Source organism: Lysinibacillus sp. A1, from assembly GCF_000801965.1.
In the GTDB taxonomy this organism is placed as follows: domain Bacteria; phylum Bacillota; class Bacilli; order Bacillales_A; family Planococcaceae; genus Lysinibacillus; species Lysinibacillus fusiformis.
On the sequence record NZ_JSZM01000018.1, the window covers coordinates 1 to 55,384 of the forward strand.

Annotated in this window: 73 protein-coding genes and 1 pseudogene (1 of these 74 cut by a window edge); 53 read left to right on the plus strand and 21 right to left on the minus strand. The window is 38.6% G+C overall.

Features of this window, described 5'->3' with window-relative positions:
* The first annotated feature begins 160 nt into the window (after positions 1-160).
* Positions 161-652 carry an ECF transporter S component gene (locus tag PI85_RS15490; RefSeq protein ID WP_036125340.1) on the plus strand — a complete coding sequence of 164 codons (492 nt, stop codon included), beginning with the start codon at positions 161-163 and terminating at the stop codon, positions 650-652.
* Positions 652-1,338 (plus strand): hypothetical protein, encoded by a 687-nt coding sequence (locus tag PI85_RS15495; RefSeq protein WP_036125341.1) that lies wholly within the window; start codon positions 652-654, stop codon positions 1,336-1,338. Before PI85_RS15490 ends, PI85_RS15495 begins: the two co-directional genes overlap by 1 nt.
* Positions 1,339-1,526: 188 nt before the next feature.
* Here the strand turns inward: PI85_RS15495 and PI85_RS15500 are convergent.
* Positions 1,527-1,826, minus strand: a pseudogene (locus PI85_RS15500) (transposase); the annotation flags it as partial.
* Positions 1,827-2,170: 344 nt separating this feature from the next.
* Here PI85_RS15500 and PI85_RS15505 point away from each other — a divergent pair.
* The 6 genes from PI85_RS15505 (at position 2,171) to PI85_RS15530 (ending at position 8,973) form a co-directional block, all read left to right on the plus strand.
* Positions 2,171-3,904, plus strand: a complete 1,734-nt coding sequence (locus tag PI85_RS15505; RefSeq protein ID WP_036125342.1) for an ABC transporter ATP-binding protein — start codon at positions 2,171-2,173, stop codon at positions 3,902-3,904.
* Complete coding sequence (locus tag PI85_RS15510; RefSeq protein ID WP_036125344.1) at positions 3,901-5,712, plus strand: ABC transporter ATP-binding protein; 1,812 nt, start codon at positions 3,901-3,903, stop codon at positions 5,710-5,712. The genes PI85_RS15505 and PI85_RS15510 overlap by 4 nt, the downstream gene beginning before the upstream one ends.
* A gap of 48 nt (positions 5,713-5,760) precedes the next feature.
* Positions 5,761-6,183: a DUF1801 domain-containing protein gene (locus PI85_RS15515; protein ID WP_036125345.1), complete on the plus strand. Its 423-nt coding sequence runs from the start codon at positions 5,761-5,763 to the stop codon at positions 6,181-6,183.
* A 147-nt stretch (positions 6,184-6,330) separates the two neighbouring features.
* Positions 6,331-7,314 carry an alpha/beta hydrolase gene (locus PI85_RS15520; RefSeq protein WP_036125346.1) on the plus strand — a complete coding sequence of 328 codons (984 nt, stop codon included), beginning with the start codon at positions 6,331-6,333 and terminating at the stop codon, positions 7,312-7,314.
* Position 7,315: 1 nt separating this feature from the next.
* Positions 7,316-7,987: a response regulator transcription factor gene (locus PI85_RS15525; RefSeq protein WP_036125347.1), complete on the plus strand. Its 672-nt coding sequence runs from the start codon at positions 7,316-7,318 to the stop codon at positions 7,985-7,987.
* On the plus strand, positions 7,984-8,973 hold the full coding sequence (locus PI85_RS15530) for a HAMP domain-containing sensor histidine kinase (protein WP_036125349.1): 990 nt from the start codon (positions 7,984-7,986) through the stop codon (positions 8,971-8,973). The genes PI85_RS15525 and PI85_RS15530 overlap by 4 nt, the downstream gene beginning before the upstream one ends.
* Positions 8,974-9,008: 35 nt before the next feature.
* Here PI85_RS15530 and PI85_RS15535 read toward each other — a convergent pair whose 3' ends face one another.
* Positions 9,009-9,878 (minus strand): DMT family transporter, encoded by an 870-nt coding sequence (locus tag PI85_RS15535; RefSeq protein ID WP_036125351.1) that lies wholly within the window; start codon positions 9,876-9,878, stop codon positions 9,009-9,011.
* A gap of 99 nt (positions 9,879-9,977) precedes the next feature.
* Positions 9,978-10,850 (minus strand): LysR family transcriptional regulator, encoded by an 873-nt coding sequence (locus PI85_RS15540; RefSeq protein ID WP_036127854.1) that lies wholly within the window; start codon positions 10,848-10,850, stop codon positions 9,978-9,980.
* A gap of 140 nt (positions 10,851-10,990) precedes the next feature.
* On the opposite strand from PI85_RS15540, the gene PI85_RS15545 reads away from it, so the two are divergent.
* The 13 genes from PI85_RS15545 to PI85_RS15605 all read left to right on the plus strand — a co-directional run bounded on the left by PI85_RS15545 (position 10,991) and on the right by PI85_RS15605 (position 22,802).
* Positions 10,991-12,199: an MFS transporter gene (locus tag PI85_RS15545; RefSeq protein WP_036125353.1), complete on the plus strand. Its 1,209-nt coding sequence runs from the start codon at positions 10,991-10,993 to the stop codon at positions 12,197-12,199.
* Positions 12,200-12,228: 29 nt separating this feature from the next.
* Positions 12,229-12,612, plus strand: a complete 384-nt coding sequence (locus PI85_RS15550; protein ID WP_036125354.1) for an SRPBCC domain-containing protein — start codon at positions 12,229-12,231, stop codon at positions 12,610-12,612.
* A gap of 109 nt (positions 12,613-12,721) precedes the next feature.
* Positions 12,722-13,438 (plus strand): toast rack family protein, encoded by a 717-nt coding sequence (locus PI85_RS15555; RefSeq protein WP_036125356.1) that lies wholly within the window; start codon positions 12,722-12,724, stop codon positions 13,436-13,438.
* 202 nt (positions 13,439-13,640) lie between these two features.
* Entirely contained in the window at positions 13,641-14,165 is a 525-nt protein-coding gene (locus PI85_RS15560; protein WP_036125358.1) for a hypothetical protein, read from the plus strand.
* A gap of 91 nt (positions 14,166-14,256) precedes the next feature.
* Positions 14,257-15,033: a carboxylesterase gene (locus tag PI85_RS15565; protein WP_235318496.1), complete on the plus strand. Its 777-nt coding sequence runs from the start codon at positions 14,257-14,259 to the stop codon at positions 15,031-15,033.
* Positions 15,034-15,213: 180 nt separating this feature from the next.
* Entirely contained in the window at positions 15,214-16,155 is a 942-nt protein-coding gene (locus PI85_RS15570; protein WP_036125359.1) for a VOC family protein, read from the plus strand.
* Between the two features lie 28 nt (positions 16,156-16,183).
* The gene (locus PI85_RS15575; RefSeq protein ID WP_267919447.1) at positions 16,184-16,390 is read left to right on the plus strand and encodes a (4Fe-4S)-binding protein; all 207 of its coding nucleotides are present in this window, start codon (positions 16,184-16,186) and stop codon (positions 16,388-16,390) included.
* Between the two features lie 15 nt (positions 16,391-16,405).
* Positions 16,406-16,675: a GNAT family N-acetyltransferase gene (locus tag PI85_RS15580; protein WP_025117018.1), complete on the plus strand. Its 270-nt coding sequence runs from the start codon at positions 16,406-16,408 to the stop codon at positions 16,673-16,675.
* A 389-nt stretch (positions 16,676-17,064) separates the two neighbouring features.
* Complete coding sequence (locus PI85_RS15585; RefSeq protein WP_036125363.1) at positions 17,065-17,502, plus strand: hypothetical protein; 438 nt, start codon at positions 17,065-17,067, stop codon at positions 17,500-17,502.
* 160 nt (positions 17,503-17,662) lie between these two features.
* The gene (locus PI85_RS15590; RefSeq protein WP_036125364.1) at positions 17,663-19,345 is read left to right on the plus strand and encodes a methyl-accepting chemotaxis protein; all 1,683 of its coding nucleotides are present in this window, start codon (positions 17,663-17,665) and stop codon (positions 19,343-19,345) included.
* Positions 19,346-19,418: 73 nt separating this feature from the next.
* Entirely contained in the window at positions 19,419-20,363 is a 945-nt protein-coding gene (locus tag PI85_RS15595) for a hypothetical protein (RefSeq protein ID WP_036125366.1), read from the plus strand.
* 234 nt (positions 20,364-20,597) lie between these two features.
* Positions 20,598-22,157, plus strand: a complete 1,560-nt coding sequence (locus PI85_RS15600) for a right-handed parallel beta-helix repeat-containing protein (RefSeq protein WP_036125368.1) — start codon at positions 20,598-20,600, stop codon at positions 22,155-22,157.
* Positions 22,158-22,610: 453 nt separating this feature from the next.
* On the plus strand, positions 22,611-22,802 hold the full coding sequence (locus PI85_RS15605; RefSeq protein ID WP_036125370.1) for a hypothetical protein: 192 nt from the start codon (positions 22,611-22,613) through the stop codon (positions 22,800-22,802).
* A gap of 72 nt (positions 22,803-22,874) precedes the next feature.
* Here PI85_RS15605 and aac(6') read toward each other — a convergent pair whose 3' ends face one another.
* Positions 22,875-23,309 carry an aminoglycoside 6'-N-acetyltransferase gene (gene aac(6') / locus PI85_RS15610; protein WP_036125373.1) on the minus strand — a complete coding sequence of 145 codons (435 nt, stop codon included), beginning with the start codon at positions 23,307-23,309 and terminating at the stop codon, positions 22,875-22,877.
* Between the two features lie 170 nt (positions 23,310-23,479).
* On the opposite strand from aac(6'), the gene PI85_RS15615 reads away from it, so the two are divergent.
* From PI85_RS15615 to PI85_RS15625, 3 genes are read left to right on the plus strand one after another with little or no spacing between them, the layout of a single operon-like run.
* Positions 23,480-24,076 (plus strand): class I SAM-dependent methyltransferase, encoded by a 597-nt coding sequence (locus tag PI85_RS15615; protein WP_036125375.1) that lies wholly within the window; start codon positions 23,480-23,482, stop codon positions 24,074-24,076.
* Positions 24,077-24,100: 24 nt separating this feature from the next.
* Positions 24,101-24,676 carry a DNA-3-methyladenine glycosylase I gene (locus PI85_RS15620; protein WP_036125377.1) on the plus strand — a complete coding sequence of 192 codons (576 nt, stop codon included), beginning with the start codon at positions 24,101-24,103 and terminating at the stop codon, positions 24,674-24,676.
* On the plus strand, positions 24,666-25,349 hold the full coding sequence (locus PI85_RS15625) for a DUF1963 domain-containing protein (RefSeq protein ID WP_036125379.1): 684 nt from the start codon (positions 24,666-24,668) through the stop codon (positions 25,347-25,349). Before PI85_RS15620 ends, PI85_RS15625 begins: the two co-directional genes overlap by 11 nt.
* Before the next feature lie 5 nt (positions 25,350-25,354).
* Here PI85_RS15625 and PI85_RS15630 read toward each other — a convergent pair whose 3' ends face one another.
* On the minus strand, positions 25,355-25,651 hold the full coding sequence (locus PI85_RS15630) for a hypothetical protein (RefSeq protein ID WP_036125381.1): 297 nt from the start codon (positions 25,649-25,651) through the stop codon (positions 25,355-25,357).
* A 75-nt stretch (positions 25,652-25,726) separates the two neighbouring features.
* On the opposite strand from PI85_RS15630, the gene PI85_RS15635 reads away from it, so the two are divergent.
* Positions 25,727-25,927 carry a hypothetical protein gene (locus PI85_RS15635; protein WP_025117029.1) on the plus strand — a complete coding sequence of 67 codons (201 nt, stop codon included), beginning with the start codon at positions 25,727-25,729 and terminating at the stop codon, positions 25,925-25,927.
* A 163-nt stretch (positions 25,928-26,090) separates the two neighbouring features.
* Positions 26,091-26,390: a hypothetical protein gene (locus PI85_RS15640; RefSeq protein ID WP_008179784.1), complete on the plus strand. Its 300-nt coding sequence runs from the start codon at positions 26,091-26,093 to the stop codon at positions 26,388-26,390.
* Positions 26,391-26,470: 80 nt separating this feature from the next.
* Here the strand turns inward: PI85_RS15640 and PI85_RS15645 are convergent, their stop codons facing one another.
* The gene (locus PI85_RS15645; RefSeq protein WP_036125383.1) at positions 26,471-26,860 is read right to left on the minus strand and encodes a hypothetical protein; all 390 of its coding nucleotides are present in this window, start codon (positions 26,858-26,860) and stop codon (positions 26,471-26,473) included.
* 201 nt (positions 26,861-27,061) lie between these two features.
* Between PI85_RS15645 and PI85_RS15650 the strand changes: the two genes are divergently transcribed.
* The 7 genes from PI85_RS15650 (at position 27,062) to PI85_RS15670 (ending at position 30,799) form a co-directional block, all read left to right on the plus strand.
* Positions 27,062-27,448 carry a hypothetical protein gene (locus PI85_RS15650; protein WP_036125385.1) on the plus strand — a complete coding sequence of 129 codons (387 nt, stop codon included), beginning with the start codon at positions 27,062-27,064 and terminating at the stop codon, positions 27,446-27,448.
* A gap of 80 nt (positions 27,449-27,528) precedes the next feature.
* Complete coding sequence (locus PI85_RS15655) at positions 27,529-28,149, plus strand: NAD(P)-dependent oxidoreductase (protein WP_036125387.1); 621 nt, start codon at positions 27,529-27,531, stop codon at positions 28,147-28,149.
* Positions 28,150-28,164: 15 nt separating this feature from the next.
* Complete coding sequence (locus tag PI85_RS24690) at positions 28,165-28,302, plus strand: hypothetical protein (protein WP_191967734.1); 138 nt, start codon at positions 28,165-28,167, stop codon at positions 28,300-28,302.
* Positions 28,303-28,485: 183 nt separating this feature from the next.
* Positions 28,486-28,641, plus strand: coding sequence for a hypothetical protein (locus tag PI85_RS24695; RefSeq protein ID WP_175423014.1), 156 nt, complete (start codon positions 28,486-28,488; stop codon positions 28,639-28,641).
* 157 nt (positions 28,642-28,798) lie between these two features.
* Positions 28,799-29,032: a tyrosine-type recombinase/integrase gene (locus PI85_RS15660; RefSeq protein WP_255350106.1), complete on the plus strand. Its 234-nt coding sequence runs from the start codon at positions 28,799-28,801 to the stop codon at positions 29,030-29,032.
* Between the two features lie 85 nt (positions 29,033-29,117).
* Positions 29,118-29,951 carry a GNAT family N-acetyltransferase gene (locus PI85_RS15665; protein ID WP_036125391.1) on the plus strand — a complete coding sequence of 278 codons (834 nt, stop codon included), beginning with the start codon at positions 29,118-29,120 and terminating at the stop codon, positions 29,949-29,951.
* Positions 29,952-30,262: 311 nt separating this feature from the next.
* Positions 30,263-30,799 (plus strand): CueP family metal-binding protein, encoded by a 537-nt coding sequence (locus PI85_RS15670; protein WP_036125392.1) that lies wholly within the window; start codon positions 30,263-30,265, stop codon positions 30,797-30,799.
* An 835-nt stretch (positions 30,800-31,634) separates the two neighbouring features.
* On the opposite strand, the gene PI85_RS15675 is transcribed toward PI85_RS15670, so the two are convergent.
* Positions 31,635-31,835: a hypothetical protein gene (locus PI85_RS15675; RefSeq protein ID WP_036125393.1), complete on the minus strand. Its 201-nt coding sequence runs from the start codon at positions 31,833-31,835 to the stop codon at positions 31,635-31,637.
* Between the two features lie 147 nt (positions 31,836-31,982).
* Here PI85_RS15675 and PI85_RS15680 point away from each other — a divergent pair, with 147 nt between their 5' ends.
* The 4 genes from PI85_RS15680 to PI85_RS15695 all read left to right on the plus strand — a co-directional run bounded on the left by PI85_RS15680 (position 31,983) and on the right by PI85_RS15695 (position 34,863).
* The gene (locus PI85_RS15680; protein ID WP_036125394.1) at positions 31,983-32,330 is read left to right on the plus strand and encodes a hypothetical protein; all 348 of its coding nucleotides are present in this window, start codon (positions 31,983-31,985) and stop codon (positions 32,328-32,330) included.
* Positions 32,314-32,952, plus strand: a complete 639-nt coding sequence (locus PI85_RS15685) for an O-methyltransferase (RefSeq protein ID WP_036125396.1) — start codon at positions 32,314-32,316, stop codon at positions 32,950-32,952. Before PI85_RS15680 ends, PI85_RS15685 begins: the two co-directional genes overlap by 17 nt.
* Before the next feature lie 60 nt (positions 32,953-33,012).
* Complete coding sequence (locus PI85_RS15690; RefSeq protein WP_036125399.1) at positions 33,013-33,570, plus strand: isochorismatase family protein; 558 nt, start codon at positions 33,013-33,015, stop codon at positions 33,568-33,570.
* 408 nt (positions 33,571-33,978) lie between these two features.
* On the plus strand, positions 33,979-34,863 hold the full coding sequence (locus tag PI85_RS15695) for an AraC family transcriptional regulator (protein ID WP_036125403.1): 885 nt from the start codon (positions 33,979-33,981) through the stop codon (positions 34,861-34,863).
* 11 nt (positions 34,864-34,874) lie between these two features.
* On the opposite strand, the gene csaA is transcribed toward PI85_RS15695, so the two are convergent.
* The 3 genes from csaA to PI85_RS15710 all read right to left on the minus strand — a co-directional run bounded on the left by csaA (position 34,875) and on the right by PI85_RS15710 (position 36,302).
* Positions 34,875-35,207: a chaperone CsaA gene (csaA, locus tag PI85_RS15700; protein ID WP_036125406.1), complete on the minus strand. Its 333-nt coding sequence runs from the start codon at positions 35,205-35,207 to the stop codon at positions 34,875-34,877.
* 99 nt (positions 35,208-35,306) lie between these two features.
* A complete protein-coding gene (locus PI85_RS15705) occupies positions 35,307-35,483 on the minus strand; it encodes a hypothetical protein (RefSeq protein WP_008179752.1) in 177 nt (58 codons plus the stop codon).
* Between the two features lie 114 nt (positions 35,484-35,597).
* A complete protein-coding gene (locus PI85_RS15710) occupies positions 35,598-36,302 on the minus strand; it encodes a hypothetical protein (RefSeq protein WP_036125408.1) in 705 nt (234 codons plus the stop codon).
* 297 nt (positions 36,303-36,599) lie between these two features.
* Between PI85_RS15710 and PI85_RS15715 the strand changes: the two genes are divergently transcribed.
* The 5 genes from PI85_RS15715 to PI85_RS15735 all read left to right on the plus strand — a co-directional run bounded on the left by PI85_RS15715 (position 36,600) and on the right by PI85_RS15735 (position 39,082).
* On the plus strand, positions 36,600-36,884 hold the full coding sequence (locus PI85_RS15715; RefSeq protein WP_036125409.1) for a DUF5316 domain-containing protein: 285 nt from the start codon (positions 36,600-36,602) through the stop codon (positions 36,882-36,884).
* 34 nt (positions 36,885-36,918) lie between these two features.
* Positions 36,919-37,125, plus strand: a complete 207-nt coding sequence (locus tag PI85_RS15720) for a hypothetical protein (protein WP_225316212.1) — start codon at positions 36,919-36,921, stop codon at positions 37,123-37,125.
* 106 nt (positions 37,126-37,231) lie between these two features.
* Positions 37,232-37,540 carry a hypothetical protein gene (locus PI85_RS15725; protein WP_008179743.1) on the plus strand — a complete coding sequence of 103 codons (309 nt, stop codon included), beginning with the start codon at positions 37,232-37,234 and terminating at the stop codon, positions 37,538-37,540.
* Between the two features lie 108 nt (positions 37,541-37,648).
* Positions 37,649-38,068, plus strand: a complete 420-nt coding sequence (locus tag PI85_RS15730) for a hypothetical protein (RefSeq protein ID WP_025117043.1) — start codon at positions 37,649-37,651, stop codon at positions 38,066-38,068.
* Between the two features lie 201 nt (positions 38,069-38,269).
* Entirely contained in the window at positions 38,270-39,082 is an 813-nt protein-coding gene (locus tag PI85_RS15735) for a DnaD domain protein (RefSeq protein WP_036125415.1), read from the plus strand.
* Between the two features lie 5 nt (positions 39,083-39,087).
* On the opposite strand, the gene PI85_RS15740 is transcribed toward PI85_RS15735, so the two are convergent.
* Complete coding sequence (locus tag PI85_RS15740) at positions 39,088-39,996, minus strand: phosphotransferase family protein (RefSeq protein WP_235318497.1); 909 nt, start codon at positions 39,994-39,996, stop codon at positions 39,088-39,090.
* Positions 39,997-40,373: 377 nt separating this feature from the next.
* Between PI85_RS15740 and PI85_RS15745 the strand changes: the two genes are divergently transcribed.
* Together PI85_RS15745 and PI85_RS15750 are read left to right on the plus strand one after the other, a co-directional pair.
* Positions 40,374-41,153 (plus strand): N-acetylmuramoyl-L-alanine amidase, encoded by a 780-nt coding sequence (locus tag PI85_RS15745; RefSeq protein WP_036125416.1) that lies wholly within the window; start codon positions 40,374-40,376, stop codon positions 41,151-41,153.
* 112 nt (positions 41,154-41,265) lie between these two features.
* Positions 41,266-41,550, plus strand: a complete 285-nt coding sequence (locus PI85_RS15750; protein WP_036125418.1) for a hypothetical protein — start codon at positions 41,266-41,268, stop codon at positions 41,548-41,550.
* Between the two features lie 42 nt (positions 41,551-41,592).
* Here PI85_RS15750 and PI85_RS15755 read toward each other — a convergent pair whose 3' ends face one another.
* The 3 genes from PI85_RS15755 to PI85_RS15765 form a co-directional block, all read right to left on the minus strand.
* Entirely contained in the window at positions 41,593-42,195 is a 603-nt protein-coding gene (locus PI85_RS15755) for a copper amine oxidase N-terminal domain-containing protein (RefSeq protein ID WP_036125419.1), read from the minus strand.
* A gap of 315 nt (positions 42,196-42,510) precedes the next feature.
* Positions 42,511-43,218: a DNA alkylation repair protein gene (locus PI85_RS15760; RefSeq protein WP_036125420.1), complete on the minus strand. Its 708-nt coding sequence runs from the start codon at positions 43,216-43,218 to the stop codon at positions 42,511-42,513.
* A gap of 171 nt (positions 43,219-43,389) precedes the next feature.
* Positions 43,390-44,010, minus strand: coding sequence for a hypothetical protein (locus tag PI85_RS15765; protein ID WP_052323535.1), 621 nt, complete (start codon positions 44,008-44,010; stop codon positions 43,390-43,392).
* A gap of 272 nt (positions 44,011-44,282) precedes the next feature.
* Here PI85_RS15765 and PI85_RS15770 point away from each other — a divergent pair, with 272 nt between their 5' ends.
* The 4 genes from PI85_RS15770 (at position 44,283) to PI85_RS24455 (ending at position 46,043) form a co-directional block, all read left to right on the plus strand.
* A complete protein-coding gene (locus PI85_RS15770) occupies positions 44,283-44,555 on the plus strand; it encodes a KGG domain-containing protein (RefSeq protein WP_369794264.1) in 273 nt (90 codons plus the stop codon).
* A 208-nt stretch (positions 44,556-44,763) separates the two neighbouring features.
* Positions 44,764-45,321 carry a hypothetical protein gene (locus tag PI85_RS15775; RefSeq protein ID WP_036125424.1) on the plus strand — a complete coding sequence of 186 codons (558 nt, stop codon included), beginning with the start codon at positions 44,764-44,766 and terminating at the stop codon, positions 45,319-45,321.
* A 72-nt stretch (positions 45,322-45,393) separates the two neighbouring features.
* Complete coding sequence (locus PI85_RS24700; RefSeq protein ID WP_235318499.1) at positions 45,394-45,576, plus strand: hypothetical protein; 183 nt, start codon at positions 45,394-45,396, stop codon at positions 45,574-45,576.
* Positions 45,577-45,824: 248 nt separating this feature from the next.
* Positions 45,825-46,043, plus strand: coding sequence for a hypothetical protein (locus PI85_RS24455; RefSeq protein WP_036127863.1), 219 nt, complete (start codon positions 45,825-45,827; stop codon positions 46,041-46,043).
* Between the two features lie 69 nt (positions 46,044-46,112).
* Here PI85_RS24455 and PI85_RS15785 read toward each other — a convergent pair whose 3' ends face one another.
* The gene (locus PI85_RS15785; RefSeq protein ID WP_036125427.1) at positions 46,113-46,610 is read right to left on the minus strand and encodes a hypothetical protein; all 498 of its coding nucleotides are present in this window, start codon (positions 46,608-46,610) and stop codon (positions 46,113-46,115) included.
* 408 nt (positions 46,611-47,018) lie between these two features.
* Here PI85_RS15785 and PI85_RS15790 point away from each other — a divergent pair, with 408 nt between their 5' ends.
* From PI85_RS15790 to PI85_RS25070, 3 genes are all read left to right on the plus strand, one after another.
* Complete coding sequence (locus PI85_RS15790; RefSeq protein ID WP_036125429.1) at positions 47,019-48,056, plus strand: low specificity L-threonine aldolase; 1,038 nt, start codon at positions 47,019-47,021, stop codon at positions 48,054-48,056.
* Positions 48,057-48,152: 96 nt separating this feature from the next.
* Entirely contained in the window at positions 48,153-48,701 is a 549-nt protein-coding gene (locus PI85_RS15795; RefSeq protein ID WP_036125430.1) for a DUF1697 domain-containing protein, read from the plus strand.
* 64 nt (positions 48,702-48,765) lie between these two features.
* The gene (locus PI85_RS25070; RefSeq protein WP_255350105.1) at positions 48,766-48,897 is read left to right on the plus strand and encodes a hypothetical protein; all 132 of its coding nucleotides are present in this window, start codon (positions 48,766-48,768) and stop codon (positions 48,895-48,897) included.
* Positions 48,898-49,180: 283 nt separating this feature from the next.
* Here PI85_RS25070 and PI85_RS15800 read toward each other — a convergent pair whose 3' ends face one another.
* On the minus strand, positions 49,181-49,381 hold the full coding sequence (locus PI85_RS15800) for a hypothetical protein (protein ID WP_036125431.1): 201 nt from the start codon (positions 49,379-49,381) through the stop codon (positions 49,181-49,183).
* A gap of 164 nt (positions 49,382-49,545) precedes the next feature.
* On the opposite strand from PI85_RS15800, the gene PI85_RS15805 reads away from it, so the two are divergent.
* The gene (locus PI85_RS15805; RefSeq protein WP_036125432.1) at positions 49,546-50,349 is read left to right on the plus strand and encodes an SDR family NAD(P)-dependent oxidoreductase; all 804 of its coding nucleotides are present in this window, start codon (positions 49,546-49,548) and stop codon (positions 50,347-50,349) included.
* A gap of 69 nt (positions 50,350-50,418) precedes the next feature.
* On the opposite strand, the gene PI85_RS15810 is transcribed toward PI85_RS15805, so the two are convergent.
* From PI85_RS15810 to PI85_RS15830, 3 genes are all read right to left on the minus strand, one after another.
* Positions 50,419-50,922 carry a DinB family protein gene (locus PI85_RS15810; protein ID WP_036125434.1) on the minus strand — a complete coding sequence of 168 codons (504 nt, stop codon included), beginning with the start codon at positions 50,920-50,922 and terminating at the stop codon, positions 50,419-50,421.
* A gap of 385 nt (positions 50,923-51,307) precedes the next feature.
* Positions 51,308-52,180, minus strand: coding sequence for a DMT family transporter (locus PI85_RS15820; RefSeq protein ID WP_036125438.1), 873 nt, complete (start codon positions 52,178-52,180; stop codon positions 51,308-51,310).
* A gap of 523 nt (positions 52,181-52,703) precedes the next feature.
* Positions 52,704-53,663, minus strand: a complete 960-nt coding sequence (locus PI85_RS15830) for a bile acid:sodium symporter family protein (RefSeq protein ID WP_036125441.1) — start codon at positions 53,661-53,663, stop codon at positions 52,704-52,706.
* Between the two features lie 270 nt (positions 53,664-53,933).
* On the opposite strand from PI85_RS15830, the gene PI85_RS15835 reads away from it, so the two are divergent.
* Positions 53,934-54,362 (plus strand): HEAT repeat domain-containing protein, encoded by a 429-nt coding sequence (locus PI85_RS15835; RefSeq protein ID WP_036125442.1) that lies wholly within the window; start codon positions 53,934-53,936, stop codon positions 54,360-54,362.
* A 74-nt stretch (positions 54,363-54,436) separates the two neighbouring features.
* On the opposite strand, the gene PI85_RS24900 is transcribed toward PI85_RS15835, so the two are convergent.
* A complete protein-coding gene (locus PI85_RS24900; protein WP_036125446.1) occupies positions 54,437-54,667 on the minus strand; it encodes a hypothetical protein in 231 nt (76 codons plus the stop codon).
* 233 nt (positions 54,668-54,900) lie between these two features.
* A protein-coding gene (locus PI85_RS15845) for a LysE family translocator (protein WP_036125448.1) crosses the window boundary here: on the minus strand, positions 54,901-55,384 show its 3' portion. 146 nt of this gene lie beyond the right edge of the window; only the last 484 of its 630 coding nucleotides appear in the window; the start codon falls outside the window, past its right edge — the gene reads right to left on this strand; its stop codon occupies positions 54,901-54,903.

Here is a 55,384-nt window from a genome sequence, read left to right on the forward strand (position 1 = left end):
GTGTTGTACCGATGGAAAAACAAGCACGTTTATTACGTGATACGTGTGGCCGCCTATACCAAGCATTATTTGCTGAAGCGAAGCAAGTTGTGCGTATTTGGTACGGGATTGGCGAGCAACTCAAGTGAGGTCAACATACTAACGGAAAAGAGGAAATGCAATGGATCGACAAAAATTAATGAAATGGATACTAACGGCTATGGTAGCGGCCATTTGTGCTGTAGGAGCCGCCATTAAAGTACCCGCTTTTATTTCAACGGCAGCTCTTGATTCAGCACCTGCCTTTTTAGGTGTGGTCTTTTTATCGCCATTATTAGCTGGGGTAGCTGGTCTCATTGGTCATTTTATTAGCGCATTAACTGCCGGCTTCCCACTTGGCCCACTCCATGTAATTATTGCTATAGAAATGTTTACCGTTGTCTGGATTTTTGGGGTCATGCATAAAAAAGGCATGCATGTATGGAAATGGCCAGTTGCCCTCGTATTAAACGGCATCGTAGCGCCACTGCCATTTTATTTTATTATTAGTCCTGCCTTTTTCTGGGGTGCTTTAGCGAGTATTTTCATAGCAACCGCTATTAATTTAATGATTGTCGCGGTAGTCATGCCCATTCTGTCAAAAGTTTTTGTGCGTAAGGCAGGTCGAGTTTAGTGAGAAATGCTATAAAAGTGGGCGGATTTATTGCGACAATGGATAATGCGGCAGCCATCGGGGAGAAGCCCCAAGATGTTGTGCCAGCATCTGATCAATTGACAGCCTATATGACAGCCCGTGTGACATTTCTAGAGCAGCTGGCTGCACAGGCACTCCCTATTCAAATTCTACTCGCTAATTTTTCAGGGGATGGGGCATGGTCACGCTATGAAAGCGGAATTCAGCAAGTGTTCGAGGAAACAGGACTTTCCTGTCCAGCTATTGCTGGTAGTTCGGAATCCAATATGCCAACTTTGCAGTCTGGTCTAGCAATTACTATGCTTGGGGAAATACAACAGCGAAAAGCATGGGACACTGAACAGCTTAGTTGGTACACATACGGCTTACCACTTGTTGGCGAGGAACTATTAGCACAACCTGATGATGTGGCGCAGCTGCAACCTATTTATCAGGCATGGCTGGCGGAAATCGTTCAGCAGGTGTGGCCTGTCGGATCAAAGGGACTTCAAGGTGAATGTGTGCGCCTTTTTGGCGAGCAATTAGTGGAGTGTTCTCATCATATGACCAAATCAGCCGGACCAAGTACAGTTATTTTACTTGGTGTTGATCCCGAGAAAGAGCAGTTGGCCCACCAATTTTTCCAAAGAAATTTTGAAAAACTACGGATAAGTCCCATGCAATAGGGTATGTTTTGAGCAAAAAAGACTGCCTTGAAAATTATCTAACAAGCGGTACAAGAATCATTTAAAGCGACCTCTATGAATAGACGAGGGCACTGAAAAACTTATGTTTTCATAAAAGCGAACCTTTTTCAGATAAAAATAAGGCACTTCCTGTTCACTTTTGAACAGGAAGTGCCTTAATTCTGTCTCACTGGATCTTCTGGTGCCATATCCAAGAAATAGTTGAATGACTTATCATACTTTGAGCGTTCGACTAGATCGACGTCTGATACATCATTAACCGCTTTTAATAATAAGTATTTAAACATGCGAATTGGAGGAATGGCATTACGTCCATTGTCTCAACAATATTTTGTTTTTAGCTCGTCTAAAATGAATGAAAAATCAACAAGTTCATAGATCTGGCGAAGCATATTATCTTTTGGCACAACAATATCGTAGATTGCCATGTATGGACTTAAAGTAAGGGTTTCCTGATTTGAAATCATTGGGGCACCACCTGCATATTAATTCTTTTATTATAAAGGAAAGCGAGATTAAAATAATAGGATGATACATTGCGTTGTTTGGAGAAGCATCGCTCGCCCGCGGAAAGCGAGCGGAATGCTTCGGAAAACAACAATAGAGTCACAGTGCCAAATGAAAAAAGATATGGACTTTTTCAGTGCATGGGGGTTTTTTATTTGGACGGATGTCAGCCATAAGCTACATGATATCTCCTCAATTAGTTAAATCTCAAATATTACGAGTCTCGAAAAAATAGTGCCAAATGGGAATAGTTTTCAGTTATAATGAGGAACGAATGGGATTTAAATAGAACGGAGACGAATGTATGCAGGCAATAAAACAGTTAGGGCAGTATTTGGAGCCCTATAAATTTTTCACCTTAATAGCGCCTCTTCTCATGGTGCTGGAGGTGACAATGGATTTAATTCAGCCGACGATTATGCAGCATATGATTGATACAGGGATTGCCAATGGAGATCATGCTTATGTGCTGAGTATGTTTGTATGGATGCTAGCAAGTGCGGTGATTGGGCTTGTTGGTGGGATTGGTTGCTCGTATTACAGCTCGAAGGCAGCGATTCATTTTGCTTCGGATGTTCGACAGGCTCTCTATGAGAAAATGATGACCTATTCAGCTAAGGAGCGAGATGCCTTTACGACTGGCAAGCTAATTACTATTTTAACGAGTGATGTGGAAAGTATTCAACGCGCGTTTATGATGACGCTACGTATTTTTGTGCGTGGGCCACTACTCTTTATCGGGGCAGTCATTATCGTCTTTGTAACAGCACGGGAGCTTTTTTCAATACTTCTTATCATTGTGCCGATTTTGATTGTGGCTATGTATTTTTTCACGAAGTATTCGGGGGTGCTCTATCGCCGCGTCCAAGAGGCTATTGATGGAGTGAATACGAAGCTACAGGAAAATTTAGCGGGTATCCGTGTCGTTAAAGCCTTTCGCCGTGAAACCCAACAGGTATCCCAATTTAGTGAGCTGAATGATGGGCTGACAAAACGCTTCATCACTGCAGAACAAATTGTAGGGGTGCTTGTGCCATTTACGATGTTCGTCGTTAACCTAGGGATAGTTGCGGCGCTTTGGCTTGGAGCTATTAAGGTTGAGGCAGGGACATTAAAGGTTGGGGTTATTCTCGCATTTATTAACTACTTAACCATTATCTTAAATGGTTTAATGTCTTCCAGTATGGTGCTGATGCAAATTGCGCGTGCATTGCCGTCGGGAGAACGAATTGTGGATGTCTTAAACAAGGACATTGCTGTTAAGGAAGCAGAACATGCATGGACAGATCCTATAAAAGGAGCTATTGAATTTGATCATGTAAGTTATCGTTATTATGAAACGGCGGAGGATGTTCTTAAAAACATTTCGTTTTCTGTGAAGCCAGGGCAAACAGTGGGCATCATTGGAAAAACCGGTAGCGGTAAATCAACACTTGTAAAGCTATTACCGCGCCTATTCGATCCAACAGGTGGAGCCATTTATTTGGACGGCAAACCGCTTTCAGCGTACTCTTTATCCACCTTACGGGACCATATCGGATTTACCTCACAAAAGGCCTTATTGTTTTCTGGAGCGATTGAAAAAAATATTCGTCTTGGTAATGAACACGCAACGCCAGAGGACATACAACAGGCATTGGACGCTGCCTGTGCTAGTGAATTTGTGGAGCGGCTTGATAAGGGCTTAGCACATGAGCTGTCACAGGGGGCTACAAATCTCTCCGGTGGGCAAAAGCAACGCTTGGCTTTAAGTCGGGCATTCGTTCGAAAGCCAGCTATTCTCGTGCTGGATGACACGACCTCAGCCCTTGACAGTGCGTCAGAAAAACATGTGCAGCAGGCCATTGCCGCCCATTATCAAGACACGACGACATTGATGGTAGCTTCGAAAATTGCCTCGATACAGCAGGCAGATGTCATTCTTGTCCTAGAGGATGGCGAGATTGTTGGGCAAGGGACCCATCAACAGCTCCTTCAAAACAATGTACATTACCAAGCAATTTACGCGTCACAGCAAAAGGCTGGTGAAGAAGGATGAGTCAAAATCAACCAAAGCAAATGAATTTTGGACGGGGGCCTCGTATGGGAGGGCCAGCCGAAAAGGCGAAAAATCAAAGGGCAACACTGACAAGAGTTTGGCACTATGTCAAACAGCAAAGAATTGGACTGTATTTTTCCATCTTCTTGGTCATCGCTTCTACGTTTTTAAGTTTAGCGGGGCCTTATATGATAGGCCATATCATTGACGATTACATCATAAAAAAAGATATTGACGGGACAATTCGACTTGGAATCCTATTAGCCGTGATTTTTACGGTGGCGTCTATTCTGACATGGCTGCAAACCTATGTCATGATTCATGTGGCGATGAAAACGATTCGGACATTGCGTCTGGAGCTGTTTCAAAAACTACAAACGCTCACATTAAGATTTTTTGATCAGCGTGCGCTCGGTGATTTAATGAGTCGTGTCACTAACGATATCGATAATTTAAATACAGCGCTTGCTCAAAGTGTGACGCAAATTGTATCGTCCATCTTAACAGTCGTTGGTGTTAGTATTGCCATGTTCACATTAAGCTGGCCATTAGCGATTGTGACCTTGATCATTATTCCGCTGATTGTTTTCACCACTAAGCAAATTATCAAACGCAGCAGTAAAAATTATGCAGCTCGTCAACGAGATCTTGGTAAGCTGAATGGCTATATTGAGGAAATGATTACAGGTGCAGAGGTACTCACGCTTTTTGGCAAGGAACAGCAGTCCATCGACACGTTTCATCAACAAAATGAAAACTTGCGAAACTCTGCACAACGCGCAGAGATTACGTCAGGCTTATTAGGACCCATCAATAACTTTATGAATAACCTTGGCCTAGCGATAGTCATCGGGACAGGAGCCCTTTTAGCAGTAAAAGGTTTAGTGACGGTTGGTATTATCGCGGCATTTGTCACCTATACACGGCAATTTTTCCGCCCGCTCAATCAATTATCTAATCTGTTAAACACCTTTCAGTCGGCTATTGCTGGAGCAGAGCGTGTATTTGAAATAATAGATGAACCGTCAGAGGTAGCTGATCGACCTCAGGCAATTGAGGCCCCTTCATTAAAAGGCGACGTCGTTTTCAAGCAAGTATCGTTTAGCTATGAGCAAGGGAAGCCAGTTCTTCAAAACATTAACTTCCAGGCAAAGGCGGGGGAAACGATAGCTCTTGTTGGTCCTACTGGCTCAGGGAAAACAACTATTATTAATTTACTAACACGTTTTTATGACGTGGATCAGGGTGAAATTTTAATTGATGGGCACCATATTGAGCACTATAAAATGTCTACCATTCGCCAAAGGGTAGGTGTGGTTTTACAGGATACCTATTTGTTCTCTGGCACTATTCGTGAAAACATTCGCTTTGGTAAGTTGGATGCGACGGATGAAGAGGTTGTGGATGCGGCAAAAATTGCGAACGCCCATCATTTTATAAAATATTTACCTACACAATACGATACGCCGGTTCAAGCGGGTGGCGCTAATTTAAGTCAGGGACAACGGCAGCTCATTGCTATTGCTCGTGCCATTTTGGAGAACGCGGATATTTTAATTTTAGATGAAGCGACTTCCAGTGTGGATACGCAAACGGAAGTCGATATTCAAAAAGGCTTACAGCATTTAATGCAAGGTCGTACTAGCTTTGTTATCGCCCATCGTTTGAAAACCATTGAGAATGCAGACCAAATACTCGTTATACAACAGGGTGAAATTATTGAACAAGGCAATCATCAAGAGTTGATGGAACAACAAGGGATGTACCGTCAACTCCAACAAAAACTATTGTTAGAGCAAGCGGAATAGGGAATAATAGGAATGAACAATCCGATTTTGTGAAGGCGAGGGATACACATGTATGAATTAAAGACGAAAGAAACCGATGCAAGTGTCATTGAATTTATTGAAAGTGTGGATCATCCAAAAAAACGGGAAGATGCCTATCGACTATTGGACATTTTTACAGAGGTCTCAGGCTATGAGGCAAAAATGTGGGGTCCTAGTATTATTGGGTTTGGTCATTATCATTACAAATATCAAACGGGCCATGAAGGCGATGCTCCACTTGTCGGATTTTCCCCTCGCAAGGCAAAAATTAGTTTATACTTTGCCCCAGGTGATCGTGAGCGAGAACAGCTATTACAGCAATTTGGGAAACATACAACAGGGAAAGCCTGTGTTTATATTAATAAACTCGCTGATGTCGAAGAAGATATTTTAAAGGCTCTAATTCAACAGTCTATCGTCTTTTTACAGAAAACCTATCCAAATGAATGACTCTAAAAAAGCTGCCACATGATGTAGGCAGCTTTTTTTGTTCCTTGACAAGCATCTCAACGCATCTAGTAAACATTTCTTCGAAAATTAATTAGTTATTAATTTTTCACATGTATCCTTACAAGTATCAACGGAGAGGAGAGGCGTATGAAAAAAATCATAAAGAAAATGTTTATTTATTTGGGGGTCATCGTATCGATCGGCATTGTAGCGGTCAGTATGTACCACTATCGTTTGATCCAAAAAGAGGAGGCTATTTTACGCAATAATGGCATGATGGTAAATGTTCATGGTCAACGCATGAATGTCTATCAGGAGGGCGCTGGGGAGGATACATATGTTTTTATGGCAGGGTCAGGCATTGCTGCTCCTGTTTATGAGCTAAAGGGACTTTATAGTAAGTTTTCACAGCACCATCAAATAGCAGTAGTGGACCGAGCAGGCTATGGATTTAGTGACATCGCCCATGATAAAAGAGATATTGATACCATCCTTATGCAAACAAGGGAGGCGCTTCAGGCAAGTGGGCTTCAGCCGCCCTATATTCTTGTTCCTCATTCTATTTCAGGACTTGAAGCGATTTACTGGGCGCAAAAATACCCAGAAGAAGTAAAAGGAATAATCGCTCTAGATATTGGCTTACCAAGTCAATATGTCAAACATAAGATGGGTACCTTCGATAGATGGATGGTGAAGGGGATGAGTCTAGCTACTAAGGTAGGGTTACACCGCCTAGCACCCTCACAGGTGTATAATCCGCAAGTTCTGAACATGTCCTTTTTAACGACGGAGGAAAAGGACATCTATCAGGCGTTGTCCTTTAAGCAATTTTTTAATGAAGATATGAAAAATGAGCTGTTACACGTCTATGAAAATAGTTTACAATCAGAACAGCTTCCATTGCCGCAAGACACCCCCATTTTAATCGTTGATGCAATAGCGAAGGAAAATGTACATTCAAAGTATACAGTGCAAAATCGTCAAGATTACGCAGACTTCGCGAAGCAATTCACCCATGCAGAAGTGACAGAAGTAAGTGGCACTCATAGTATATATCTATATCAACCAGAGGAAATCTATCAACTAGCGATAGAGTTTATGAAAACGAATGCTGATGAGAGAGGTCGTTAACATGAAAGGATTTAGAATTTTAATTGTAGAAGATGATCCCATGATTGGTGATTTACTTCAAAAAATAATGCAACGAGAAGGCTATGAAGCCATATGGAAAACAGATGGCCGAGATATAATGAGGCACATTCAGAAAGTAGATGTAGTCATTATGGATATTATGCTACCAGGAGAGGATGGCTATCAATTAAGCAAAAACATTAAACAATTAGGCTTAAATATTCCTATCATTTTTCTATCAGCACGTAGTGATATTGAAAGCAAGCTAGAAGGTTTAACAGTGGGAGAAGACTATTTGACAAAGCCCTTTGATCCACGAGAGCTATTGTTAAGAATCCAAAAAATGCTAGTGCAACAATATGGAACGTTTACGCAAATACAGCATTTATTCATTGACGGAGAGCATCGTAAAGTATTTCATCACCATCTTCATAACGAAATTTCATTGACAGCCATAGAACGAAAAATTTTCTTTTATTTATTTGACAACCGTGACAGAGTTTTAACAAAGGACCACTTTTTTGATTATTTATGGCCGTTAGATGATCGCAACCATAATATTCTCAATGTCTACATAAAAAAGATTCGAACAAAGCTGGACGATTCAACAGGAATTATTTTACAAAACATATATGGAGAGGGGTATCGTCTAAATACCCATATAAAGAAATGACATTAAAAACTAAATATAGAACACTCTTGTTGGTAGCGATTGGGAGTGTGCCCATTGTATTATTAGGTATTAGTGTGTTCATGTCCATCCTTTATGACAAGGCGTTTAAAACGAAAAATAATGGCATCCCGTTCCATGAATCCTTTGCATATCCTGTTATGCTGCTTGCCTTTGTGTTGTCTTTAGGGATTCTTGCCTTACTATTTTCCACATCCATCCATTCATTATTGTCTAGAATTACAATGCTCAACCAAACAATACGGGAACTAGCGAGTAACGAACGGATACCCGATACGCTAACCGTGAGCGGAGAGGATGAAATAGGGCAGTTAATTCAATCTGTTAATCTATTAATTGAGCGCACGACTTATAGGGAATTAGAGTTAGCTCAACAGCAGGAGCTCCAAAAAGAGCTGCTTCAAAAATTAAGACATGATATTCATACACCATTGACAGCGATATGTTTGCAATTGTTTTATTTAGAAGATCAACTACAAGAGCAACCAAAATTGGTGGAATCATTAAATGCACAAATTCACTATATCGCGAATTTAACGAATGAACTGCAATACCAGTCTTTTGATACGAGCGATAATACCTTTGTTGTTCAGGAGGAAGTTCAGCTAGCGTTTCTATTAGAAACGATGATCAAGAAATGGAGTTATTTATATCGCATGCAAAATATTGCACTCCATTTTCATTCAATAGATGCAGAGGTAATTTGGACAAGTAATGAATTATGGTTACAACGTTTATTTGATAATGTCTTTCAAAATACATTAAAGCATGCCCAAGCGTCTAAATTAGTCGTGACAATTAAAGAGGGAGAGGTATGGATGTGTGATGACGGCATCGGCTTTGATTCAGACATCGAACATAGTGGACTAGGACTGAAAATTATCCACGATATTGCTAGAACATTAAATATGGAAGCCTCTTTACAATCCAGCAAGGGTGGTACGACCTTTCGCTTTTCTCAGCCATAAAAAAACAACGGCCATCTTTTTGCCGTTGTTTTTTATTATACTGATTTTCGTTGTTGGAGTAAAAAGAGGGCAAGTCCTAGTAAAATGACCATTATGCCAATCCCTTGTTGAACGGAAATCATTTCATCTAAAATAAAATAAGCTAAAATACATGTGCCAATGGTTTCTCCTAAAATACTCATAGAGATGATGGTTGTACTTAACCATTTTAATAGCCAATTAAAGATCGTTTGCCCAAAAATGGTTGCAATCACAGCTAGTCCTAATAGGGACCACCATGTGGATGCGGGATAGTCGAAAAACGATTCCTGCATAAAGAGGGCGTAAATGGCTAAGAAGATGGAGCTACTGCCATATCCGATAATCGAATAGGTAATAAGTGATAAATCCTTCCGCACAGATTGCCCGATAAAAAAGTAGGCTGTAATAATGCCTGCTGCGATAAATGCCAGAATATCGCCATAAAGAGCCTGTCCACTAATTTGAAAATCCTGCCAGCCGATAATGAAACAGCCGATGATCGCTACCAAACAGCCAACAATTGCTCCTTTGGAAAAGCGCTCTTTAAATAAAAAATAGCTACCTACTAAAGAGAATAATGGCTGTAGCGTGACGATAACCGTTGAACTGGCCACGGATGTGTAGTTTAATGATTCAAACCATAAAACATAGTGACAGGACAGAAATAGACCTGATAGAATGCCCAATCCCCACTGTTTTTTAGACAGGTTAGCTAGCTCTTGTCGTAGACCCTTTTGAGCTAATAAAATGGGAAGGAGCACGAGCATGGCAAAAAATAGTCGATAAAAAGCCGTAATAGCCGGCGGGGCATCAGCAAGCTTAACAAAAATAGCTGATGTAGATAAAGCAAATACTGCCAAAAACAATGAGATGTAATAAAACATGATGTACTCCTATGTAGTTAATAATATCAAACCTATTATAGTGCAGCCTGCGTGAATAATATAGGCTTTTTAAAATATTCGCATAAAGAGCAACCTGAGCTAATGATCACCCTGCTCATTCCTTTCAAGCAAGGATTCTATTACTTGCTTTAATTGCAATATAGAAGACTGCTTATGGCTTTCCTTTTTATAAATAAAGACTGTCTCGATGACCTTGTTAAGTGTCTCCATTTCATAAAAATGTAGGTCAGGACAAGGGTAGAGTGCCAATAACTTCGTATTTAACACTGCCAATGTATGCTCGATTTCTAGAAAATCAAGAATACTACTTACGGATTTAATTTCCTTCATTGTAAAAGGGACTTTCTTGTGAGTAAGCCATTCTGCTAATGCCTTCGAATACATACAGCCCTTACTTAAAACTAGGAGTGTCACAGGTGTTTGCTTGTCAAAATCGATGACATGTGCAGGGCTTGAGATGACTTCAAATGTCTCGGTTGTCATTAAATCATAGTGTAAATCGGCATAATGCTTTATTGGATTACTCGTTAAAGCACAGTCTAATTCCGCCAGATGGACTTTGTGATTTAAGGATGTACTCGATTCGACCGTGAAATCCACGTCGATAGGACTATGACTGGTTTGTAGCGCATTCATGATAGACGCACCATATATTTTTATCGTCGTATGAGAGGTTCCAAATTGAATATGGGCTTGCGTGAATCCTACAGTTTGTAAAAATGCCTCATATTGTTGGGTAACCTGCTTTAAAAATTGTAAATAGTGGTCACCTACCTCTGTTAGCTTTAAGCCCTGAGGTGTTCGTTTAAAGACTTCCTGGCCAATTTCACTTTCCATCTTCTTTACCTTCGATGTTAAGGCCGATTGTGTATAGTTGGTGATTTCAGCAGACTTACTTAAATTTTGCCTTTCTAAAAGCTCAATTTTGATGGAAATTTCTTCAATGTTCATGTTATTCGTCACACACCTATTAAATTTTTTGATAGCCGCTATCATTTTCCTCCATTTTACGTAAGCTAGCTGTCAACGTAAACTCAAGATATCTAAATGTACCGCATAAATAGAGCGGTATATAGCTATGGAGGGTTTACATGCATACATATTATAAATGGATCATTTTACTGGTGGCTACGCTTTCGCAAACAGCTTCCACCTTTGTCACATACGGGATGGGGCCAGTTGCTTCCTTTTATCAAATGGAATGGCACTTAACGTCATTCCAAACAGGATTAATTGTTTCTGCCGTGAATATTGGACCGATTTTCTCGATGCTTTTCTTTGGCTATCTCATGGATAAAAAAGGAGAAAAACAAATTATAGGATGGGGCTCTATTTTACTTGGCCTCTGTACGTTCCTCTTAATTCCTGTGAATCATTATACGACATTGCTAGTCGTATTAATAGTTGTTGGCTTTTGGTACGGTAGTGCTCAAACGGGAGGTAGTACGGCCATTGTGAAATGGTTTCCAGACAAGCATCGAGGATTAGCGATCGGAATTCGCCAAACAGGTATTCCAATCGGTGGGGCTCTCGCTTCCTTCATTCTTACCTATTTATATCATCACTTCCATCTGACAGCTGTGCATGGGGCACAAGGTTTCGTAGCAATCGTTGGCGGTTTACTATTTTTATTGATGTATCAGGAGCCTAAACAGCAAAATACGGCAGCAGCAGCACCGATACCGTTTAAAGAAAAGATGAAGGCTATTAAAGACAATCGAGCACTCTATCCCATTTTTTTTGTGGGCATTGTGATGATGTCCTTACAGATGATCCTCATCGCCCATTTGATGAGTTATTTACATCAGGAGGGTGGCTATTCATTAACAGCAGCAGGGAAGTATTTGAGTTTGGTCTTGCTTGGAGGGATGGTAGGAAGAATTGCTCTTGCTTGGCTGAGTGACCGATACTTTGCTCAGAAGCGCGAGCACTTACTAATAATCGTTATGCTTGCCACATTTGTGATGGTCGCTTGTATGCCTGTTGTTTTACATGCTAAGAGCTTAATGATGGTATTTTGTGGTGTTATGGGCTTTTTCGCACTAGGCTGGTATTCCTTATATATAGCCAGTGTAACGGAGCAGTCCGATCCTCAATCTGTGGGACTGACTGTAAGTGCGGCTTTAACGATAAATCAATTCTTTATTGTTTTAGCTCCGTCTATCTACGGTTTACTCGTTACCATTTTTTCAAGTCATCAGATGGCCTTGGATATAGTAGCTATGATGGTCATTGTAGGAGCGTTTTATTTATCGAGAACAACCAATAGTAGCCTCTCTTCTGAAAGTTCGGTAAAATAATGAAAAAATAGGAAAAGAGGGTGTTGCGGATGGGCAGTTCAATTTGGATTCATGCGGCAATTGAAAATGTGTGGCAAGCGATAACAGAGGAGCAATCCCTCTCACAATGGTATGTGCCAGGCTCTACTTGGGACATTCCTAAATTGGCTGAAGGGGAAAAAATGATCTTTACTTTAATGCCTAATGACCATAATCAGCTAGCAGATCCACTGCCAATGCAGTTAACGATCCAGCAGGTCCAAAAACATGAGATTTTTTCATTTTACTTGGAAGTTCCAGAAACGGTAATCGCGATGTCTTTAGCAAAGCAGGACAACGGCACAACGGTTAGCATCAATATGCAGGGCTATGAAGCGTCCCTTGCTAATTTAAAAGCATTGCTAGAGGGTGAGGATCTTCCGCACTCATCGTAACTACTACGTCTCAGGTCTTAGATAAATTTCAAACGCAGGGTCGTATTTTCTATTATCCACTCCTATATAATGAAATTATTGGTAGAATATATAGCGGGAGGAAATTAAATTGAAAAAATTAGTTGGATTAGGTGTTGTGATGGGCACATCAGTATTCGTCTTGTCGGGGTGCTTTTCGTTTATGCCAAACAAAATGCAAGAAGAAACCATTTTAGTCGAAAAGGATAAAGCGAAGACGCTAGAGGTAGATATTGATTTAGGTGTCGGCGAAATGAATCTAACTGGTGGTGCCAAGGAGTGGGTTGAGGGCAAGGCGGACTATAATATTAAAAAGCTAGCCCCTCAAGTTACCTATGATGTAAGCGGCGATACAGGAGAAGTTGAAATTAAACATAAAGGCTCGACGAAGCTAGGCATCTCTAATATTAAAAACACATGGGCAATCCAATTAAATGATGATATCCCGATGGATTTGACGGTAGAAACAGGTGCTTCCTTAGCCAATCTTGATTTACAGGGACTGCAGCTAGAAAAACTAGATATAGAAGCGGGTGTCGGTGATCTCACAGTCAATTTAGGTGGCGATTGGAAAAAAAGCTTTAAAGCAAATATTGAAACTGGGGTAGGTCAAACGACGATTATTGTACCTTCAAAGGTTGGTGTCAAATTAACAACCGAAAAGGGCATAGGTTCATCCAATATCGAGGGTCTCATTTCAAAGGGCCAAGGTGTCTATGTCAATGAAGCATATGATAAGGCAGATGTTGTACTGGACATCAAATCAGAAATCGGCGTTGGAGACATTACATTTAAATTAGATAAATAAAGAAAATGTGGGAGGCTACTAGTAAAGAAGTAGTCTCCTTTTTGTATGTAAAAAAAGGATGCTAAGCATTTGCACATTAAGCTTTTAAGCTTGAGTAAGACAAATTTATGATACCGCACAATCTGACGTTTACATTCTTTGAATTGGGCGCATATTTTATGTTAGTTTAAAGGAAGTAATTTGTTTTGAAGGAGCGAGTCGATTGAAAACCTATACATATAAACAGCCAATGGAAATAGATTCTACCGAGGTGGTCTCTATTTTAAATGAAGCAGGAGAGACATCATCAACGGTTCAACGTGTTTATTCCAATGCTCTCAAAAAAGCATTCGATAAGACGATGGATTTTCGTTATTTTGTTCGCTTTGACGTCCATGATCATACTGGTCAACCTTTATTTACTTGTAAAAAAGTATCTCGTCGTGGTCGTGTGCATTTCCGAGGCAAGGATTTAGTGACAGGGAAAGACTATATGATTGCCTATGATGGCTGGCAAATTATGATTCCTGATTTACTTATTACAGATGGAGAGCAGCAAATGAAGCTCAGCAAAGAAATGGAAGACTGGTCGATCTTTACATGGAATGAGGAGCCGATAGCACGTTGGCAAGCGACTTTTTGCGAAACTCATTTTGACATTACACTAGAAATTGAAGACAACAGTCCTATACAGCATGAGGCCTTTTTTATTGCGATTGGACAGGCTGTATTATTTGTAGGTGCCTAACAGCAATAAAAATTTGGCATAATATGTCGCTGTGGTCAGTGGCATATGTCTTTCGATTATGCTATAAATAACAACAAGAAGGTAGCCTTAAATGAGGCTACCTTTTATTATGATGAACGTGAAGAAAGGTTCTGATGTGGTGCTAACTATTTTACCGGCTAAAGAAATATACTTGAAAGGGAATGAGCATGCAGTATTGCTTCTACATTCCTTTACAAGCCATACAAGAGATATGAAGAAAGTGGCGACGAAGCTCCACGAAGAGGGCTATACCTGTTATGTACCTCTTTACAGAGGACACGGTCATAAGCCAGAACCGTTATTGCAGTACAAAGTTGAGGACTGGTGGCAAGATGTGGTGAGAGCGCACCAATTTTTGCTAAATGAAGGCTATCAAAAAATTTCTGTTATTGGCTTATCGATTGGGGGTATTTTTACATTGAAGCTTGCCCAATTAGAAAAGCTAGAGCGAATCATTGTGTTATCGGTACCAATTGATAAGGAACCAGCACAACTAAAACAAAGAATCATTGACTACGCTTATAATTTTAAACATATCGAGGGTAAATCAGAGCAGCAAATGACACATGAAATGGAGCCGTTTAACGATATGCCTTTGGACGCGATGATTGGATTTCAGCGATTTATTAAAGATACGATGCAACAGCTTGAGGAGATCACGGTGCCTATTGCTATTTTCTACGGCAAAAGAGACGAGGACTTATACGCGCATAGTGCTGACACTATTTATCAGCGAGTTCATTCTATGCAGAAGCTTAAAAGAGGCTTTGAAAACTCCAAGCATTTAATGACATTAGGTCGGGAGCAAGATGAAATCCTTCAGGAAATCATGCAATTTTTAGAATGAAGAACTGACGATCAAAGGGTATTGACTACCTATAAAAAATCGTGTTATTATTATCTCGAATTAGAGATATATTAATTCGAGATAATAAAAATTACGTCATATTTCTTTAGATAAACACAAGCATGTTTTCGCAGTTGAACAAGTCTTCATTTAAAAGCATAGCAGATAGGAGAATATTCGATGTCAAAGATCACAGGACACCATCATATTTCAATGATTACGAAAAATGCTCATGAAAATCATCAGTTTTACCATCATCTTTTAGGACTTCGCCGCGTGAAAAAGACAGTTAACCAAGATGATCCCAGTATGTATCATTTATTTTACGGTGATTTGACAGGTAGTCCTGGCACAGGCTTAACATTTTTTGAATTAGCGCACGCCGGTCGTACACATCGCGGCACGGATGCGATTACAAGAATTGGTTTACTCGTTCCTTTTTACGACAGCTTAGTGTACTGGAAAAATCGATTGGATGAATTTCAGATTGAGCACAGCGAGATCACAACATATGGTGGCACGGATGCAATCTATCTTGAGGACCCAGACGGTCTACGTCTAGTGTTATTAAATAATCAGGACAAGCCTATTCCACAAGAATGGACAAAGTGGCAAGATTCATCCGTAGAGATGGCTCATCAAATTTTAGGAATGGGCCCAGTGGAATTAACTGTAAGCTCTTTAGAGGATGCTGCGAAAACCATCGTACAATTATTTGGCTACAAAGAACGATCAAAAACTGAAACTGAAGCTGTTTTTCAAGTGGAGGAAGACCAATTACATGGACAGATTATCATTGTCGAGCAAGAGGGTCCTAAAGAAAAACCAGGAAGAGGTAGTGTTCACCATTTAGCCATCCGCGTGAACGATAAGGAAGAGCTTGAGCAATGGGAACAGCGAATAAAAGACTTTGGTTTTCCTATTATAAAAAAAGCGGATCGATACTATTTTTCAAGTATTTATATGAAAGAAACACACGGCATAATAGTTGAACTAGCGACAGATGGACCAGGCTTTACCGTAGATACGGCAGTGGAGGATTTAGGAACACGTTTAGAGTTACCACCATTTTTAGAAGAACGGCGGCAGGAAATTGAAGAAAAATTAACACCAATAGAATAATAATCTTATAATGAGGGACGTGTTAGGTATGGGGTACCGTGAATATAGAGGAGAAGAGATAATCGTTTATTTCGATAAGGACATGTGTCAACATGCGGCTGAATGTGTAAAGGGCTTGCCAGAGGTGTTTAATGTCAAAGCAAAGCCATGGATCGCACCAGATGAAGCAGCGGCCAAACAGGTAGCAGAAATTATCAATCGATGTCCAAGTGGCGCATTAAAATACAAAATTTAAAAGGAGCATTATGCCATGGAAATTAAACAAGGTAACCAATCATTTTATATCGGAAACGAGGAAAATAGTGAGGCAGAGGTGCATTTCGTTCGTGTAGGGGAAAGTCGAATCATTCTCGATCATACACATGTAGGCGAGCATCTAAGAGGTCAAAATGTAGGACAGCAATTAGTTAAAGCGGCTGTTGACTATGCGAAAAAAGAAAAGTTACTAGTTATCCCACTATGCCCTTTCGCAAAAGCTGAGTTTGAAAAGCATCCTGAATACCAAGAAGTAGTAGGCTAAAATTATGTAGACGCACCCAGCAAACCGGGGTGCGTTTTTATTTTTCTCTTTCTAGCGATGGACTCTTGCTTACTTTGATAAACTTTAATTAAACGAACAATCACTATCAATCAAATAAACATCAGTATTAATTGAAGATTTGACAAATCCTCACCTCACTTTTGTTTAAGTTAATTATATATTTATTTATTTCCTATCGCGCTACTTGCCAAGTAACACAAAAACAATCAATCTATCGCAAAGAAATGCCGCTTTCTATTACATTTTGCTTATCTCATTCATTTTACGACTGCTATTTTCAGTAAATTAATTAATTTGAACGATTTGGGAGGAATAGGACTAGTTAAAATAGAAGGTCCATAGAGAGACAAACATGAAGGAGTGATTGGATGCGATTAACAAAAGGAATTACTGGTTTTGATTCCGACCATTTAATCGAACAAGATATGCGCATGTTTCAATCGATGGTGTACCATTTAGCAACAAGTGAACAGCGAGCGAAAGTACGACATTTTATCGATCAGCCGCATTTTGTCTATATGCAAGCAGTAGTGGAAATAGAGGGGGAAATGGTGACCATTCTTCACCATCGCTGGATGCCGTATATTGCCTTAGCGAAATTGAATGGAGAGCTCAGCTTTGCCTTTTTATCGAGGCCACAGCTACACAAATATTTCCCGATGCGAAAATGTTTGGAAGCAGCAACGCTGAATACGTTACTGGAGAAAGAGCGAGCCTTGCATAGTTTATCTGCTATGGAGTGGAAGAACATTGCCTATTTCAAAAGTGAAACTATTGGGGACGTCATGTTTCATGCTTGGGATTGATTAGGAAAAATTACTCATGATGAAAGTTGCTATAAAATACACAAAATTGACCAAGTTATTTCTGGAAATATAGCAAAAATTCCTAAAGCCACCAATCTTTCTTTGAAAATGATAAATTACTTTTTATGGAATAGATTCGGAAAATAAGGAGTTTTTGCATATGTCATTCAAAACAATTAGTAGAAGAATTGTTTTTTCCTTTAGCATTGTCATTACGTTCATGGCGTTATATATCGTGTACAACTATTTTGCTATTAAGCAAAGTAACCATGCAACAGAACAAATTGTTGAGCAAGAATTACAGCTATTAACGACAGATTACGAGCAAGCGCAAACCATCGATTTAAGAATAGCTGCTGCTAGAGGCTATGTATTGTCTGGCGATGAAAAGTATAAAGCTATTTTTCAAGATAATGTAGCGCATGCAGCGAGCAACGAAAAACAACGATTAGCCATGACAAGCTCTGAAGATTTCAGCAAACTTGCAGAAATGGCGAAGGAATGGAATCGCTATATTGAACAACAAGTATTTGCTGTTTATGATCAAGGTAATACGGAGCTCGCGATTCAAAACATCACAAAAATGGATGCAACAGTAACAACCATTCGTGAAGGCTATGAAGGTTTAGCAGAGCAACGTAAGCAAGCGATCAATGAGGTAGGTGCTGACATGATAGTTGCTGGAGAGAATAAGCAGCTTATTGGCATCGTCGTAGGTATACTCATTTTTGTCATAGCGATTATTGTTGAACTATTGAGTGCCCGCGGTATATCAAGACCTATTATGACATTGACGGAGCGAATGCAACGAATGACGAATGGGGATTTAAGCGGTCCTCCTTTAAAGATTCACTCGAAAGACGAAGTGGGCCAGCTAATGGAGGCAACCAATACGATGGCGGATATTTTGAATCGTTTATTGAAGCATATTCAAACGGTATCGAATGACGTAGCGGCCCATAGTGAGGAGCTATTGCAATCAACATCAGAAGTAAAGACGGGGACAGACCAAATCGTCCATACGATGACAGAAATTGCAAGTGGGACGGATGAGCTAGCCAGCCATACGACAGATGTGGCAACTTCCATGAATGACTTTACAGGAAAAGTAACCTCTGTTCATCAAAGCAATAAAGACGTTCAGCACTATTCTCAGGATGTTATGGCTTTAACAAAGGAGGGACGAGACTTAATGTCCTCCTCTACTAAGCAGATGGGTGCCATTCAACATATTGTGAAGGATGCAGTAGAGCAGGTTGATGGATTAAGCAAGCAAACACAAGAAATCTCAAAGCTTGTCACGGTCATTCAAACCATTGCAACACAAACAAATTTACTAGCATTGAACGCAGCCATTGAAGCAGCCAGGGCGGGGGAACAAGGCAAAGGGTTTGCCGTAGTGGCCAATGAGGTCCGAAAATTAGCCGAGCAAGTTTCATATTCTGTGGAAGATATTACGGGTATCGTCCGTAATATTCAGGATGGTTCCAATCGAGTGACCGCTTCTCTTGAGCAGGGCTATAGTGAAGTGGAGAAAGGGGCATTGCAAATTACAACGACCAATGCAACGTTCCATCATATTGCCGACGCAATTGAGGCCATTGCTACAAATATTGAGGGGATGTCCTCTGAGCTAGTTGATGTCGTTCACAATACTGTCACGATTAATCAATCCATAGATGAAATGGCAGCTATTTCCGAGCAGTCAGCGGCAGGCATACAGGAGACCTCTGCCACAATTGAACAATCCGCTAGCTCTATGGAAGAAATTAAACATAGTGCGGAGCATCTAGCCGAGATGGCCGAGCAATTAAATAGTTTAATCCGCCGTTTTAAGCTGTAACGATTTGTCTCGTTAATTTCAAACTTCCATCACATTTACGCTGTATACTTATGTATTGGAAGGTGGAATCATTTTGAGAAAATATTTACTTTTATTACTAATGAGTACTTTATTCATGGCACCAGCTGCCTACGCCCATACGATGGATAAAAGTACACTATTTACGGATGTTCCTGAAACAACTTCAAACATTCAGGACATAATGGTGTTACATAGTATTGGGCTTCTTGGGTATAATGGCAAAGATATGGCCTTAAACCCAACGGACAACCTATCACGCAAAGATTTTGCAAGCTGGGTAGGTGGCTTCTTTGGACTTGAAGGAGCAACGGTGGATGAATTAGCACAAGCAGCACAAAAAGAAGAATACATTTCTTCCTTAGAGGGCGACCTTACATACAAGGAAATAAATACAGCACTTTTTCATCATAAACTTGAAGTAGAGAACCCCGATGCGACGATGACAAAGGAGGAGTATATTACCTTCTTAACAGAACACCTAGATGATGATATGGGCGGCCATACGCTTCTTCAAATGGGTGGCTTTGCTGAAGGTCCAACTGGTACTATTGAAGATGTCGTGATTGGTGATGAAACGGGCATTATTATCAAAGGTAAAACGTATATGCTGTCAGGACACCCTCGTATTTTTGCAGAATCAACGGATGCTAAAAGCTGGGTAGGTCAACAGCTAGAACGTTCTATTTTTACGACAGCAGGAGATCACCATCATGGACATGATGACAATCAAGAAGGACATGGTGATCATGAAGAAGGTCATGGAGACGGCCATGATGCGCCGGCATCCAATGCAGCCACACTTCAATATGTGCAAATCAGTTCTGCTCAGGTAGCAGCAAATGACACGAAAGAAGTACAGTCTTCGAATGCCACACCAAGAGAAGCGCAGCAAACTGATGAAACAACATCATCTAACTCAAGCACAGTGTGGATCATTGCTATCCTAGTCGTGCTCGCGGCTATTTTTGCCTTTGTTTTTGTAAAAAGAAAAAAATAATTGAGAGTAGCAAAAACCAACAAAGATGGAAATCATCCTTTGTTGGTTTTTTTCGATTCATTTCATATACGTATACATGAAGGCTTGTCATGAAGGCCATGAACCGTCATAAAATCTTCATTCCTCACAAACGAATCCATGCATAATCCAGTAATTTTACACAAAATTGAATAACCACAAGCCTGTTCGGTATATAAATAGGATACGATCATTTTTAGGCTGAGGAGTGTGTAAATGGCAACGCTTGTAGTAAAGAGAAGTATTATGCATCGGTACCAAAGCATTGGGCAGGCAATTGAAGAGGCTATGCCTGGGGATATGATTGAAATTCGGGATGGTATTTATGAGGAGAGCTTGGATATTTCGAAGCGGCTCACCTTGTATGGAGTTGGCAATGTCACAATTAAAGGTGGCGTTTTTATTCGCTACCAGACCCTTGTAGATATGCGCAATTTACGTTTTCGCCAAGGGCAGGGACTTTATGTAAAAGGAGATTTACAGTTAGAAAATTGCATTATTGAGGAGCAATTGATTCGCACACAGATTATGGTCAGCTATGGTAGTTTACTGATGAAAAATTGTGCTGTGCTTGCTACACCGCTCAATCACTTTGGTCTGCGTGTTGCTAATGGTTCCAGTGTTATTCTCATTGATACAACACTTGAGCATCATGTGAAAGCTCAAATTATTGCGCAAAACTGTGAGATGACATTAAGCAATTGTCTGCTGCTCGAAGGGAAGAAACATGGTATTTTTGCAATTCGTGATGTGAAGATGGTCATGGAGGATTGTGAAATTCATGGTCATGAAAAGGAGCAAATTGTAGCAGCGTCTAGTGAGTTGGAAATAACTAATTGCCTGATTCATCAAGGACAGGGAGTAGGTATTCAGCTATTCGATGATGTGATTTTACGTATGGATGGCTGTGAGATCAACAATCATCAAGACACGAATATGATCGTGCACCGTAGTGAGGTGATGGTATCTGATTCAATTTTATCAGATGGGCAAGGACTCGGACTGTACTTGGGAGAAAAAACAGTCGCTAAGTTTTATGACTGTCAGTTTCATCGTCATGTGAAAGCACAAATGCTGATAGAAAACAGCAAGGCAGAGTTTCGCAAATGTCACGTCTTCAATGGATTGGCGGTGGGTATGTCCATCGTAGATGAAGCAGACGTTTCGATGACCGAATGTCAAATCCAAAACCATCAGCAATTTCATATTATTGTGGATGCAAGCGGGCTACAGCTTCATCAATCGACTATTCAATTGGGGCAATCAGGTGGTATTTATGGCAATGATCATGCCAAAATTATGCTTGATCATACAAACATACGTGAACTAGAAAGGCATCATGTTTATATTAACAATGCCCGTTTATTTACACAGCATTGTATATTTGAACAAATGAAAGGCAACGGAATTACATGTATCGATGCCATTTTTGAGGTAGCTAACAGCCATTTCAAAGACTGTCAGGACAGTACGTATGCGATTATCTGGTCTGATCGCTCAATGGGACGTATTGAGCATTGCCAAGTAGACGAAGCTGCCCGCCCATTTTTAGCGTTGTCCAATCAATCCTTACTAGAAATACGTGATACAGATTTAAGTGCCGTAAAAGCTCCTGCGGTGGTACAAGAGAACAGTCAGTTATATGTGCAAAAGCATGTTCAAACAACAACTTGGCATAAGGATACGACTTCTAGAGTATCACAAATAGAGATGGTACAAACAAATTATGAAAGCCAAATAGAAATGCTGAAAAATGATATTAAAAAAATAATTTAATAACCGATTATACAACTAAGATAAGTAGTTTCAATTTTGAAATTACTTTTTTTATGGCGGGCATCCAGAAAGTTTCAATTTTAAATAAATGGGTAAAGTAATATGTTTGGGTCAAAAATGAAGTGATAATTGGCAGTGAAAACTCTATAATTCGACAAATTGACTGATTATTTTTATAATGGTATAGACAACTTCTTTTCAATTTCTGTAATATTCCGAAATATTAGGGAGTAAAATGGGATAATCTTTTGTAAATGTTATTTTTTATATAATAAAGTTTCAAATTGATGTAAAAAAAATATTAAGAAATTATAGATAATAGATTGATTAGTTTCGATAAATTAGCCTATAATTAGTAAAAATGGTTCATATCTAAAGATGATTATATGTTATTTGTGAAGTGTGTGTAATTTGATTAAAATAATAATAAAAAAGGAGTGGAGGTGATAAGAGATGTTTGGGCTGACAAAAGAGGAAATTCTTTTAATGTTAGAGGAAATTGAATTAGCAGAGAAGCAAAAAAGTGCGATTGCTGATATCTTACATCTAAACAATATGCGAATAGAACAACAGCTGGCATTATTGATCCATTTAATTATCGATGAGCGCGAACGAACTATTTCTAACCATACATATTTAAATTAACCTATATATAGATGCAAAAAAAATCACAAGGGCAAAATCTGAAGCCCCTGTGGTTTTTTATTTTCGTCTTTTTTATAATTTTTTAGTAAAACAAATGATACGGTTCGCTTCCGTAAACCCGAGTTGTACATGTACTTGTAGACTTTCGGTATTGTCCCATTCGCAATCGCTGGCAAACTCTGAGCACCCCATATGCTTGGCCCATTGTTCGCAATGCACCACAAGCTGTCTAGCATAGCCTTGCTGTCGATAGCTTTCCATAACGAATAAGCCTTCTAAATAGCCAACTGGACTAGAGTCTGTACCCTCTACATAATCTGTTCGTAGCTGACATTGGGCAAAGCCAATCGCCTTGTCATCGTCGTAAGCTAAGAAAATGGCTGCATGGTCCTCCTTCAATACTTGTGTCATGCTTTCAGACAATTCTTCTACTGTATGATTGGGCCACAATAATAAAGCTAATGTGGCAGCAGTAAGAGCATCCTGTTGCTTTGCTTGTTGAATCATCTACTATTCCTCCATTCTTTTGATTCGATAAAAAACGAAACAAAAATCTAATTTACACGTACAAACTAGTAAGAGCTTCTGTCGTTGGTGTGCTTTCTACCATTATATACAGGGTATACATGTAAAAAAAGGATAAAATCCACATCGACTGTGAAGAGAGGGGAACCAATATGTCATTATTACAATCGTTAATTGAACAGGCAAAAAACCCAAAAGGATGGATTGGCTCATGGATGCTACGGATCATGAATATCGCTCATCATGGCATGAATAGCTGGTTTATTCGACAAGGTGCCATCAATGATGGGGACCATGTGTTAGACATTGGCTGTGGCGGGGGAAAAACACTCCGGATTTTATCGAAATTGAATCCCAATGGTATAATTTATGGGATTGATATTTCTGCACAGGCAGTAAAGGAATCCATCAAAATGAATGAAGCGAATGTCGCAAGTGGCAGTATGATTGTTAAGGAGGCAAGTGTGTCTCAAATACCCTATGAGGACCAATTTTTTGATGCCATTACAGCTTTTCAAACCCATTATTTTTGGCCCTCATTGGAACATGATGTTGGAGAAGTTTGGAGGGTATTGAAAAATGGTGGGAAATTTATTGTCATTGCCGAGTACTACAAAATGAATTACCATATGGAGGCTTTCCAAACACCCGCAGCTATGAAAGAATTATTGAAACAAACCGGTTTCCAAACGGTATATATAAGTGAAAAAACAAGTAAAGGATGGCTATGTATCACAGCCATTAAATAATACATAAACGTGGGAGGTTATACGATGAAAAGATGTTCATGGGTCAAGCTAGATCAGCCGTTATATGTAGATTATCATGATAAAGAATGGGGAGTACCCGTCTATGATGATCAGCATTTATTCGAAATGCTTTGTTTAGAGGGTGCACAGGCAGGACTTAGCTGGTGGACGATTTTACAAAAGCGAGAGGGCTATCGAGAGGCATTTGATCAATTCGATGCGAAGAAAATTATACTTTATTCAGAGGACAAGCTTTTGGAATTACAGCAAGACACACGGATTGTGCGCAATAAATTAAAAATAGCTAGCGTTGTGACGAATGCGAAAGCATTTCTACAAATACAAGAAAAATATGGCTCGTTTTCTGAATATATTTGGGGGTTTGTCGATCATCAACCAATCATAAATGAATGGCCATCTATGGCAGAGGTACCAGTGACAACAGATCGCAGTGATCGGATGAGTAAGCAATTGAAGAAGGACGGCTTTAAATTTGTTGGTAGTACGATTTGTTATTCATTTATGCAGGCTGTCGGTATGGTCAATGACCATATAACGGATTGCTGCTGTCGACAACAGGAACTTGCGCATGAGCATTAAACATATCCAATCTCAGCTAGCCAAGCAAGCGACAATATTCCAGACAGGTGGTTTCCGTCCAACCCATGAGCTTTTAGAAAGTTGGATTGGCTATGTTGGATGGTCTTTACTAGAGGAGGATCGACCTTCCGATTTTCAACCGCTCGCTACATTATTTTTGAAAGATTTGCCCTATGTTCCTCAAGCTTTACAGCCGTTTCAATTGGTCACTCTATTTGTCCATGAGAATATTTTCGATCATCTCATGGAGGATGATTTGAGCACCTATTTTGAAATAAGAGTCTACACTACTTTAGAAAACCTAGTACAGCGGGACTGGCAGCACGACCGTATTCGAGCCTTTCCTCTGCAGGCAAAGCATATTCACAATGATTATCCAGTATGGGATGGCGGGGGTATTCCTGCACAAATTGAAGAGGACATACTAAGATTGGAGCATGAAGAGGGCCTTAATTATTTTGACGACATCCTCGAAGACCTGTATCCGCAACACAAAATTGGCGGCTACCCGACCTTTTGTCAAAGTGGCTATGAATTTGGTGAAGATACACCTTTTGTCTTCCAAATTGCCTCAGATGCCAAGGCACAACTGAATATTGTGGATAATGGCAATTTCTATTTCTTTTATAATCCAACAGAACAGACATGGCGCGCCTATTGTGATTTTTATTAATATCGTTAACGCTTAGCCCTAAAATGGATGGTAATATCGATCATGTATTGAATGAAAAATAAACCTAGGTATGCGCCTGTCAGTAGAAAAATGGGATTTAGGAAAACAGCATGAATCGTTGTCATAAAGACCATATCCTCAAGAATAATCTGCGTTATAGAAGTAGCGGCAATATAGCCAAAAAGAATGGCAGACACGACGCCTAATGCATTGAAAACAAGGCGCATTTTATCGCTTTTTTGCTGAAGATAGACCATGAGAGCAGGTATGACAATGATGGTAACTATTATGAATACGTTCATCAACACACATCCTTTTTTCTCAGGATGCCCTTGTTAGCTAGTACATAAACCAAAGATATAGAGGAGGGGAATAAGGTGAGACGGCAAGATGGGGAGATGAAAAAAGTAAAGAAGGTGAAGAAAATGGAGCACAAAACAGTCGTCAAGAATGGTATAGGCTTTGGTTCTGTTTTAGCGATCACAATTTCATGGAGTGTCCATCATTCCATCATATGGGCAATCATTCATGGCTGCTTTAGCTGGCTCTACGTTCTCTATTATGCATTTACTCGCTAAACTTTAAAGCATACCTATCAGCTAAGTATTTGTTTAATCCAACATAATATGGGGTACAAACAAAGTAACGTTCATAAATATTGACTAACAAGCATAAATAACAAAGTGCTCTTTTTCGAGAGGATAAACTTATCAGTATGAACGTAGAAGAAAGGTTGATAGTATGACACATCAAGTAACGGCATTAAGTAATGTGAATGGAAAAGCTACGGGAGTGGAAGGTATTTTACAAAATGTAGCATTTATTTTATCGACGTTTACGGTCTCTTGCCCGCAACGGGAATGGAGCATTCGATCAGATATCCGTAAACTCTTCCAACGTATGAAAAAAATGAATACCAAACGCTTGATTGAGTGTATCCAGCGTTTTGAACCGAGAGCGGTCGTAGTGGAAGTTGATTATTTGGGCGACGTTTATCGAGGAAAACTAGAGCCCATCGTGAAAGTAATTATCAATGAATAAGCCAATAAATTCTGCCAGGTTTCAACCTGGCAGAACATAAAATAAAAAGTTCGTTACCATTTTTCCGATTACAGAAAGCTTTAAGCAATGCTTCTTCTGATGACAATAATTTGTTGGCAATCAACAATAATAGGAGAAGCTGTTTCATCTGTTACGTCCAAGAATGTGGCACAGCAAGTTTTAGGATCTAGGCTGATGAAAAAGACATCAGCTAAGCTAAACCCACCTGCTAGCACTACGTCTACAAGTGTGCCGATGGGCAGACATCTTAATTGATGGCAGATACAGCCCTTACAATCGTTTTTGGAACAACAATCTTTTTCATGGCATTTTTCTTCCTTCTGGCAAGGGCATTTCTCTTCCTTATGTTTGCATTTACACGTATGCTCACATTTTTTCTCCCAGCATTTTTTCGATTCGTCTTTTTGTTGACCCCAGTTCATATAATGATTAAATCTAGAATCTTGCATCTTTTAATCTCCCTTATGGTTAATTTTTAGTATTGGTCGCGCAACCCTTACACCTCTAATCTATGAACGAATCAAATAGAGTTCTTGGTAATTTGCCCTTTGAATAGAAAAATGGAAACTTTGTCGTACATATCTAACAGTTTTTAGGGGTGAAATACTAGATTTCCGCCTGTTAATATGAAGGTGAAATGGAGCGAGTGTATGAAGAGATTACTTCAAGGTTTCTTTTTATTAATGTTCGCTATAGTGGTGATATCGTGGCTGATTGTAGAAAAACAGCCTTCACCAATACCCGTAAGTACTTCTAATTCTCCGACCTATGCAGAAGAGTTTAGTGAAAAATTACAAGTGACTAATTTTACACAGAAAATCATACAAGCGGTGCGAAAGGCAGGGTATTCTCCAGACAGTACGGTAGGCTATTTAGTAGATTCCCCCAACCATCAAATCATCACCATTCAATTACACGGTGGTAGTGAAATAGAAAAAAGCACAGAAAGTGAGATTCAATCGATTATCCATGAGCTGGCCAAAGAAGATAATATGGGAGCATTTATTGTGAATGTTGAGCTACTAGAAATAAAATAAGAAAAGTGGGAGACACATAATACATGTGTCTCTTTTGCATAGTAGGGGCATGGTATAATGGAATGAAGAGGTGAGGGTCTATGAAAATATTAGTTTTGGGTGCAACAGGACGTGTGGGAAGGCAAATTGTTGAGTTCGCGTTAAAAGATCAACATGAAGTAACGACATTTGTCCGTGATCCCCATAAATTACAGCTAGACAATAAGAACTTACATATGTTTCAGGGAAATGTCTTAAATAAGAAAGATCTCGAACAGGCTATGGTGAATGTGGATGTAGTAGTAAGTGCGTTAAATACAGATGGTAACGATACTTTATCTTCTAGTATATCGCTCATACTTGAGGTGATGGAGCAACATACGATTAAGAGAATCATTACAATTGGCACTGCTGGTATTTTACAAAGTCGAGTGTCACCAACGATTCTTCGTTATCAATCAACGGAATCCAAACGAAAATCTACGTTTGCTGCTAAGGAGCATCAGTATGTTTTTGAACAATTACACGATTCCAATGTTGATTGGACAATCGTTTGTCCAACCTATTTACCAGATGGATCGTTTACAGGAGTCTATCGAGTGGAGCGCAATTTTTTACCCGAAGGAGGCAGTGAAATATCAGTAGCCGATACAGCCTCCTTTGCTTATCAACAAATCTTCAGCAAGGAATTCGTTAAAACGCGAGTAGGAATTGCCTATTAAAAAAAGGGTAGAAAAATGAGAATCATTCATACGATCATTGGCCTGCTCATTACATTTATTGGGCTTGCCCTGCTTAATATAACGATGGATACTGCCATTCGAAATAGGATGGTGAAAGTATATGGCATTATCCTTATGTCTGTTGGGTTGTAAAAAAATGGAAAAAATGGATAGGTAATAGCATCGTTAAGGAATTGGTTCCTTCAATTGACAGGGTTTTAATAGGAATAGCGGATACTTATGCTTCTAAGAGTGAGAAAGTATATGGATATTTTCCTTTTTATAGAAGGTTTGCTATACTTTATGTCGAATATATATCATTGAAGAGGTGATTGTATGGACAAAGAGATATCAAACAACTATCAATATCCTGAACACCTAACCAATCAAGATGGAATCGAAAAGACAGAGTTATATGTCATAAAGATAACAAAGGAACAAGTGGATAGGTTGATTGAGGATATCGATCAAACATTAAAGGCGTCTACCTGACGTCTTTTTATTGTTCAAAAGGCTCCTTATACAGGGGAGGTGGCCCCAAAAAAAGGAGAGTTTTTTGAGAAGGCTAGATTGCTTCTCATTACTATATTTAACCTGAATTGTTAAAACTGATAAAATAAGCTCAACCCCTTAGTATCCTGCACTTTTTATTTCTGAAAGGGGAACTAGACTAGGAATTAGGCAAATGCAAAAAATTGAGGAGCAAGTAGGAATAGATGCGGAAATTAAGAGGTACCTACATCCTCACCGGTTTAGACATACCTTTGCAACCGAGTTTTTGACAAAAGGTGCTGATCTTTTTTTTATTTCAGATGAATTAACACCGTCCGAAATCGGGTCAAAGGACTTGGTGCTACTAAAGTTGCATACACCTTTATCGTAGCTGCCTGTATAAAGCAGTTTTTTATTAAGAAAAAACTATAGTAAAAAATATTTTATCTAGATTATGAAAGGAGCTGAGATGTTTTATGATTTATAAATTGGATAAAAAAGACTACTACAAAATAAAAAGGTTACTACAAACACCTGATCAGAAGAATGATTTAACATTAAATTCAATAATTAATGGTATGAATAGAGGGACAATTTATGTAGACAATCTGCAAGAACCCAATACAGCTCTAATAGATGTAACAGGAATTAGCAGTATTTTTATTGGGAATGCGACCAATAAACAATTTATTAATTCTTTACGTGATTTTCTTGATAATGAATTAAAAATTGATACGTATGAATCGTGTGGTGGAACCTGGTTTATTGCAGTCATAAAAGATGAGATATGGGAACAGGTATTAGAAGATGTTATTGCTGATAAAGAATACGAACCAGATTATGAGTTGTATTATCAATTCAATCCTGAAGCTTTCGTTTCTTTAAAAAAGCAATACAAATCTTTACCGGATAATTATCTTATAAAAAAAATTGATGCCGAAGTCATTAAGAACGATCCAGATGGAATTCTTTCTGAAGTATTAGAAGAGGTTTGGTATTCAATTGAAGATTTTTATACTTATGGACTGGGATATTGTATTATAAAGGGTAATAAAATAGTAAGTGCATGTTTTTCTTGCTGTGTACACGAGAATAAACATGAAATTAGTGTTGAAACATATGACGAGAAACTCATGAATAAAGGATTAGCAACTATAGTGTGTTCTGCATATTTAGATGATTGTATAAAAAATGGACTAATACCCCAATGGTCAACAATGGAAACAAACCTTGAGTCTAAACGTTTAGCAAAAAAATTGGGCTTTAAATATGAGTCAAAACTAAAAACATTGGAGTTTGAATGGGAATAGTAATGAGATACTCTTAAGAAGCCAAGAAATGAATTATAATTTTATGAATGATATTAAATATATAGAAACGGTACATTTTTCTAAAAAAAATGTGTTTTATAATCTAATTTTGAAAAATCAATCATACAATCCGCGACATTGTCACGTTTGTTTCATTGTAATGGATTTGAGTCACTAATACTCAAATAAATTAAATTTGTTTGTAATTAATCTATTCTTCCTCTGCACAATTTCTTCTTATTTATAGTTTATAGTATAAGTCGTCAACGTTTTACGACGTAGAAAGAATGAAGAAATTAGGGGTGAATAAAATGAAATTAAAAGTTATTGCTGTAACTTTGCTTACTACTGTTGTACTAGGTGCTTGCAATGGAGAAAGTTCTAATGACGATAACTCTAGAATAGACATGAAGATGCAAAATATTAAGGAATTGGTGAATGAATATAGCGGGGACAAAACTAAAGACGAATCTGCTTCAATCACATCAAACCAGCTGATTTTAACTGATAAAGAAGGAAAAGAGTCAGCATATGCTTTGCCAGAAGAAGAATTTTTTGTTTCTGTTGCTCCTTACATAAATGAAACTCACCCTTGTACTAACCATAGCTTGACTGGTTGCCAAGGTGAGCTGGCTAATAAGGATGTAGCTGTCTATATTGAAGACTCAAAAGGTAATGTGCTAGTGGACGAAACTATGAAAACTCTAGCTAATGGATTTATTGATTTATGGCTACCTCGTGACCAAACGTATAACATAAAAATGGAGCACAAAGGCAAAACGGTAAAATCGTCATTTTCTACTTATGAAAGCGATGGCACTTGCATTACAACAATGCAATTAAAATAAAAAAAAGGAGGGTTGTCCAAAAAGTAAGTGAAAGCTGATTATTTGTGGCAGCCCTTTACTATTTATATTTTTAAAATTATAGGTTTAGATTTTGCATTAAAGTTGCATTGTTTATAAAAAAGAGATGGTGTTTTTTAGCATATTCGAATGGTATAAATGAAATTATCATGGCTAATTTAACTTAAATTTATCTATTTTACTTTGTAAAGACGCGGATTTTTTACTTAAATTTGTAGCGACTAAATTTACTTGTAGCATTGTTCCGACTTGCTCCTTAATAGCTATCGTGAAAATTTGAGTATTGGAACTACTCATAGCAGCTCCATATGCGATTTCTGAAACAGAATCAGCAACTGTTCAGCACTTGCAGAAATTTCTTCAGACGTAGCTGAAATATCTATTAATATAAGTTATTTATTTAAAATAGCATGGTATTTACATGAAAATATAGCGAGAGGTATGAAATAGGTGCTGGATTGAAGAATAAGAGTCAATGAATAATAACTACCATGGAACTGCCGGAATCCCTTCCATAGATGTAGAAACCGGAGCAACTATTATTTTCCCCCCTAATTATTGAAAAAAATTAGTTAATTAAACAAAAGTCAGATCTTAAATCTTTTTAGATATAACCACTAAAATTCTCCGCTTCCCATTCATGAATAGCATGCTGATCTGTCTCCAAAACCTTTTCCATATAAATGATAGTCGTTTCAATCTTTTCGTGTCCCAGGGATTTCATTACACTATACATATATGGAAAGTATATTTGCCAGCTAGCCATTTGTCCGAACGATAGATAAAAATGATTGGAGTATCTATCTTATGTAAAGCCTCAGTCCTTTTGACATGAAAAGGAATAGTTAAGAGCCAAATAATCACGAATGATTTTAGGATGTCCGCCATTTTCAAGACAAAGTTTACTCGCAATTTTAATTTCCTTCTGATTATAGTGAGATTGCGCACCAATTAAAAATATGCCTGACAGTATCAATAATGTGCCAATCGCCAAAACATATTTTATGACTCTTTTCAATACACGTACCTCCATTTCAAAAGTAATCGCTATCCCTAGTATATGTTGAACGATGAAAGCAATATGTTTATTGACTTATTGTATACACTTGTATACAATAACTTTAAATTGATGTATACGTTTGTATACAAAGGGAGGGTTTAATGAATGAGAGGTTCAGGTTTTAGAGAGCATATGAAGGAAGGTCATCATCGAGGTGGTCGTCACAGAGGAGTGGAGGGAACGGCGACACGTGGAGCAAAAACATTCCGAAGAGGGAGAGCCATTGCCTTTTTAGAAACGTTAAATGTGAAACGTGCAACGATTAAACAGCAATTAGAACAGCCCGAGTTTCAATCCATTCAACAAATTTTAGTAGGTGAGTTAAAGGCCATTGATATGGTGATCCAAGAATTTAGCCAGCTGTTTGATATACATGAAAGTGAAACAGTAGAATCAGCAATTGATCATTCACAGATAGAAGAAGGAGATCCTGTGCATGAAAAAAGTGAATAACTATATTGATACGGTATTTGCCCAGCAGGATCCCATTCTTGAGAATGTTATAGCTTCCATTACGGAACAAGGTATGCCAGCCATTTCTGTTTCTCCTTCATCAGGAAAGCTATTGACGATGCTCGTATCGATTACAGGGGCTCAGAATATTTTAGAAATCGGTGCATTAGGTGGTTATAGTGGTATCTGTCTAGCGAGAGGAATGAAAAAGGAGGGCACATTAACCTCACTAGAGTTAGAGGAAAAATATGCACAGTTAGCTGCACAAAATCTTGCCAATGCAGGCTTTGCTGAACAAGTGACCTATCTCACTGGGCCTGCCCTTGAAAGCCTTGAAAAGCTTCTAGCTGATGGAAAACGCTTTGATTTTTTCTTTATTGACGCGGATAAGGAAAATTACGAAAATTATTTAGCAAATTGTATAAAACTAGCAAATACTGGTGCATTAATTGTCACGGATAATGTATTAGCAGCGGGTAGTGTTGCAGACCCAGAAGTGACACCAAAACGATATACAGCCATCATGAAGAAATTTAATCGTCTGGTGGCGAACCATCAACAATTGGAGTCAATCCTTTTACCGATTGGGGATGGCATAACCGTTTCTAAGGTAAAAAAATAATAAAGATTAGTCCTCCTTTATGGTAAAGTATGGGTAGTAACTGAAAAAGGAGAGATGCGTTTGAAACAAGCGTTAGTTGTAATTGATGCACAGCAAGAACTGATAGAAGGTAATCAGGAGGAACAAGCTGTTTATCGCAAAGAAGAATTACTAGAGACCATCAATAAGGTAATTAAAAAGGCTATCGAGGAAAATGTTCAAATTATTTTTGTTCGTGATCAAGATGTGGCTGGTGGAGAGGGAGATGGCTTTCAAGTACATAAAGAAATCCATGTTCCAACATCGGCTGTCTTTTTTGATAAACTCGCCACCAATGCATTCTACAAAACTGGGTTGCTGGACTATTTAAAGGATCATGACATGCAGCATTTGGTAATGATGGGGTGTAAAACCGAGCATTGTGTGGATACTGCCGTCAGAGCGGCCACTGTTCACGGCTTCGATGTCACAGTTGTCGCTGATGGACATTCGACGAACGGCTCCAAGCATTTAGTACCAGAAGCCATGATCGCACATCATAATGACATATTACACGGTCATTACAATGTTGACCATTTCTCGCTGGTGCGTCATTCAGACGAAGACTTATTTGAACCTAGCCATTCAACCTACCGCTAACATAATAATGACCAAGAATTTTAGTTCTTGGTCATTTCTTTTACGTTCTTAATGATCAAACTACTACATAGAAGACGTTATGACAGAGCAAAAGCTTGTCCAAAAGGATAGAGTTTTTTCAAAAATCGAAATCAGTAACACATTTATTTTCCAAAAAATGGAATACAAGCTATGCTTAATCCTTCTTATTCATAGGGCCACTGTGTGAGCAGTGACCCTAAGTATCAAGTCAGGAGGTGTAAGGCTAAAATTAGCTTTACACTATTATATGTATGTGAAAGTAACTTCGAAAGTTAGTTATCTGCCTGTTCGATAGATTATTTTTTTGAAAGGCGACTTAATCGGGCACAATATGTCGGATGACTCAATTCTATTCTTGCTATTGTTGTGGAAAGGGAGGTTATTCTAGTGGAATCATGCACACGATTGAATGAAGCGATTGCCTATATTGAGGCCAATTTGACCAATGACATTGATATGAAGGAAGTGGCAAGAAGAGCGTATTGTTCTGAGTATCACTTTAAACGAATGTTTTCATTTCTCGCAGGCATCTCACTTTCCGAATACATTCGTCGGAGACGTTTGACACTGGCCGCTCTTGAATTGTCAAATGCCTCTATGAGAATCCTCGATATAGCAGTTATGTATGGTTATAGCTCAGCAGATGCTTTTACAAGAGCCTTTCAGCACTTACATGGGATTACACCTTCAGAGGCGAGGCAAACTGGCCAAACATTCAAAGCTTTTCCACGGATGACCTTCCAATTGACCATCCAAGGAGGAATTGAAATGAATTACCGACTCGAGCAAAAGGAAGCCTTTCACATTGTTGGTTTGATGAAACGCGTACCGATTATTTTTGAGGGAGAAAATCCGGACATTGTGAAATTGGCACAATCCCTAACAACCAAAGATATTGAGCAACTTAAAAAGCTGTCTAATGTGGAACCTAAGGGCATCATCCAAGCTTCTACAAATTTTTCTGATGGGCGAATGGAGCAAAAGGGAGAACTCGATCATTATATTGGCGTGGCTACTACAGCAACAACCCCAGGGCGCTTTTGCCAACTTGCTGTCCCAGCGAATACATGGGCTGTCTTTACGGTGGTTGGACCTTTCCCGCAAACACTTCAGGAGACGTGGGGCCGCATTTATGCTGAGTGGTTTCCATCTTCTAGCTATGAACAAGTTGCTGGCCCTGAAATTGTCAATCATGCGAGCACCGATTTTTCATCACCAACCTTTACAAGTGAAATATGGATACCCATTCACAAAAAAGAGCCTCTTGCATAATGCATGGCTCTTTAATGTATTTTTGTTCCATTTGGTACATGCTGATCAGGTGTTAACAGGATGACGTCTCCCTCACCTGGCACTCCACCAATAACTAACACCTCTGACTTAAAACCGGCAACGCGGCGTGGGGGGAAATTAACAATTGCTACGACTTGCTTTCCGACCATTACCTCTGGCGTATAACGTTTTGTAATTTGGGCGGAAGACTGTTTAATACCGAGCTCCTCACCAAAATCGATGTTCATTTTTATTGCTGGAACACGCGCTTTTGGTAGCTCCTGTGCGTCCAAGACCGTACCCACTCGTAGATCAAGCGCTGTAAAATCTTCAAATGTGGCCATTATACAACTCTCCTTCATTTCAACTATATAACAATGCTAACATTATGAGGGAAATTATTCAAAATAAAAAAGAAGAGCACATTGAGTGCCCTTCTTTTCTTAACGACGATGCTCTACAAGGTCAATAGCTCCTAACACAATATGAGCTAAACCAAAGCCAAAAATGGTGTTGGCCACCATTTTATTAGAGCCATGCTTTTGCTTCATGGCATATCCTGCCGCTGTGACAGCCGACCCGAGAATAGTTGGGATTAAACCTTCACGAACATTATTCATAAAATTGATCCCTCCGTCGTATGATTCGGTATAAGTTTCATACCATACTTACTATGAACGTTTGCAGCCTATCCTATACGAATAAATAATAGGTTGAAAATATACGGCTGTCATTTATTGTTGAATAGGTGCTACTTCTATTTGATCGATCATAAATTCGTTTTTCGTATGATTGTATTTATAGGTAATGTGGAAATCAGCTACATAGATAGGAAAGACACTAGCTGCAAGGGTCAATTGTATCTTTTGATTTTCTAAATAGTAAATCGTTATCCCACCAAAGCCTAGTTCATCCTGCTGTAATTCTAGCTCTGGATCGACATGGTAGTCAAAGTGGTATTCCTTGCCCAGTGCTCGGCCCGTAATCGTTAATGTTTCATGATCCTTTTTCACAACGTTTGACTCAATATGTTGAGCAACAATTTCCTCATAATAATGGACCTTTATTTCTTGTAAGTCCTGATCTACTATATGAATATCATAATTATCTAGCCCCGTTCCTCTGCCAGTTTGAATGATGATAACTGCTTCTTCTTTGCCATCCTCCGTCATATCTATGTAAAACACTTGTGGCTCGGTACCTGTATCACTAGGGTTGTTCCAATTAAAGTCCTTCACGTGCCCATTAATTTCTAGCTTTACGCCATCTCCTTTCTTATACAGTTTTACTTCTTGATTGTCAGATGCCCCGATTAAAGTGGTATCTATATGTGTTGGGCTGTGGGATTTCTTCGAAACTCGTTCTTCTTTTTGATCTGATTGGCATCCTGAAAATATAACTGTACTTAACAATAGCAATGTACCAATTTCTTTTTTCAATCGTATCTACACCTTTCTTATTCTTTGTAAAATCTATGTTATTTATCACGAATAGCTGCAAGCCATAATGGGGAAGAAGCGAATCTACATAAGCGAATTATTACTACAGAAATTTTTCTCACACTACAAAGTAGGCTTAGTACAAAACAGCAACACGATATCGGACATTACAATAATTTACAAAATAAAGCAATTTCCTCTTTCTAGTATATAGTTGTTGGAGTAAATATGAAAATTTTGGATTTATTGAAACGAAAATGAAGCTTTAACCGTATACTAAAGTAAGGGGGTGCGGAAATGAAATATGTAGGCATCGGAGCAATATTGTCCATCCTAGGTGTAGTATTTTCAATCCTAATATGGGGTACAGAAAAAGCGCATTTACTTTCTGGATTAGTAGGTGGAATATTCATAATATTCGCTTTACTGATGTCGGGGTCAATGGGGAGTGGGGATAGAATGCGTGCTAATTTTGCAACAGAAACAAAAGAAGATCGGGACGAACGCAATCATATGATGAATAACGCGTTATTGTTAGCATTACCGAATATTATTGTCGCTATCTTTGCTTATTATATGTGAACATACCAGCTCATTCGAAAGGATGTTGTGTACCTTGGATAAAGAAAAAGATTATTATTCAGAAGCCTCTAGATATACACTTGCAGTTGTTCTCTTCACACTCATCATTTGGGGCATCTATGATTGGCGAAATGCAACACCCAATGGTTTTCAATTTTTATTAATTAATGAAATTGTTATCACTCTTGGGATTACACGCTACATTTTGAAGAAACGAGATCAGAAAAGAAAGCGCTCTTAATAATCTTTACATAGATAATCAATAAAAGTGTCACATCTACCCTAGGTGTGGCTTTTTTTGTTGCATTTAATAAGTAAAAGTACATTTGCAATAGAGAGGTGGTACTATGCAATTAACAGATGGTACACGGACGTTTGAAACGGATATAATTGATGAAGCTGCTAGAAAAAAGGAACGTGATGAGCAGGAGCGGGAGATGCTTAATGCCTTTGCACGCTATGCATATCTTCGATACAAGCAAATACGGGATAAGGTCAATCCGCGTAAATGCAAATACATGTATATCCATCAAGTTCGCCAACAATTAACTTCACCCGCAAGACTGCAACGCGTTTGCAATCTTGTAGGCATGACGGATGAAGAAGTACTTTATATTGTAGAATTTGTCCGCAAGTATTTGAAATACGTCAAATAAAAGCCTCATCATTGAATGGGGTTTTTTTACATAATTTCTAGGGAGAATTGTTTCTCAATACCCCACTCCATATAGTATGATGAACGTGGATAAAGGAGTGAAGCGATTTTGAGATTCATTAAATGGTTAGTTGTTTTTATTATTTTCATTGGTATAGTTGGCTATGGTGTATTACATTTTGGCACGAAATTTGCGTCTGAAAAAATTGTCAATACACTCTCAACAGAATTAGAGAATAGTGGACAAATGGAAGAAATAAAAAATACGATTGAAAATGATCCGGAGTTAAAAGCCTATATGGAAGAGGCGAAAACGGTTGATAGTAGTACGTTACCGTTTACATCAAAAGAAGATGCTACGAAAGTAATCATTCAAAAGGTTGGCATTACAGAGCTCAATGATATTCGTGTGAAATTACAAGATGGCTCCATGACAAAGGAAGAGGCATTGCAACAGGTAGAAGGAAAATTATCAGATGAAGAAATAGCTGCATTAAAAGTTATAATTTATAAAGAGCTGTACGAATAAACAAGGCAATTGTAAAATGGGCAGTTAGCCTAGAGGAGGCACTTACTAAATGGTAAGTGTCTTTTTTGCTGTACATGTATGCAGAAGGCCATACTCTGAAAACAACCACAAATTTTAGTGAATTAGAAAAATTGTCCCTTTTAACCTCATGTCCATTTATATAGATGGTACAGAGATTAATTGTAGGGGAGAGGGGTAGCTATGATCTACAGAGTAGTAAAGAACGAAAATTTTGTCGTATTGGACAAGGGCTTTTTAAATGATGATCAATTAAGTTGGAAGGCCAAGGGGTTACTTGCCTATATGCTGTCATTACCAGATGATTGGGATTTTTGTCTGACTGATTTGGCGACACGTAGTAAATGTGGACGTGAAGCAACTGCTAGCATTATCAATGAACTGATTTTGGCAGGTTATCTTCAAAAGGTGCAGGAGCGAACAAAGGATGGGAAATTCAGCAAGGTGGAGTTTGTCGTTTTTGAAGTATCAAAACGTGCTGTCCAGCCGTCAACGGGTTATCCGTCAACGGTCGCACCACAAACGGAAAAGCCCACACAACTAAATAATAAATTACTAAATAACCAATTACTAAAAAATAAAAATGATGATCAACCATCACATACAGCCGACTACTTTTACGAACAACAAGGCTTTGGCTCACTGTCGGCGTATATAACGGCAAAAATTCATTCCTGGCTTACCATTTTTTCAGAGGAAATCGTCATTCACGCGATGAAGCTAGCTGTGGAACACAATGTATTGCGCTGGCGGTATGTTGAGAAGATATTGCAAAATTGGCATCATAAACAACTAAAGACCATGGCAGATATTGCTTCAGATCAAAGGCGCTTTCAGGCGAAGAAGATAAAAGTGACGGACATTCCAGTCAATAGACGTCAAGAGACTATTCCGCAGTGGTTTCATCATCGACATGAAGAGGAACGGCCACAGCAGCCAACCATTAATTTTGAAGCAGAACGACAAAAAATATTAGCGCTGCTCGAAAGTGGTTAAACGTCCTAATTTTCGGCATACCATAACGGCTTCACGGATGAAAAGGAAGCATGATCCTCCAAAATTAGCTGAATTCTGGCTAATGCATCGTCAAACGATTGCGGATCATATTGGCGTGTCCAAGCAATAGTTGCAATGACATTCATCGCGGCATATAAGGCATAAAGGCGCCAAAACTGGTCATCTGGTGGCTGTGTGAAATACCCATTTATTTGCCCGACGCAATAGGGGACGCTTCGCCGTCTACTAAACAGGGCTAGATTATAAAAATCATGATAGGGATCACCGACATCATAGCCATTGAAATCAATAACCCCATTGAAGCAGTTTTGGTGACAAATAATGTGACCAAGATGGTAATCATCATGAAGCAATGTAATAGGACGTTGTCTTAATAGCGGCCAATGTTCTTCGATAAAGCTCAATAATTTAGCTTCTTGCGGAATTTGATAAGAATCCTGTTGATAGGCTTGTAAATAATTAGTAAATTTCTCTTTTTGTAACGTCTCCCATTGGACAGTTTTTGGAGCTTTCACCTGATGAATTTTTCTTAATTCTTTCCCAGCCGCAAGACCGAGATGGAATTGCTCTGTGTCCGAAAGGTGAGGAATGATTTCATCCGCAGGGGTGCCTATTAAATAGCTCATAACCATCGCTGAAAGATCGTTGTCAGGGAGGGCCATATATTCAATGGCCTTATGTGTTTGAACTCCCTGTAGCTCTAAGTCCTGCAACAAAGTAAATTCAGTCCATCTTTTGTCGTGGTGTGCGAGATCGGATAGCCGTACAAAGTAAGGTGTATCATCAACTGTTACAACATATTTGGTATCAGAGGAATAGCCTTTGTCGATTTTTTTAATAGCAGTGTAACCTTGTAAGCTAGTTAATCGATTCATGATATTTTTTATAACCACTTTATCTCTCTCCTTCCAGTTTAGAAGATACAAAATACTATATGGAGCTGTCCTTTGTCAATGTACCTGCTGAAGTGAAATGATCATTTATTCATCATTTTAAATAATAGTCATGAGCACAACTCACTAGAAAAAATGGTGTAGCTTGCATTTACTAGAATAAGTGAATGTTATTTCATTCACGGTCATTAGCTTGACATGTGTAGCAGCAAAAAAGGTGAAATAGAGCAGTCACCCATTCAGCCCCATCAGTCAACCATGGCAAATAGTTAGAATATCGCCCTATAACTAGTTGTTGATTCTCCCCTAAAATCGACATAACTAATGAATAACATGGTTGTCATTCGCAAAAAAATGGTAGGAAAGGATGGTGCATAATGAGTTTTGTTATTGAAATGCAAATAATGTCAGGTTTACCGAATCAGCCGCTCACCGCTATCAAGTACGTGGTAGCGCATGAATCAGGTAACAGCACAAACACAGGTCCAAACGCATTAGAAAATGAAATTGCCTATATGAATAAAAATAAAGCCAATGCCTTCGTTTCTCACTGGGTAGGGGGAGGTGGACGTATTGTGCAAGTAGCACCCGTTAACCGCGTCCAATATGGCTGTGGACCAAAAGGGAATCCATATAGCTATGCCCAAGTAGAGCTAGCGCGGACTTCCGATAAGGAACAATTTAAAAAGGATTATGCGGCTTATATTTGGTTATTACGCAAAATGGCTATAGAAGCAGGAGTACCAACTATTTTAGATGGTACCGGCAACGGCATTAAATCCCATCGATGGATTGCCGATAATTTGGGCGGCACCACACACAAAGATCCGTTTGCCTATTTAATGAGTATGGGTGTTACCGAAGCACAGTTCCAACAAGATATAAAAAATGGACTGGAGGAGGAGTTAACCGTGTCACAATATAATGAGTTGAAGCAGGAAATAGAGGCTTTAAAAAGTCTATTAGCAACTAAAGCCAGTTTACAATCCGACCGAGAAGTTGGCGCATCTTATAAAGAAGCATGGGATTGGGCTATTCGAGAAGGTATTATCCGAGGAGATGGTAGTAAAAATATGAATCCAGCAGGCGTTCTCACGCGGGAGCAAATGGCTACTATGCTCAAACGATATTACGATAAATTTGTCGATAATAAATAACTATGCTATAATATAGAAAGGATAAAGTTCGTTGAAACAGCGTGCTTTATCTTTTTTTTTTAAGATCTTTAGAACTTTTGTCGAAATAAATAGAAGAGAGGCGGGGGTTAGGATGTTAACAAAAATTAGAAAAGTAAAATTTGAGCAGGAACGAAAAAATCCGTTATACAATGTAGTCATGGAATGTCCAGAGGGAAAGCAATTATATGTAAAATTTGATTATACGTATAAGACTAAAAACTTCTGGCCATTGGAAGTAAATTATAATAAGAAAAATTATGGCGCTAAACTGGCATGGTATACAAATGAAGTTGAAAATATGACTGTTGCTGCCTTTTTAGAGAAAATTGCTAATAAAATTAATAAAAAATATCAGTTCGAGTTAAAACAACACTAAAAAAGCAGCATCCTTCAGGGGAAGCTGCTTTTTGCTTGTCCATTATTTTGTTGTAATATAGACCGTTAATTTGGCTTCATCAAATGTAACCTCTGCGCCAAGTGCTTGACTTACAAAACGTAAAGGTACCATTGTTGTTCCTTGATAAACTTCAGCAGGGTGACTAAGGTTAATGGTAGATGTCGTTCCATTTGCATCAACATAAGCCGTTTTGTTGCCAACTCCGATGACAATTTTCTTGCTGCCCTTTGTCGCAGTTACTTTTTTAGTAGCACTTTCATAAGAAACTGTTGCACCAAGTGCTTCAAAAATCGGTTTCATCGGTACCAATGTTGTGCCATTTTTCATGTAGGCGCTTGGCGTATAGCTTTGTTTTACATTATTCAAATAAACGGCTACCTTTGTCAATGTCGGTGCTTGTATTGCTGTTGTCGGCTTTGTATAGTTGCTTTGACCATCTGAGGACGAACCACCGCCGCTATTCCCATTATGATAATGATAGCCTGTACAAAGACCTTTTGCCTTTGACTTCTCTGAACAATTATGACCACCATTGCTATCGAGACGTCCTGGATGCGCGTCAGCAATCGAGGTAGTAGTGAAAAATAGTGTAACCATCGCTAAAAATAAGACCAGTTTTTTCATATGTATCCTCCTATTATCAAAATATGTAATTATTATACTATCAAAAAGTAAAATTTGGAATGTTTTTATAGTAAATTAGTAGTAAAAAACAACTATGAAGCTGTTATATACACAACATGGAAGGCACTAACAGATCAATTATTAGTGCCAATTTGCTTTAAACGGAGTTAATTTATTCATTTTAACTTCCCTGTTTTTGTGTAAGAGGCGATGGAGGACAGCAGCAAAGATTCTAAAACAAAATGTATCCATAACCATTTTTGTATGTAAAAAGGCATTCATCCATATTGGATCAATGCCTCTTAGTATGATTCATTAACATCTTACATATTTACGTTTAAAACCAAGCTTCCCTCGATCGAGTTCCTTTTGAATATTTTCATACGCATTCAATGTCGTGCTTTTTTTATTGTCACGCTTCATTTCCACAGGACCAACTGCCTGTGCGGTGGCCACTGCCTTATCGTGAAGGGGTACATAGGAAATCGCGACGGTGTAAAGGAAATTGTTCATCGCAGATTTTGTTCGTTCGGGTGCAGTATGAATCGTATTATTCACAACATCTAGCATACTCGCTAATTTGCTCTCAGAAAACTCGCTATCTTTGCGATTTCCTAAAAGCCAGCAATAGCAGCTCCAGCCCGCTGACATTTTTAGTTCCTCACCACTTGCAATCCATGCATCTGCCACCTCTTGTGCAATGGGGGATTCCGCTAAAGTGACTGCCACTACATAGTCAGATAGCATATAAAAATAGGCAGAATCCATCCATCGATCAAAGTCAGCCGCCGTCATCGTTTTTGGATCTGCAATGATACCCGCAAAGTACATGGCATCATAGTTGCCAGTAGCATAAAGCTCTTCTGCTAAAGCCTGATCGATTTTAATTTTTTTAGCAATCGGCTTCATCGCCCCAGTTGCCACGCCAAAAACCGGCTCATGTGCCCCATTCGACATATACATTTTCTTCGTACGTTCTTTGCCTAGCTCCTCCAGCTCCTGCATGACCATTTCTGCATTCATAGAAGCACTTCCTTTTTATCTAATTTCAACGCCATCCCTTATTATCCTATATGGAATGTCCTTTTGTCATGGTTGAACTAGTTTCATCTAGAGAGGAGAGGCTATTTATGCTTTCCGTGCGATTAGAATAAAAAATACCCTATTCAAATATAGTTGTTTACTTGAATGGGATTAAAGCCTATTCCAAATAAACATAAATTGTGCTGCATCCGCTTCAAGAGCTAGTTGGTGATACTCGGTCGATTCATCCTCAGTAATTAAGCGACCTTTTTGAACATTTAAAATGGCATGCTTAACAGAATCGGGATGTTCAACGGAATAGTGAGAATCCTTTAGGAGTGTCAGGGCAGATCGACATTTATGTTTATCAATGCGTTCATTTTTTCCTTTGAAGTATAATTTTATAAGGTAGGGGATGTCATCGATGATTAAACCAAACTCTGGGTTTGAACGCACGATTAAGTCACCACAAACCCAATTAGATTTACCTGGTTCAAACCACTGCACATTTTTGTTTTTAAAAAATTTTAAATAAGCTTTAATCGCTTCTTGATAATTTTTCTGCCGAGTAGGGAGGGCATTGTCTATCATATCGAGAAGGTAGGAGTCATTAAAATGATGCTCATGGTATTTTTTTAACCCCTCGCGTAATGCTTTCCAATAATCCTTAATTGGATGATAATCACCCTGATATTTAATATCTTTCACAAACTTCGTCTTGGCAGCACTTCCCTTCATCGTGAAGTCCGTAAATTGTGTTAAGCCAATAGATGGCTTTGTCAATATCGTCATTTTCACATCACCCTTCCTTCAAAAAATTACAAGGTTATAGATTAGTATTATATTGGAATGGATAAATTTATATGATTGCTCAAAGACTGATGAACGCTAGCATTGAGAGGTTCTACTACTATAGAAAAATTAATTTTTTGAAAAAAGGATGTTTAGATAGGATGGAGCTGGGAATATAAATAGCGAGCTAGTCAATAGCTCAAAAAAATAATTAGGAGGAATAGAAAATGGCTAACAAGCAAAACAATCGCAACAGAAACAACAATGAAAACATGACTGTCGAAGAAGCGGGACGTAAAGGCGGAGAAGCTACCTCCAAAAATCATGATCGTGATTTTTATGAAGAAATAGGACGTAAGGGCGGCGAGGCTACGTCTAAAAATCATGGACATGAATTTTATCAAGAGATCGGTCAAAAGGGTGGAGAAGCTACAGCTGACAACCACGGCGAGGAATTTTATGAGGAAATAGGTCGCAAAGGCGGCGAGGCTCGCAGCAAACAGCGTAGTACTAACTCCAACACCAACGGTAACCAAAATCGTTGAAGTAACAATAATCGCTAATTACGTTAAATAAAATATAACCCTTCACACATGAGGCGTTTGTAGTTTTTACTACAAGCGCCTTTTTTGTTGAGCATTTCCTCTATATGTATAGGATGAATTGGTTGAATTTATATGAATTGTAGTATATATTTAATCCGCTTCTATTATCGTTACATGAGAATGTTTGCAGAGGAAATGAGGACGGTTCATGACAAAACAACTAAAAGAGAAAGAACTATATGAAATCATCAACTCCGTTGTGCAGGCTGTTGGCATGACGATGACTATAAAGCAGGACCATTCAGGCGTAAATATGAGTTATAACTTTATTGGGGATTATGTGGGCTTTGATGCTGACCGTTTAATTGAGGCAAAGAATGAGTTGCAATATCCACTATCACTAGAAATGTATGTAAAAACAATGACCTTACATGAACTGGGTCATGCGGTGGATCGTGAAGCATTACAAACATCGCTTCCACGTACTATTGAAATTTTTACAATGAAAAAACAACATACCTTACAGGAAATTTATCTTCATGAGCATCTGTTAACGATGTTGCTGGAAGAACATGACATGAATATTCAATTTGAGCAAACAGCATGGGAAAATGCTTGGGCTCTCAATCGTAAACATCACTTCGTATGTGATGAGGATTTTGATTATATAAAGCAGCATAGCCTAGCGACCTATAAAAAAATATATGAGCAAGATTTACAGGCATATCACCATCTTTTGAACCAGCCTGTACCTCAATTAGCATAGCTAGAAATGATTATTTCATACCTTTCCAAGAATGAGATCAAACCAATTAGGGCAATGTAATACTACTTGGAGGTGATCATTTTGACAAAGGGCAAGCAATATAAACGTCAGTCAGAGTTGGCGGAATTAGCGACAGATTTAAGTCCAGATGATTTAGATGTGCGTGAAGATAATGCGTTAACAAAAGAACAAAAGAAAAATTCAACCGATACTCATTGTTCGAACGAATCATCATCACATAAATCTCAATCATAATTCACACACCACAATCCATTCGATTGTGGTATTATTTTTATCCGTCATTTCACCATAAATAGACGAAAGCCAGAGAAGTTGGATCAAATTGTCACATAACATAACAGAGAGCCATTCATTGAGAATGGTTCCTAAAACGAACTGTCCTCTAAAGGGGTAATGGGGAAATTTACATAGAAGAATAACTATCATTTTTTTATCAATGCAATGGTATAATCTTTATAATGGAAGAGGGAGGTATGGTAGAAATGGAATTTTTTATTATATTTATTGGCATCATCGTAGTCGTCAGCATCATCAGTAATGTTAGCAAAACATCGAACGAATCCAATGAGCAAATACATGATCTACAATCAACAAACGATTTCCATGGGCATCATTCACATACTACTATTCAGGAGAACTATCATTGTGCTGACAATAGTTCAACAACTCATGATTCGTCATGCGGTCCTTCAGGGGATTGATCAATGAGTTGAATGGAAGAGGATTAAAAAAGCCTAATGATCAATAATACTCATTAGGCAAATTCATATTTATAATTGATGTGCTTGAATGGACTGTCTTTGATGTAGTTTTTTCATCGCAAATCGAGCAATAGGCTGTGCTAATAAAAGTTCAATCCAAAAGGCCACAGCAAAATTCCTTGGCCAAATGTGAAGAAATTGTTGAAAGGGCTCTAAGCTAATTTGCTTGGTTCCTACCCAAGGACCAATGATTGATAAAAAAATAGACAATACCGTTACATGTAATAATGTATCCAATAGCACGCGTGCATTGAACCCATCGGTTGGGCCTATTATAACAGGCATTATTTTTCCAACTAAGGGACCCGCAACTGCTCTCACTAATAAAATGACAATGACCCACATAATGGGAATAATTTTAAGTGTCTCCGTATATACAGCTATATTGAAACCTCGTTCTAGCCCAACAATAATGGGTGCAATGGTATTGACAGAAATAACTGAAACAATCAATAAAAATAAAGTACCCTCTTTTGCGTTTTGTGGTAGCCGATCTTCTTTATACATACTTATCCTCTCCATTTATAATATTTTCAGATGGCAGAGATTTGTGAAACAAGTCGGCTTGTACACTATGCGTGAGGGCAAAATTTGATATATATTCGCCCCATTACTGCGCATTGATACAATAAGTATATCAGTTAGTTTACAGTTAAACAAATGGAAATTATGAATTAAAGGATGATCTACAGGTGGAATGAGCATAGCGAATATACAGCAATAGGTTAAGCTGAAAGCGAGTGTCCTGTATTATCTATGCCCGTAGTTTCTCCTTGTCGTTGAATGTGGATCAACATTCTTCTGTTAGCAGCCTTCAAAGCTAAATAAGTCCTTCCGACTAACTAACCATAGATTATTACCATCATAAGGTTGTAAAATAAGGGATAGATACAGAGAGAATTTGGAGGGAAAGATATGATACGATTTGAAAATGATTATGCAGAAGGCGCCCATCCGCAAATTTTGCAAAAATTAGTGGAAACCAATGAAGAGCAATCGCCGGGTTATGGCATGGATGCGCATTCTGAAAAAGCTAGAGCGTATATCAAAAAAGCGATAGCGGCTGAGCAGGCAGACGTTCATTTTTTAGTTGGTGGCACGCAGACGAATACAACTGTAATCGCCTCCATCCTACGTCCTCATCAAGGCGTTATTGCTGCAACTACAGGCCATATTGCTGTCCATGAGACAGGGGCAATTGAAGCGACTGGTCATAAAGTGCTTACTTTGCCTAGTGATGATGGCAAAATAACGGCCGCACAGGTTAAAGCATGCTACGACGCGCACTGGCAAGATAGCACACATGAACATATGGTACAGCCGGGCTTAGTGTACATATCTCATCCAACAGAAAATGGAACAACTTATAGTAAAGCTGAATTAGCCGCATTAAGTAAAGTTTGCCGGGATTGTGGATTGCCATTGTTTCTAGATGGAGCCCGTTTAGGCTATGGTTTAGTAGCACAGGATAATGATTTATCTTTAGCAGATATTGCTCAGCTTTGCGATGTATTTTATATAGGTGGTACAAAAATGGGGGCACTATTTGGCGAGGCGGTCGTAATCGTGAATCCTGCCTACCAACGAGATTTTCGCTATATGATCAAACAAAGAGGTGGGCTATTGGCTAAAGGTAGATTACTAGGTCTTCAGTTTGAAACATTATTGGAGAACCATCTTTATTTGGATATTGCCCAACATGCGGTAGAGATGGCCATGCTCATTCAACAGGCATTTATCAATAAAGGCTTTGCATTACGCTATGATTCGAAAACCAATCAGCAATTCCCAATTTTACCGAATGATTTACTGAAAACATTAGGCGAAAAATATTCATTCTCCGTTTGGGAATCATTCGATGAAACACATACGGTTGTTCGTTTTTGTACAAGCTGGGCGACAAAAAAAGAAAATGTGGAGCGTTTAATAAAGGACATTGAGCGTTTAGCATAAGGATTAAACTGCACTTGGACTCCCTAGGTGCAGTTTTCCTTTATTATTCCCTAATTATGGCTATAATGAGAGTAGAGAGAAAGGTGGGAGTGTAGGATGAACTACGTAGCATTACTAAGAGGGATTAATGTAGGTGGGCATAATAAAATAAAAATGGCTGACTTAAGGGAAGCTCTTATACCGCTAGGATTGCAAAACATTCGTACCTATATTCAAAGTGGAAATATTCTTTTTGAATCGACCGAATTAGAGGAAGTTTTGCAGAAGCAAATTCATGAAACAATCCAAATGAATTTTGATATTACAAGTACAGTCATCATTAGAACCGCTGAAGAAATTCAGCATATCGTCAACAATTGCCCATTTTCTCAGCAAGACATCGCTGAAGCAAGTGCCACAGCAGTTGGGGAAAGCCTACATGTTTCCTTTTTACCTGCTGCCCCAACAGAAGAAAATCGTCATAAGTACTTATCCTATGAAAATGATCAAGAGCGTTGCGTCATCATTGGCAGAGAGGTTTATCTTTTATTTTACAAGAGCATCCGCAACGCCAAACTGAGCCAACAATTGCCGAAGCTCGAGATGCCCGCAACGGTTCGTAATTGGAAAACTATCATGAAGCTTACGTCAATGTTTGAATTATGACACGGGCTCAATTAGGTTATTTCATTTATCCAATTACCTACTTCATCGTAAGAACGATCAATCAATGGAGGAAACAAGCATCTATTACATGGGGCGAAAACGTGACAATGATGATAATTACGATGGTCATCATATATCTCTTTATTTTGCTGTGGAATTGGTCGAAAAAGCCGTATCAATGGGGGAAGAAAAATAATAAGGAAACATAAAAACGGGAGCAATTTTCACTTCTTTTGAAGAGATGCTCTCGTTTTATTTTTTTAGTTGTGTTAATAAAAAGTAAGCGATCATATAAAAAAGCTGTAGCGAGGTTATTCGCTACAGCCAAGAATTGGTTGACCCTTTGAGGTTTTCCAATGTATTATAGCATAATTATTTATTTCTTGCATAGAAGGGGGAGGATTGAGGTGTCTTGCATTGTAACACGCCACCAATTTTAACTGTCTATCGATGAGGCATATATTCACCTACTCGCGACCTTACTTAAATTTCTCTGGCTTAGCTACTTTAATGGATGCAGCTTCCCCACATTTTGTGCAAAACGTTAAAATAAGTGGAGATCCAGTAGCCATAATTGAACCGAACGGCCGTATATTTCCTTCACTCGTGAAACTGCCAATTTGTCCTAAAGCAAAGGCATCGTTTCCACATGCTTTACAATTCATTTTATCATTTTCCATATAAACACCTCTTTATGTAATTTATGTAAATATAACATAAAAAAGATGGCATCAGGTAATCAATGGGCTAGTCTTTTTAGTTTAAAAATAAATAGTTTAATGTTAAACTGTTTACTGAAAATAAAGAGTGTGTTGCTCTTTTTTGTTTTAAGGAGGAATGAAATATGAATCGTGTACAAAATAAAGTAGCTTTAGTAACAGGTGGCGCATCAGGAATTGGTTTATCAGCAGCGATCTTATTAGCCAAGGAAGGCGCAAATGTGGTTATTGCTGATTTCAATATAGAGGGTGCTCAAGAAGCGGCACATTCTTTAGTGAAAGAAGGTTACGAGGCTTCAGCGATTTTCCTTGATGCAGGGGATGCTTCTTCAATTGAAGCGGCAGTGAACTTCACGGTGGAACAATACGGTACATTAACTGTATTGTTTAACAATGTTGGTTTAACAAACTTGCAGAAGGATTTAGATGTGGTGAATATCGACTTAGATGAATGGGATCGTTTAGTCAATGTGAACTTAAAATCCATTTTACTTGGAAGTCGCTTTGCCATACCACATATGCAAAAGGCAGGAGGGGGCTCTATTATTAACACAGCTTCCATGGCTGCATTCGCTAGTGACCAAATCCGTACAGCCTATGGTGCTACAAAGGCAGGAGTGGTCAATATGACTAAAAACATTGCCACTCAATATGGCAAAGATAAAATTCGCTGTAATGCGGTCGCACCAGGTCTCATTTTAACACCAGCAGCAAAAAATAATATGCCAGATGAATTGCTAGCAATCTATTCTAAATTCAATGCCCTACCATACCATGGTGAAGCAGATGATATCGGTCACGCAGTGGTATTTTTAGCCTCGGACGAATCAAAATTTATGACGGGTCAAACAATGCAAATTGAAGGTGGCCATTATTTAGCAAACCCAACCATTGCAGACACAAATAATTGGTTAGCTACTCTTAAATAAGCGCTCAAAAAAGAGGTTGTCCTTTAATGGGCAACCTCGCTTTGAATATTGTGTCTGTCTTAGCTTCATTTACATTTGGGGGGCTTGCAACCCGAACTGTGCCCATTCCTCTTTGGCGGGACCGTAAATGCCTGGAACAGGTAAGCCGGCTTGTCGCATGAGCACAGTTATTTGTCCACGATGATGACTTTGATGTTGCAATAGAAATAATAAAAGAGAGCCGTTAGGGATGGATTGACCAATAAAATCAATCATTTCATTCATGGTCTGGTCTGTCCATTGTGTTTTTACTGCTTCAATAAAGGCATTACTCGCTTGATGATAACTATCTGCAATCAATTGAGCGGAAGTGGGAACAGGATAATCCTCTGCTGGTGCCTCAAAGGTTAGATCGGTATTGGCGGAAATAATTCGAATAGCTGTGACAGTATGCCAAGCAATACGTCCTAAAGTCCAATGTTCAGCCGTTATTGCTTGATGAAGCGATTCATCGGTAAGCTGGTGGAGTAAATTTTGCGTAGCAGTAGCTTCAAATGTCCAAGATTGTAAAAAATGCTCTACTGTTTGAAACATAAAATAACCCTCCTAAAATGAAGTCTTTAAGGTTAAATAGTATTATTTTTCCCTCTATTTTGTTCCCAATAGAAAAGCAAAATAAAGTACGGCATAAACAGGAAGTGCGGTGGAAGTGGCGATATACATTGTCCACTCACCAATCGTTAGTTTTCTTTTCCATTTCGTTAATTTAAGATGTCTGCGATACACCATACTGGAAATAAGTATGGCTAGAAATGATAGTTCCTTAATGGAATCTAAAAGGGGAATCAAATCATCAGCTCCTTTAAACTGTTGCAATATATGAGGCGAGCTGTAGGAACATGACTACAAATAACGGCATAACCGCCAGTAGCTGAATTAAAAAAGTGCGCCTCTATACAAGATAGAAACGCACATTCTTTTACTCTTCTCGAATGACCATAAATACACCGCTAAAAATGAAAAGCGAGCCCAACCAAAATGAAAGACCAATCGTCTCCCCTAAAAGGAGCCAGCCTAAAAATGTACCGACAACGGGCTGAAAGAAGAAAAATAAGCCCCCACTAGAAGCATTCATTAGTTGAAGCCCTTTATTCCACAATAAAAAACCACCAGCAGTTGAAACAATACCTAAATAGAGCAAGCCACCTGAAATCGTTGGCTGCACAACAATGGATAGATTCATCTCATTTAACCTTGGAATGACAAAAGGCGTCAATAGGATAACGGCAATGAAGGAAGAATAGGTTGTCACCACTATTTGAGAGTAATGACTTGGAACTTTTTTTACTAGAACAGACATCAATGCCCATGTTAAGGCGGCAAGCAATAAGTAGAGTCCACCTAATTGTTGGGTACTATCAATTCCGCCATGGCCCACAATGACACCAACACCAATTGTTGCTAGGATAATAGACAAGCACTTTTTGATGGTTATGTCTTCCTTTAATAGGACACGTGCAAAGACAACCATAAAAGCAGGTGTTGTAGCCGTAATAATCGCACCCATTTGTGCAGTGGAAAGCAGGGTGCCCATTTCTTGAGTAACAATCGAAATCGTATTGCCGATCAGACCGACAAGAAAAATAAGGAGCCAATCCTTTTTGGCGATTTTCCAAGATTGTTTCGTCATAATGCCAATCAAACCAAGTGTAAAGACGGCAATTACATAACGAATCCAAACAAGCTCTAACGGTGGCACGACCTCCACCACCACTTTGACAACTACATACATAGCGCCCCAAATGCTCGCCGCAAGCGATAAAAAGAAGGCGCCGATTAGTTTTTTTCTCATGTTTTTTCCTCCGTTTTCATAGTTACCTATGTCCTTAACGGAGAAAAAGCGCTTCTACCGTTAAGGAAGAAGAAGTGCTGGAACGTCCTGTTCAAATAATGGAGCATACATCATCTAGATCACACCATCCTATTCATGTATTTTTATCAGTATAAGGGAAAAGTCTATGATTTCATAGAATAGCCACGCTAATTTCGAGCTGTTCTAAATAAAGATAGAATACTAAAAACAGACCCTATGAATCCACAAACGAAGAATATATAAGCTACCAGTAGGGACATAGCTTCCAAGTGATCGGTAAAGATTTTATAGGCTCCTACTAAAAATAATGCTAAGCCACTAATGAAACAAATGAAATTCCTATTTTTAACAGTCATAACATCCCCCCTAAAAATTAGATTGGCAAATGAAGCTCGATACACTCTAAAAACAATAAAAGAGGAGTGGCACTAATAAAATTAAAATAGCTCTATCCCATAAACAGTAATAACTTTGATCATGTCTTTTTTCATGAAAACACCACCTAATGTGAAACTTGATTGTCAGCCATCACAGTGGTACTTTTTATCACCATTTTACTAAAAATTGAAGCAAGCACTTGTTGAAATAACATACCAAACACGACAGGCATTGCTACTTTACCTGGGAAGTATGTTGTGGCCACAATGACCCCAACGGCAATATTTCTCATACCTCCAGTATAGACAAAGGTAGCCATATGTGAATAGTCTTTTAGCAGATAGCGACCAATCAAAAAGGCGAAGACATAGCCTGAAACAGCAATCAGAAACACTAATAATATAACGAACAATAGGTGTAGATTAAAATCTTTCAAGTATGGAGCGATCGCACTGCTATTAATTAAAATAACAGCAAATAAACATAGCTTTGAAAAAGGCGCAAGCTTCTTTCCCATTTTCTTTGGTATTTTTCCCTTTGACCATTCATTCACCAATATACCTACAATCGTCGGTAAGACAATCATTAAGAGTAAGTTAAGTATAAGCGAGAGAACGTCTAATTCAATTTTTTCACCAGACACAAAGAAGAGAATGAAAGGGAGAATGAATGGAGAAAGGAGCGTATCGATTAAAATGATCGATAAGCCTAACGGTAAGTTTCCTTTGCAAATATTGATCCAAATAACACTTGTAACACCTGTTGGAAGTGCAACCGCTAAAACAAATCCGACCGTTAACAAATGGTCATCAAAGATAACAGTAGATAAGAAATACGCCCATAACGGCATTAATAGGTGAAGAAAAATAATGGAGAAGATAATAAGTCCGGGATGCTTCACAAAGATTTTTACATCTTTAAATTTCATATGTAAGCTTCCTGAAAATGTCATGAATGCAAATAGCCATGATACGAGGAATAATAAGCTTTGTCCTATGCTTTCTAATAATACACCTAAAATTAAACTTAATGGTGTCAAGATCGCAATGTATTTTTGGAGAAATACATTTAATTTTTCTAACATCAAAAGACCTTCTTTTTCATCTGATTTTATAACTTTATGTTAATAATAACAAGAAGAATAGGGGGATAGGTAAATAAAAAAGCAGAAGGTCCAATAGCGCTCGGTCAAATGAAAACGAGCGCTAATCCTTTTTACAGAAGGTAGTGACCCCTTAATGGTATTTGTCCTTATCAACGAATCATCGCTATTTTCACCAAGACAACGTATAATAAGTGAAGCAGAAGAAAAAGAATTTATTTTTCCTCTAGTTAAAAAAAGAGGTGCAATTACTTGAAACAGTTTGAAACAGCATTACCCGAGCAGTATGAAGCATTAAAAAAACAGGCCAATTATACATCTAGCTGGCGAGAGCGTTTAGACGCAGTCGAAAAGTTATCGGCTTATCAACATGACAAAATTATAGATTTATTAATTAATCGTATGCAGCATGATACTGTCTACAAGGTGCAAGTAGCAGCCTATGAAGCGCTTGCGGCGCTTGGCGCGGACGTAGAGAAGCCATCACCGGCACGTTTTGATATTATCAAAGGAACAGACAAAATTTTCCTGCGAGTTAAAAAGAGCTTGCCGAAGGACCATACAGTGGCAGATTTTGCGGATAAACTAAAACGGATGCGTTTAGATGTCTTTGATGCGTATGAAGGCGACAAAGGTGTACAATTTATGGATTGGTTAGAGGAACGTTGGGCAAAGCTGTAATCTGTAGTATTGCGATTTATGATTATGAAGGAAAGTCATTCTCTCCGCTTGTGGAGGGGATGGCTTTTTGCGGTTCATCTAAAATGATTATGCAACCACCAAACAACAAGAAACATACTCACTATCCCCCAAGCAGTGGAACACCATATCCACCAAATTACGGATGTAGCTTTTGATGAGTTTTCCTCGTTTTCCCTATTTTCTTTTATAAAAGTGATCTTTCTTTCCATCCCTTTTTTCATAGAAGTGAGAACTACAAATCCAATTAGTATGAAACCAATAGTTATCCAAAGTAATAGGTCCAATTTTACACTCCCTTTGAAAATTTTTCTTAAAAGAATGTTCTTCAACATTCTAGCCTGATTGTAGAAGAAAAGATTCTGCCTATCAACACAGAATTATGAAGTAAACTTTATAAATGATCAATTTGCTTGTCTCATTTGCATCATTTCTTTTGATATTTGCCTAATTTATAGTCAAACAGCCCCTTCAAAATGAAAGGAGCTGTTCGTGGGGGGCATAATTGTAAAATTCCGTATTAATGTGGAGCTTTTGTTTGCAGCAATTGGAAGCCTATATCAATAAATAGTATTCCTGTCGCCTTATTTAGAAGGCGTCCAAACTTTTGATTGCCTCGTAATTTTGTCGTCATATACGAGGAGAAGTAAGCAACAACTAAACACCAGACAAGTCCAGTTGCTGTAAAAGTAAGGCCTAAAAGGAGGAATGGAATGGGCCCAGATGCGTGAACATCAATAAATTGCGGGAGAAACGCAATGAAAAATAAGGAAACCTTTGGATTCGTCAAACTTGTAAATAGGCCCTGTATATAAATGTTTCTTAAGTTTAGTGTCCCTGTAGATGACTCAAAACCGATCGTTGACTGATCGCGTATCATCTTTATTCCTAAATAAGCGAGGTATATAACACCCATTACCTTAATGATTGTAAATAATATAATTGATTTTGTCAGAATGAGTGATAGACCAAAAGAAACCAATAACGTATGAATTAGGGAGCCA

Coding starts and splice junctions, on each gene's coding strand:
- PI85_RS15770 (WP_369794264.1), top strand. CDS start 44,283: ATGACTGTCGAAGAAGCGGGACGTAAAGGCGGAGAAGCTACCTCCAAA.
- PI85_RS15505 (WP_036125342.1), top strand. CDS start 2,171: ATGCAGGCAATAAAACAGTTAGGGCAGTATTTGGAGCCCTATAAATTT.
- PI85_RS15800 (WP_036125431.1), bottom strand. CDS start 49,381: ATGGAAAATGATAAAATGAATTGTAAAGCATGTGGAAACGATGCCTTT.
- PI85_RS25070 (WP_255350105.1), top strand. CDS start 48,766: ATGGAGGAAACAAGCATCTATTACATGGGGCGAAAACGTGACAATGAT.
- PI85_RS24695 (WP_175423014.1), top strand. CDS start 28,486: ATGGACAAAGAGATATCAAACAACTATCAATATCCTGAACACCTAACC.
- PI85_RS24455 (WP_036127863.1), top strand. CDS start 45,825: ATGGAATTTTTTATTATATTTATTGGCATCATCGTAGTCGTCAGCATC.
- PI85_RS15590 (WP_036125364.1), top strand. CDS start 17,663: ATGTCATTCAAAACAATTAGTAGAAGAATTGTTTTTTCCTTTAGCATT.
- PI85_RS15620 (WP_036125377.1), top strand. CDS start 24,101: ATGAAAAGATGTTCATGGGTCAAGCTAGATCAGCCGTTATATGTAGAT.
- PI85_RS15530 (WP_036125349.1), top strand. CDS start 7,984: ATGACATTAAAAACTAAATATAGAACACTCTTGTTGGTAGCGATTGGG.
- PI85_RS15745 (WP_036125416.1), top strand. CDS start 40,374: ATGAGTTTTGTTATTGAAATGCAAATAATGTCAGGTTTACCGAATCAG.
- PI85_RS15585 (WP_036125363.1), top strand. CDS start 17,065: ATGCGATTAACAAAAGGAATTACTGGTTTTGATTCCGACCATTTAATC.
- PI85_RS15725 (WP_008179743.1), top strand. CDS start 37,232: ATGCAATTAACAGATGGTACACGGACGTTTGAAACGGATATAATTGAT.
- PI85_RS15515 (WP_036125345.1), top strand. CDS start 5,761: ATGTATGAATTAAAGACGAAAGAAACCGATGCAAGTGTCATTGAATTT.
- PI85_RS15820 (WP_036125438.1), bottom strand. CDS start 52,180: ATGAGAAAAAAACTAATCGGCGCCTTCTTTTTATCGCTTGCGGCGAGC.
- PI85_RS15670 (WP_036125392.1), top strand. CDS start 30,263: ATGAAATTAAAAGTTATTGCTGTAACTTTGCTTACTACTGTTGTACTA.
- PI85_RS15550 (WP_036125354.1), top strand. CDS start 12,229: ATGGGCAGTTCAATTTGGATTCATGCGGCAATTGAAAATGTGTGGCAA.
- PI85_RS15520 (WP_036125346.1), top strand. CDS start 6,331: ATGAAAAAAATCATAAAGAAAATGTTTATTTATTTGGGGGTCATCGTA.
- PI85_RS15785 (WP_036125427.1), bottom strand. CDS start 46,610: ATGTATAAAGAAGATCGGCTACCACAAAACGCAAAAGAGGGTACTTTA.
- PI85_RS15600 (WP_036125368.1), top strand. CDS start 20,598: ATGGCAACGCTTGTAGTAAAGAGAAGTATTATGCATCGGTACCAAAGC.
- PI85_RS15805 (WP_036125432.1), top strand. CDS start 49,546: ATGAATCGTGTACAAAATAAAGTAGCTTTAGTAACAGGTGGCGCATCA.
- PI85_RS15645 (WP_036125383.1), bottom strand. CDS start 26,860: ATGCAAGATTCTAGATTTAATCATTATATGAACTGGGGTCAACAAAAA.
- PI85_RS15640 (WP_008179784.1), top strand. CDS start 26,091: ATGACACATCAAGTAACGGCATTAAGTAATGTGAATGGAAAAGCTACG.
- PI85_RS15750 (WP_036125418.1), top strand. CDS start 41,266: ATGTTAACAAAAATTAGAAAAGTAAAATTTGAGCAGGAACGAAAAAAT.
- PI85_RS15565 (WP_235318496.1), top strand. CDS start 14,257: ATGAGGCTACCTTTTATTATGATGAACGTGAAGAAAGGTTCTGATGTG.
- PI85_RS15655 (WP_036125387.1), top strand. CDS start 27,529: ATGAAAATATTAGTTTTGGGTGCAACAGGACGTGTGGGAAGGCAAATT.
- PI85_RS15775 (WP_036125424.1), top strand. CDS start 44,764: ATGACAAAACAACTAAAAGAGAAAGAACTATATGAAATCATCAACTCC.
- PI85_RS15760 (WP_036125420.1), bottom strand. CDS start 43,218: ATGAATGCAGAAATGGTCATGCAGGAGCTGGAGGAGCTAGGCAAAGAA.
- PI85_RS15545 (WP_036125353.1), top strand. CDS start 10,991: ATGCATACATATTATAAATGGATCATTTTACTGGTGGCTACGCTTTCG.
- PI85_RS24690 (WP_191967734.1), top strand. CDS start 28,165: ATGAGAATCATTCATACGATCATTGGCCTGCTCATTACATTTATTGGG.
- PI85_RS15540 (WP_036127854.1), bottom strand. CDS start 10,850: ATGAACATTGAAGAAATTTCCATCAAAATTGAGCTTTTAGAAAGGCAA.
- PI85_RS15790 (WP_036125429.1), top strand. CDS start 47,019: ATGATACGATTTGAAAATGATTATGCAGAAGGCGCCCATCCGCAAATT.
- PI85_RS15765 (WP_052323535.1), bottom strand. CDS start 44,010: ATGACGATATTGACAAAGCCATCTATTGGCTTAACACAATTTACGGAC.
- PI85_RS15490 (WP_036125340.1), top strand. CDS start 161: ATGGATCGACAAAAATTAATGAAATGGATACTAACGGCTATGGTAGCG.
- PI85_RS15715 (WP_036125409.1), top strand. CDS start 36,600: ATGAAATATGTAGGCATCGGAGCAATATTGTCCATCCTAGGTGTAGTA.
- PI85_RS15605 (WP_036125370.1), top strand. CDS start 22,611: ATGTTTGGGCTGACAAAAGAGGAAATTCTTTTAATGTTAGAGGAAATT.
- PI85_RS15795 (WP_036125430.1), top strand. CDS start 48,153: ATGAACTACGTAGCATTACTAAGAGGGATTAATGTAGGTGGGCATAAT.
- PI85_RS15575 (WP_267919447.1), top strand. CDS start 16,184: ATGGGGTACCGTGAATATAGAGGAGAAGAGATAATCGTTTATTTCGAT.
- PI85_RS15625 (WP_036125379.1), top strand. CDS start 24,666: ATGAGCATTAAACATATCCAATCTCAGCTAGCCAAGCAAGCGACAATA.
- PI85_RS15685 (WP_036125396.1), top strand. CDS start 32,314: ATGAAAAAAGTGAATAACTATATTGATACGGTATTTGCCCAGCAGGAT.
- PI85_RS15580 (WP_025117018.1), top strand. CDS start 16,406: ATGGAAATTAAACAAGGTAACCAATCATTTTATATCGGAAACGAGGAA.
- PI85_RS15510 (WP_036125344.1), top strand. CDS start 3,901: ATGAGTCAAAATCAACCAAAGCAAATGAATTTTGGACGGGGGCCTCGT.
- PI85_RS15535 (WP_036125351.1), bottom strand. CDS start 9,878: ATGTTTTATTACATCTCATTGTTTTTGGCAGTATTTGCTTTATCTACA.
- PI85_RS15680 (WP_036125394.1), top strand. CDS start 31,983: ATGAGAGGTTCAGGTTTTAGAGAGCATATGAAGGAAGGTCATCATCGA.
- PI85_RS15665 (WP_036125391.1), top strand. CDS start 29,118: ATGATTTATAAATTGGATAAAAAAGACTACTACAAAATAAAAAGGTTA.
- PI85_RS15525 (WP_036125347.1), top strand. CDS start 7,316: ATGAAAGGATTTAGAATTTTAATTGTAGAAGATGATCCCATGATTGGT.
- PI85_RS15705 (WP_008179752.1), bottom strand. CDS start 35,483: ATGAATAATGTTCGTGAAGGTTTAATCCCAACTATTCTCGGGTCGGCT.
- PI85_RS15735 (WP_036125415.1), top strand. CDS start 38,270: ATGATCTACAGAGTAGTAAAGAACGAAAATTTTGTCGTATTGGACAAG.
- PI85_RS15630 (WP_036125381.1), bottom strand. CDS start 25,651: ATGAACGTATTCATAATAGTTACCATCATTGTCATACCTGCTCTCATG.
- PI85_RS15650 (WP_036125385.1), top strand. CDS start 27,062: ATGAAGAGATTACTTCAAGGTTTCTTTTTATTAATGTTCGCTATAGTG.
- PI85_RS15830 (WP_036125441.1), bottom strand. CDS start 53,663: ATGTTAGAAAAATTAAATGTATTTCTCCAAAAATACATTGCGATCTTG.
- PI85_RS15810 (WP_036125434.1), bottom strand. CDS start 50,922: ATGTTTCAAACAGTAGAGCATTTTTTACAATCTTGGACATTTGAAGCT.
- csaA (WP_036125406.1), bottom strand. CDS start 35,207: ATGGCCACATTTGAAGATTTTACAGCGCTTGATCTACGAGTGGGTACG.
- PI85_RS15570 (WP_036125359.1), top strand. CDS start 15,214: ATGTCAAAGATCACAGGACACCATCATATTTCAATGATTACGAAAAAT.
- PI85_RS15755 (WP_036125419.1), bottom strand. CDS start 42,195: ATGAAAAAACTGGTCTTATTTTTAGCGATGGTTACACTATTTTTCACT.
- PI85_RS15615 (WP_036125375.1), top strand. CDS start 23,480: ATGTCATTATTACAATCGTTAATTGAACAGGCAAAAAACCCAAAAGGA.